This is a genomic window from Arthrobacter sp. Bz4 (assembly GCF_003075455.1).
Lineage (GTDB): Bacteria > Actinomycetota > Actinomycetes > Actinomycetales > Micrococcaceae > Arthrobacter_D.
This window is the reverse complement of the sequence record NZ_QDAE01000009.1, coordinates 57,057-114,727: the sequence shown is the minus strand read 5'-3', so window position 1 is coordinate 114,727 and position 57,671 is coordinate 57,057. Positions and strand designations below refer to the sequence as shown.

General features: G+C 65.7%; 48 protein-coding genes (2 of these 48 cut by a window edge). 29 read left to right on the top strand and 19 right to left on the bottom strand.

Translation table 11 applies throughout. The features are described from left to right. The 3 genes in view from nhaA to DDA93_RS09255 are tightly spaced (at most 20 nt apart) and all read right to left on the bottom strand, a layout consistent with a single transcriptional unit that may run on beyond the window. Positions 1 to 1,167: the 5' portion of a Na+/H+ antiporter NhaA gene (nhaA, locus tag DDA93_RS09265; protein WP_116778596.1), read on the bottom strand. The gene continues 189 nt to the left of window position 1, outside the view; 1,167 of the gene's 1,356 nt are visible here — the first part of the coding sequence; the start codon lies at positions 1,165 to 1,167; its stop codon lies beyond the left edge, outside the window. 20 nt (positions 1,168 to 1,187) lie between these two features. Continuing rightward, positions 1,188 to 1,409: a hypothetical protein gene (locus DDA93_RS09260; protein WP_019483606.1), complete on the bottom strand. Its 222-nt coding sequence runs from the start codon at positions 1,407 to 1,409 to the stop codon at positions 1,188 to 1,190. Positions 1,410 to 1,427: 18 nt separating this feature from the next. Beyond that, positions 1,428 to 1,925, bottom strand: coding sequence for a DUF2505 domain-containing protein (locus DDA93_RS09255; protein ID WP_024477523.1), 498 nt, complete (start codon positions 1,923 to 1,925; stop codon positions 1,428 to 1,430). A 168-nt stretch (positions 1,926 to 2,093) separates the two neighbouring features. On the opposite strand from DDA93_RS09255, the gene mfd reads away from it, so the two are divergent. The 4 genes from mfd (at position 2,094) to DDA93_RS09235 (ending at position 9,387) form a co-directional block, all read left to right on the top strand. Further along, entirely contained in the window at positions 2,094 to 5,762 is a 3,669-nt protein-coding gene (mfd, locus tag DDA93_RS09250) for a transcription-repair coupling factor (protein WP_207771332.1), read from the top strand. Between the two features lie 221 nt (positions 5,763 to 5,983). Then, on the top strand, positions 5,984 to 7,003 hold the full coding sequence (gene deoC, locus DDA93_RS09245; RefSeq protein ID WP_116778595.1) for a deoxyribose-phosphate aldolase: 1,020 nt from the start codon (positions 5,984 to 5,986) through the stop codon (positions 7,001 to 7,003). A 9-nt stretch (positions 7,004 to 7,012) separates the two neighbouring features. After that, positions 7,013 to 8,512 carry an aldehyde dehydrogenase family protein gene (locus DDA93_RS09240; RefSeq protein ID WP_024477521.1) on the top strand — a complete coding sequence of 500 codons (1,500 nt, stop codon included), beginning with the start codon at positions 7,013 to 7,015 and terminating at the stop codon, positions 8,510 to 8,512. Continuing rightward, a complete protein-coding gene (locus DDA93_RS09235; RefSeq protein ID WP_116778594.1) occupies positions 8,509 to 9,387 on the top strand; it encodes an aldehyde dehydrogenase family protein in 879 nt (292 codons plus the stop codon). Before DDA93_RS09240 ends, DDA93_RS09235 begins: the two co-directional genes overlap by 4 nt. Positions 9,388 to 9,492: 105 nt before the next feature. On the opposite strand, the gene DDA93_RS09230 is transcribed toward DDA93_RS09235, so the two are convergent. From DDA93_RS09230 to DDA93_RS09220, 3 genes are all read right to left on the bottom strand, one after another. Beyond that, positions 9,493 to 9,768, bottom strand: coding sequence for a hypothetical protein (locus tag DDA93_RS09230; protein WP_019483600.1), 276 nt, complete (start codon positions 9,766 to 9,768; stop codon positions 9,493 to 9,495). Between the two features lie 144 nt (positions 9,769 to 9,912). Then, complete coding sequence (locus tag DDA93_RS09225; protein ID WP_116778593.1) at positions 9,913 to 11,649, bottom strand: phospho-sugar mutase; 1,737 nt, start codon at positions 11,647 to 11,649, stop codon at positions 9,913 to 9,915. Between the two features lie 26 nt (positions 11,650 to 11,675). Then, the gene (locus tag DDA93_RS09220; RefSeq protein ID WP_026041184.1) at positions 11,676 to 12,479 is read right to left on the bottom strand and encodes a purine-nucleoside phosphorylase; all 804 of its coding nucleotides are present in this window, start codon (positions 12,477 to 12,479) and stop codon (positions 11,676 to 11,678) included. A gap of 127 nt (positions 12,480 to 12,606) precedes the next feature. Here DDA93_RS09220 and DDA93_RS09215 point away from each other — a divergent pair, with 127 nt between their 5' ends. From DDA93_RS09215 to DDA93_RS09200, 4 genes are all read left to right on the top strand, one after another. Further along, a complete protein-coding gene (locus DDA93_RS09215; RefSeq protein ID WP_024477516.1) occupies positions 12,607 to 14,007 on the top strand; it encodes an NAD(P)H-quinone dehydrogenase in 1,401 nt (466 codons plus the stop codon). 179 nt (positions 14,008 to 14,186) lie between these two features. Beyond that, positions 14,187 to 15,599 carry an MFS transporter gene (locus DDA93_RS09210; protein ID WP_024477515.1) on the top strand — a complete coding sequence of 471 codons (1,413 nt, stop codon included), beginning with the start codon at positions 14,187 to 14,189 and terminating at the stop codon, positions 15,597 to 15,599. Positions 15,600 to 15,726: 127 nt separating this feature from the next. Beyond that, positions 15,727 to 17,043, top strand: coding sequence for a serine/threonine-protein kinase (locus tag DDA93_RS09205; RefSeq protein ID WP_116778592.1), 1,317 nt, complete (start codon positions 15,727 to 15,729; stop codon positions 17,041 to 17,043). After that, a complete protein-coding gene (locus tag DDA93_RS09200; RefSeq protein WP_116778591.1) occupies positions 17,040 to 17,627 on the top strand; it encodes a hypothetical protein in 588 nt (195 codons plus the stop codon). Before DDA93_RS09205 ends, DDA93_RS09200 begins: the two co-directional genes overlap by 4 nt. Before the next feature lie 21 nt (positions 17,628 to 17,648). Here DDA93_RS09200 and DDA93_RS09195 read toward each other — a convergent pair whose 3' ends face one another. From DDA93_RS09195 to DDA93_RS09185, 3 genes are all read right to left on the bottom strand, one after another. Beyond that, positions 17,649 to 19,445 (bottom strand): biotin carboxylase N-terminal domain-containing protein, encoded by a 1,797-nt coding sequence (locus DDA93_RS09195; protein WP_116778590.1) that lies wholly within the window; start codon positions 19,443 to 19,445, stop codon positions 17,649 to 17,651. 135 nt (positions 19,446 to 19,580) lie between these two features. Then, complete coding sequence (locus tag DDA93_RS09190) at positions 19,581 to 20,207, bottom strand: nucleoside triphosphate pyrophosphatase (RefSeq protein ID WP_116778589.1); 627 nt, start codon at positions 20,205 to 20,207, stop codon at positions 19,581 to 19,583. 74 nt (positions 20,208 to 20,281) lie between these two features. Beyond that, positions 20,282 to 21,961, bottom strand: a complete 1,680-nt coding sequence (locus tag DDA93_RS09185; RefSeq protein WP_116778588.1) for a DUF885 domain-containing protein — start codon at positions 21,959 to 21,961, stop codon at positions 20,282 to 20,284. Positions 21,962 to 22,156: 195 nt separating this feature from the next. Between DDA93_RS09185 and DDA93_RS09180 the strand changes: the two genes are divergently transcribed. After that, positions 22,157 to 23,416, top strand: coding sequence for a serpin family protein (locus DDA93_RS09180; protein WP_024476954.1), 1,260 nt, complete (start codon positions 22,157 to 22,159; stop codon positions 23,414 to 23,416). Positions 23,417 to 23,432: 16 nt separating this feature from the next. Here DDA93_RS09180 and DDA93_RS09175 read toward each other — a convergent pair whose 3' ends face one another. From DDA93_RS09175 to DDA93_RS09165, 3 genes are all read right to left on the bottom strand, one after another. Then, positions 23,433 to 25,523 carry an acyltransferase family protein gene (locus tag DDA93_RS09175; protein WP_024476953.1) on the bottom strand — a complete coding sequence of 697 codons (2,091 nt, stop codon included), beginning with the start codon at positions 25,521 to 25,523 and terminating at the stop codon, positions 23,433 to 23,435. 81 nt (positions 25,524 to 25,604) lie between these two features. Further along, on the bottom strand, positions 25,605 to 25,856 hold the full coding sequence (locus DDA93_RS09170) for an acyl-CoA carboxylase subunit epsilon (RefSeq protein WP_116778587.1): 252 nt from the start codon (positions 25,854 to 25,856) through the stop codon (positions 25,605 to 25,607). Next, positions 25,853 to 27,472: an acyl-CoA carboxylase subunit beta gene (locus DDA93_RS09165; RefSeq protein WP_116778586.1), complete on the bottom strand. Its 1,620-nt coding sequence runs from the start codon at positions 27,470 to 27,472 to the stop codon at positions 25,853 to 25,855. The genes DDA93_RS09170 and DDA93_RS09165 overlap by 4 nt, the downstream gene beginning before the upstream one ends. 210 nt (positions 27,473 to 27,682) lie before the next feature. Between DDA93_RS09165 and DDA93_RS09160 the strand changes: the two genes are divergently transcribed. The 8 genes from DDA93_RS09160 (at position 27,683) to DDA93_RS09125 (ending at position 35,891) form a co-directional block, all read left to right on the top strand. Continuing rightward, positions 27,683 to 28,543, top strand: a complete 861-nt coding sequence (locus DDA93_RS09160) for an NAD(P)-dependent oxidoreductase (RefSeq protein WP_019483586.1) — start codon at positions 27,683 to 27,685, stop codon at positions 28,541 to 28,543. 305 nt (positions 28,544 to 28,848) lie between these two features. Next, positions 28,849 to 29,730 (top strand): biotin--[acetyl-CoA-carboxylase] ligase, encoded by an 882-nt coding sequence (locus DDA93_RS09155; RefSeq protein WP_116778585.1) that lies wholly within the window; start codon positions 28,849 to 28,851, stop codon positions 29,728 to 29,730. Between the two features lie 19 nt (positions 29,731 to 29,749). Beyond that, positions 29,750 to 30,310 (top strand): PH domain-containing protein, encoded by a 561-nt coding sequence (locus DDA93_RS09150; RefSeq protein ID WP_024476949.1) that lies wholly within the window; start codon positions 29,750 to 29,752, stop codon positions 30,308 to 30,310. 35 nt (positions 30,311 to 30,345) lie between these two features. Then, positions 30,346 to 31,509 (top strand): adenylate/guanylate cyclase domain-containing protein, encoded by a 1,164-nt coding sequence (locus DDA93_RS09145; RefSeq protein WP_019483583.1) that lies wholly within the window; start codon positions 30,346 to 30,348, stop codon positions 31,507 to 31,509. Positions 31,510 to 31,643: 134 nt separating this feature from the next. Continuing rightward, positions 31,644 to 32,399 carry a protein phosphatase 2C domain-containing protein gene (locus tag DDA93_RS09140; protein WP_116778584.1) on the top strand — a complete coding sequence of 252 codons (756 nt, stop codon included), beginning with the start codon at positions 31,644 to 31,646 and terminating at the stop codon, positions 32,397 to 32,399. Positions 32,400 to 32,413: 14 nt separating this feature from the next. Continuing rightward, positions 32,414 to 34,594 carry an NAD-dependent DNA ligase LigA gene (gene ligA, locus DDA93_RS09135; protein ID WP_116778583.1) on the top strand — a complete coding sequence of 727 codons (2,181 nt, stop codon included), beginning with the start codon at positions 32,414 to 32,416 and terminating at the stop codon, positions 34,592 to 34,594. Beyond that, positions 34,591 to 35,445, top strand: coding sequence for an inositol monophosphatase family protein (locus DDA93_RS09130; protein WP_116778582.1), 855 nt, complete (start codon positions 34,591 to 34,593; stop codon positions 35,443 to 35,445). The genes ligA and DDA93_RS09130 overlap by 4 nt, the downstream gene beginning before the upstream one ends. Beyond that, a complete protein-coding gene (locus DDA93_RS09125) occupies positions 35,442 to 35,891 on the top strand; it encodes a DUF2087 domain-containing protein (RefSeq protein WP_116778581.1) in 450 nt (149 codons plus the stop codon). Before DDA93_RS09130 ends, DDA93_RS09125 begins: the two co-directional genes overlap by 4 nt. Positions 35,892 to 35,911: 20 nt before the next feature. On the opposite strand, the gene DDA93_RS09120 is transcribed toward DDA93_RS09125, so the two are convergent. The 3 genes from DDA93_RS09120 to DDA93_RS09110 all read right to left on the bottom strand — a co-directional run bounded on the left by DDA93_RS09120 (position 35,912) and on the right by DDA93_RS09110 (position 37,546). Beyond that, positions 35,912 to 36,748, bottom strand: coding sequence for a formate/nitrite transporter family protein (locus DDA93_RS09120; protein ID WP_116778580.1), 837 nt, complete (start codon positions 36,746 to 36,748; stop codon positions 35,912 to 35,914). A 127-nt stretch (positions 36,749 to 36,875) separates the two neighbouring features. Beyond that, positions 36,876 to 37,268 (bottom strand): VOC family protein, encoded by a 393-nt coding sequence (locus DDA93_RS09115; RefSeq protein WP_116778579.1) that lies wholly within the window; start codon positions 37,266 to 37,268, stop codon positions 36,876 to 36,878. Beyond that, on the bottom strand, positions 37,265 to 37,546 hold the full coding sequence (locus DDA93_RS09110; RefSeq protein WP_207771331.1) for a metalloregulator ArsR/SmtB family transcription factor: 282 nt from the start codon (positions 37,544 to 37,546) through the stop codon (positions 37,265 to 37,267). Before DDA93_RS09110 ends, DDA93_RS09115 begins: the two co-directional genes overlap by 4 nt. Positions 37,547 to 37,603: 57 nt before the next feature. Here DDA93_RS09110 and DDA93_RS09105 point away from each other — a divergent pair, with 57 nt between their 5' ends. Together DDA93_RS09105 and DDA93_RS09100 are read left to right on the top strand one after the other, a co-directional pair. Continuing rightward, positions 37,604 to 38,290, top strand: coding sequence for an ABC transporter ATP-binding protein (locus DDA93_RS09105; protein ID WP_243400572.1), 687 nt, complete (start codon positions 37,604 to 37,606; stop codon positions 38,288 to 38,290). Further along, the gene (locus tag DDA93_RS09100; RefSeq protein ID WP_116778578.1) at positions 38,277 to 39,848 is read left to right on the top strand and encodes a DUF6297 family protein; all 1,572 of its coding nucleotides are present in this window, start codon (positions 38,277 to 38,279) and stop codon (positions 39,846 to 39,848) included. The genes DDA93_RS09105 and DDA93_RS09100 overlap by 14 nt, the downstream gene beginning before the upstream one ends. Here the strand turns inward: DDA93_RS09100 and DDA93_RS09095 are convergent. Beyond that, entirely contained in the window at positions 39,837 to 40,079 is a 243-nt protein-coding gene (locus DDA93_RS09095; RefSeq protein WP_133185475.1) for a hypothetical protein, read from the bottom strand. The genes DDA93_RS09100 and DDA93_RS09095 overlap by 12 nt on opposite strands. 397 nt (positions 40,080 to 40,476) lie before the next feature. Here DDA93_RS09095 and DDA93_RS09090 point away from each other — a divergent pair, with 397 nt between their 5' ends. Next, positions 40,477 to 40,992, top strand: a complete 516-nt coding sequence (locus DDA93_RS09090) for a GNAT family N-acetyltransferase (RefSeq protein WP_116778576.1) — start codon at positions 40,477 to 40,479, stop codon at positions 40,990 to 40,992. Positions 40,993 to 41,068: 76 nt separating this feature from the next. Here DDA93_RS09090 and DDA93_RS09085 read toward each other — a convergent pair whose 3' ends face one another. The 3 genes from DDA93_RS09085 to DDA93_RS09075 form a co-directional block, all read right to left on the bottom strand. After that, positions 41,069 to 42,046, bottom strand: coding sequence for a zinc-binding dehydrogenase (locus tag DDA93_RS09085; RefSeq protein WP_116778575.1), 978 nt, complete (start codon positions 42,044 to 42,046; stop codon positions 41,069 to 41,071). A 162-nt stretch (positions 42,047 to 42,208) separates the two neighbouring features. Beyond that, a complete protein-coding gene (locus DDA93_RS09080; RefSeq protein ID WP_019483575.1) occupies positions 42,209 to 42,547 on the bottom strand; it encodes a transcriptional regulator in 339 nt (112 codons plus the stop codon). Then, complete coding sequence (locus tag DDA93_RS09075; protein ID WP_116778574.1) at positions 42,537 to 43,001, bottom strand: hypothetical protein; 465 nt, start codon at positions 42,999 to 43,001, stop codon at positions 42,537 to 42,539. The genes DDA93_RS09080 and DDA93_RS09075 overlap by 11 nt, the downstream gene beginning before the upstream one ends. Positions 43,002 to 43,172: 171 nt before the next feature. Here DDA93_RS09075 and DDA93_RS09070 point away from each other — a divergent pair, with 171 nt between their 5' ends. The 9 genes from DDA93_RS09070 to DDA93_RS09030 form a co-directional block, all read left to right on the top strand. Then, positions 43,173 to 44,672 carry an HNH endonuclease signature motif containing protein gene (locus DDA93_RS09070; RefSeq protein ID WP_243400571.1) on the top strand — a complete coding sequence of 500 codons (1,500 nt, stop codon included), beginning with the start codon at positions 43,173 to 43,175 and terminating at the stop codon, positions 44,670 to 44,672. 39 nt (positions 44,673 to 44,711) lie between these two features. Beyond that, a complete protein-coding gene (gatC, locus tag DDA93_RS09065) occupies positions 44,712 to 45,008 on the top strand; it encodes an Asp-tRNA(Asn)/Glu-tRNA(Gln) amidotransferase subunit GatC (RefSeq protein ID WP_019483572.1) in 297 nt (98 codons plus the stop codon). Positions 45,009 to 45,011: 3 nt separating this feature from the next. Then, positions 45,012 to 46,583 carry an Asp-tRNA(Asn)/Glu-tRNA(Gln) amidotransferase subunit GatA gene (gatA, locus tag DDA93_RS09060; RefSeq protein WP_116778572.1) on the top strand — a complete coding sequence of 524 codons (1,572 nt, stop codon included), beginning with the start codon at positions 45,012 to 45,014 and terminating at the stop codon, positions 46,581 to 46,583. A gap of 5 nt (positions 46,584 to 46,588) precedes the next feature. Beyond that, the gene (gene gatB, locus DDA93_RS09055; RefSeq protein WP_024476937.1) at positions 46,589 to 48,097 is read left to right on the top strand and encodes an Asp-tRNA(Asn)/Glu-tRNA(Gln) amidotransferase subunit GatB; all 1,509 of its coding nucleotides are present in this window, start codon (positions 46,589 to 46,591) and stop codon (positions 48,095 to 48,097) included. A 123-nt stretch (positions 48,098 to 48,220) separates the two neighbouring features. Beyond that, positions 48,221 to 48,976, top strand: a complete 756-nt coding sequence (locus DDA93_RS09050; RefSeq protein WP_116778571.1) for a hypothetical protein — start codon at positions 48,221 to 48,223, stop codon at positions 48,974 to 48,976. A gap of 132 nt (positions 48,977 to 49,108) precedes the next feature. Next, complete coding sequence (gene tdh, locus DDA93_RS09045; RefSeq protein WP_116778570.1) at positions 49,109 to 50,152, top strand: L-threonine 3-dehydrogenase; 1,044 nt, start codon at positions 49,109 to 49,111, stop codon at positions 50,150 to 50,152. A gap of 8 nt (positions 50,153 to 50,160) precedes the next feature. Further along, positions 50,161 to 51,363 (top strand): glycine C-acetyltransferase, encoded by a 1,203-nt coding sequence (locus DDA93_RS09040; protein ID WP_019483567.1) that lies wholly within the window; start codon positions 50,161 to 50,163, stop codon positions 51,361 to 51,363. A 141-nt stretch (positions 51,364 to 51,504) separates the two neighbouring features. After that, entirely contained in the window at positions 51,505 to 52,578 is a 1,074-nt protein-coding gene (locus DDA93_RS09035; protein WP_116778569.1) for an FAD-dependent oxidoreductase, read from the top strand. Positions 52,579 to 52,727: 149 nt separating this feature from the next. Next, positions 52,728 to 57,671 carry the 5' portion of a hypothetical protein gene (locus tag DDA93_RS09030; protein WP_116778568.1) on the top strand. It continues 1,869 nt past the right edge of the window, so the window shows 4,944 of its 6,813 coding nt (coding positions 1-4,944); the start codon lies at positions 52,728 to 52,730; its stop codon lies beyond the right edge, outside the window.

The following is a 57,671-nucleotide window of genomic DNA, read 5'->3' as shown; positions in this document are numbered from 1 at the left end:
GAAGCTCAGGTCGTTGACCAGGAGCGACACCGTGAAGCCCACCCCAGCGAGCAACCCGACGCCGAGCAGGTCAATCCACCGCAGGTCGGGGTCGAGGTTCGCCCGGGTGGTTTTGGTCAGGGCGAACGTGGTCAACAGGATGCCGACCGGTTTACCCAGCACCAGCCCGGCAACGATCCCCAGCGTCACCGTGTCCCCGATCGCTGACATCAACCCCTCGGGCCCTCCGACGGCGACTCCGGCAGAGAAGAAAGCGAATACGGGCACCGCAAAGCCGGTGGACAGTGGACGGAACCGGTGTTCAAAAATCTCCGCGAGCCCAGGTTTGTTGGGGCGCGGCAGTTTGATGGTGCCGTCCTTGGTCTTACGCAGCACTGGAACCAGGAACCCCAGCAGGACGCCGGCAACGGTCGCATGGACTCCAGAGGCATGCATCAGGATCCACGTTGCCACACCGATCGGCAGGAGGATCAGCCAGGCGGCGGGGGTGTGCCGGCCGAAATACTTGGGATTCTTCTGGGCCAGGAAACCAAACAGGGCCAGCGGGACCAGCATGAACAGCAGGTAGGTGAACTCCACGTCGTCCGAGTAGAAGAACGCAATAATCCCGATCGCCATCAGGTCATCGACCACGGCGAGGGTAAGCAGAAAGACCCGCAACGCACTGGGAAGGTGGGAACTGATTACCGCCAGCACCGCCAGGGCGAACGCAATATCGGTGGCCGTGGGGATAGCCCACCCCCTGAGCGACTCGGGGGAGGACAGGTTGATCGCCACGTAGAAGAGGGCCGGTACCAGGACGCCGCCGGCAGCGGCGGTCACCGGAACCACGGCCCGGCTGAACTTTCTGAGGTCTCCCGCGACGAACTCGCGCTTAAGCTCGAGACCCACCAGAAAGAAGAAGATCGCGAGTAGACCGTCTGCGGCCCACGCGCCAACGCTCAGCCGAAGGTGCCACGGCTCATAGCCGAACTCGAAGTCCCGGATTGCGAAGTAGCTGGCTGATGCTGGGGAGTTGGCCCAGACCAGTGCCACGACTGCTGCAATGAGCAACAGGATGCCGCCAACAGTTTCCTTGCGGAGAATCTCACTGATTCGCTGGTACTCGGGATAGCTCGACCGCCCGAGGACCTGTTTGGGGGGTTGAGGTTCCTGGTTATTGCTCACTTTTCGACCTATCCAACTGCTTAGCTAACCAGGGTGCGGATGCCGATCACCAGGGTGGCAAGGCCCAGGATCATTGAGGTGCTGATCAGCATGAAATGGACCTTGAGGAAACGGGTCGGGGCTCCCCGCTCGTCTTTCGAACGGGGGTCCTTGAAGATTCGCCGGAGGAAGGGTGGCCAGACGATCAAGGTCCAGACGCCGCTAAGAATGAGAATCAGGGCTAAAGGGGTGGGGAGTGACACGGGTTTTTCCTTCTCTGCCTAGCGGCGTTCAAGCCATTTGCTGGCTTCGGAGGCCTGAAGGTTAAGGGCTTTACCGATCATCGGCTCTGCCGCCGAGGCGATCTTCGCTCCCATGAATGGAATCGAAGAGCTCACGGTGCCGGTCAGCTCCACCCGGGTGGCCGCGTCGACGGCGACGAGGCGCTGCTCGGCGTCGACGGTGAGCGGAACGCCGGCGACGGTCATGGTGATCTTGGCAACACGTGACCCATCGGGCAGGGGCGCTGCCCACTGTTCGGTCTGCGTGACGGTAAGGCTGTCGCCGACAAACTTACGCGCCATCTCCGGGAGCCGCTTTGTGGGGAGGGTCCGCACAGCGGTCAGGGTGAAGGCAGCCGCTGTGTCACCGTCGACCGTCACTGATTTCAGGGTGCCGCCGACGTGCTCGCTGACATGCTTCAGGAAGGCCTCGTCGGTGAAGACGCCGGTCACTGTGGCAGCGTCGTAGGGCAGGGTGGTTGAGGCGTTCAGTGCCAAGGGATCCTCCGAAGTTGAAAGGCGTTTTGCGTCCCACCCATCCTAAGGCCTGATCGGGCGCCACGGTCGGCCCGCAGGGTAGGCTTGGGGTATCCCCGGAATTCGACAGAATTTCGGGCTTTTGTGCTGGGTAGGACCGACCTGGGAGTCCCCAGCACCTGAAACTTTATGACCGAATATTTGCTGGAACTGACGGATCCTGTAGGAGAACCTTTGAGCCTGAACGGACTGCGCGCCGCACTGATCGAGGACACGTCCTTCGCCCGGGTGCGGATGAACGCATCACACGGCAGCAGCGAGCGAAACACCGATCTGCAGATCGGTGCGCCCGCCGGGCTGCGGGCTGCGCTCCTCGCCGAGATGGTGGACGGACTCGAGGCGTCGGTTGACTCCAGGCCAGCCGGCGACGACGCCCGGTCACCAGTGGTCCTGGCAGTGACAGCCACCGGCCGGGAAGCGGAGGACCTGGCGGCCGCGCTCAGGAGCTACCTGCCGGCGTCGGACATTGAGGAGTTCCCCAGTTGGGAAACCCTGCCGCATGAACGGTTGTCACCCCGCTCCGACACCGTTGGTCGTCGACTCTCGGTGCTGCGCCGCCTCGCCCATCCTGAGGGTCAACCCGTACGGATCATGGTCGCTCCCATCCGGGCTGTGGTGCAGCCACTGGTCGCTGGTCTCGGTGAACTGTTGCCCGTCACCCTGACCGTCGGGCAGGACGCGGCGTTCACCGACGTGGTCAGGGCGCTCTCCGACGCAGCCTATGCCCGGGTGGACATGGTCACCCACCGCGGTGAGTTCGCCGTCCGCGGCGGCATCATCGATGTGTTCCCGCCCACCGAGGACCACCCCATCCGGGTCGAGTTCTTCGGCGACGAGGTGGAGGCGATGCGCTGGTTCGCCGTCGCCGACCAGCGGTCACTGGTGCGGGAGGAAGACGGCAGCCCGGCCGCGTTGTTCGCGCCGCCCTGCCGCGAAATCCTCATCACCCCATCGGTGATGTCCCGGGCCGCCCTCCTGAAGCCCGATCTGCCGGCGGCGGCAGCCATGCTGGAAAAAATTGCCGGCGGAATTGCGGTCGAAGGGATGGAATCCCTGGCACCGGTCCTGGTGGACTCAATGGTGCCGCTGGTGGGCGAACTCCCGGCCGGGTCGATCGCCGTCGTGATCGAACCGGAAAAGGTGCGCACCCGCGCCCACGACCTCGCTGCGACCAATGAGGAGTTCCTTGAGGCGGCCTGGGCAACAGCGTCCGACGGCGGCGCCGCGCCGCTGGACCTGGGCGGCACCCTGGGGGCCGACCTCCAGACCGCCAGCTTCAGGTCGCTGACCGACACCCGGTCGGCGGCCCTGGCCAACGCCGTCGCCTGGTGGTCCATCACATCCTTCGGTTCCGACGATTCGCTGCAGGAGCTGTTGCCCGAAATTGACACGTTCACCGTGCACGCACGCGAGCCACGCGGCTACCAGGGCGATGTGGCGGAAATGATGGACTTCCTCGGCAAACGGGTCAGAGACCAGTGGCGGGTGGTGGTCGCCACCGAGGGCCCGGGTCCCGCCGCACGGCTGGCCGAACTGTTCCATGACCATGACATCCCGGCGGCCCGGGTGGACTCGCTCGATTCGCCGCCGCAGCCGGGCATCATCGAGATCACCACAGCCTCCGCCGGCCGCGGTTTCGTGCTGGACTCGCTCAAGCTCGGACTGCTGACCGAGGCGGACCTGTTGGGCAGGACCACCGCGTCCGGCACCCGTGACATGCGCAAGATGCCGTCGAAACGCCGCAACGCCGTCGACCCCCTGCAGCTGCGCGAGGGCGACTATGTGGTGCACGAACAGCACGGCGTCGCCCGATTCGTTGAACTCCTGCAGCGCGCCACCGGCGCCGGCCCCACGAAGACCATCCGCGAGTACCTGCTGCTCGAATACGCGCCGTCCAAACGTGGTGCCCCCGGGGACCGGCTGTTTGTCCCCACCGACCAGCTGGACCAGGTGACCCGGTACGTGGGCGGCGACGCCCCGGCGCTCAGCAAGATGGGTGGCTCCGACTGGGCCAGCACCAAGTCCAAGGCCCGGAAGGCGGTCAAGGAGATCGCCGGGGAGCTGATCCGGCTGTACTCGGCGCGGATGGCATCGCGCGGCTTCGCCTTTTCCACCGACACCCCGTGGCAGCGCGAGCTTGAAGAAGCCTTCCCGTACATCGAAACCCCGGACCAACTGACCACCATCAACGAGGTCAAGGCCGACATGGAACGCGAAGTGCCGATGGACCGTCTGGTCTCCGGCGACGTCGGCTACGGGAAAACCGAGATCGCCGTGCGGGCTGCGTTCAAAGCCGTCCAGGACGGCAAACAGGTGGCGGTCCTGGTGCCCACCACGCTGCTGGTGCAGCAGCACAATGAAACCTTCTCCGAACGGTTCTCAGGCTTCCCGGTGCGGGTCAAACCCCTGTCCCGGTTTCAGAGTGCCAAGGAATCCAGGGAAACGGTTGAGGGGATCGGCACGGGCGCCGTCGACGTCGTCATCGGCACCCACCGGCTGCTTTCGGACCAGGTGCGGTTCAAGGACCTGGGCCTGGTGATCGTTGACGAGGAGCAGCGCTTTGGCGTGGAGCACAAGGAAGCGCTGAAGAAAATGCGCACCAACGTGGACGTCCTCGCCATGAGTGCGACGCCGATCCCCAGGACGCTCGAAATGTCGCTGACCGGCATCCGGGAAACATCAACCCTCGCCACCCCGCCGGAAGAACGCCACCCGGTGCTCACCTATGTGGGTCCCTACACCGACAAGCAGACGTCGGCGGCGGTGCGCCGTGAGCTGATGCGCGAAGGCCAGGTGTTCTTCGTCCACAACCGGGTGTCCTCAATCGACCGGACCGCAGCGCACCTGAAAGAGCTGGTGCCGGAGGCCCGCGTCGCCGTCGCGCACGGCCAGATGAGCGAATCCCGCCTGGAACAAATCATTGTCGACTTCTGGGAGAAACGCTTCGACGTTCTGGTGTGCACCACCATCATCGAGACCGGCCTGGACATCTCCAACGCGAACACGCTGATTGTGGACCGGGCCGACAACTACGGCCTGTCCCAGTTGCACCAGCTCCGCGGCAGGGTGGGGCGCGGCCGGGAGCGGGCCTACGCCTACTTCCTTTACCCGTCGGAGAAGCCGCTCGGCGAGGTGGCTCTGGAGCGGTTGAAGGCCGTCGCGTCGCACAACGAACTCGGTGCCGGCATGCAGCTGGCCATGAAAGACCTCGAGATCCGCGGTGCTGGCAACATGCTCGGCGGCGAACAGTCCGGCCATATCCAGGGTGTTGGCTTCGATCTGTACATCAGGCTGGTCGGGGAGGCGGTTGCGGACTTCCGCGGTGAAGCCGAAGAGAAGACGGCCGAGATGAAGATCGAGCTGCCCGTCAACGCCCACCTGCCCCACGACTACGTGCCGGGGGAGCGGCTGCGCCTGGAGGCCTACCGCAAGCTGGCTTCCGCTGTGACGGACGAGGCAATCGACGGGGTGGTGGAGGAACTGGGCGACAGATACGGGGAGCCGCCCGCCCCGGTGGTCAACCTCATTGCGGTGGCCCGGTTCCGGGTGGCGGCGCGTGCCGCGGGCCTGACCGATGTGGCGCTGCAGGGAAACTTCATCAAGTTCGCCCCGGCCGTCCTGCCGGAATCGAAGGAGATGCGGCTCAAGCGCATGTATCCGGGGGCCTCGCTGAAACCGGCGCTGAACGCCGCGCTGATTCCGAAACCCAAATCCTCACCGGTGGGCGGACGGGACCTCGCCGACGCCGACATCCTCACCTGGGCCCAGAATGTGGTGCACGCGATCTTCACCGATTAGGCGTACCAGCGGGAAGGCCGGCGGCCAAGGCTGGCGACCGAGGCTGGCGGGCATCGCCGCGGACAGGGCGCGGTGGTAAAGTCGGACGCGACCATACGGGTATGACCTCCTGTCCCACAGCCCCTGGAAACCAGCCGTCAGCAGCGCTGCTGCGGGGACGATCTTCGCTGAGGGAACCGTCCCGCCATGGCACCGAATCAAAGTACGGAGAACACTCAACGATGGAAACTACTGCCACCGGGAGCACCGCGATCGCTCCCGCGTCACGTGCATTGGAAGTGATCGGCGGGGACCTGACGGAGAAGAGCCTGCGACGCTATCTGGAGGGCATTGCCGGCGTTGACGCGGTGGGCCTGGAAGCGCGCGCGGCGGCCCTCGGGACCCGGTCAATCAAGACGACGTCCAAGGCCTGGGCCCTGGACAAGATCATTTCCCTGATCGACCTGACCACTCTCGAAGGGTCAGACACCCCTGGCAAAGTCAGGTCGCTCGTCGCGAAGGCGTTGGTGCCCGACGCCGGCGATCTCTCCACCCCGCGGGTGGCCGCGGTGTGTGTGTATGGCGACATGGTGCCGTACGCGGTCGAGGCTCTGGGGAGGGCCCACGACGCCGACGCCCCGGGCCGTATCAATGTGGCTGCTGTTGCCACGGCGTTCCCGTCCGGGCGCGCGTCGCGGTCGGTGAAGCTCTCGGACACCGCGGACGCTGTCGCGGCGGGTGCGGACGAGATCGACATGGTCATTGACCGTGGCGCGTTCCTGTCGGGCCGGTATGGTCTGGTCTTCGACGAGATCGTTGCGGTGAAGGAGGCCTGCCGCCGCCCCGATGGTTCGTACGCGCATCTGAAGGTGATCCTGGAAACCGGTGAGCTGAATACGTACGACAACATCCGGCGTGCCTCGTGGCTGTCCATCCTGGCCGGCGGGGACTTCATCAAGACTTCCACCGGCAAGGTGGCCCCCGCGGCGACCCTCCCGGTGACGCTGTCCATGCTTGAAGTGGTCCGGGACTGGCACCGGCTGACCGGCGAAAAGATCGGTGTGAAGCCGGCCGGCGGGATCCGCACGTCGAAGGACGCCATCAAGTACCTGGTCACCGTCGCCGAGACCGTTGGAGAGGAATGGCTGGAGCCGGACCTGTTCCGCTTCGGCGCCTCAAGCCTGCTCAATGACTTGCTCCTGCAGCGTCAGAAGCTCACCAGCGGCAGCTACTCCGGCCCTGCCTACGTCACGATCGACTAAGGACTACCCATGACTTTTCTAGAGTACGCACCGGCCCCGGAGTCCACCTCCATCCTGGACCTCAAGAGCGAGTACGGCCTGTTCATCAACGGTGAGTTCGTCCCCGGCAACGGTGAGTCCTTCACCACGATCTCCCCGGCCACCGAGCAGAAGATCACCACCATCTCGTGCGCCAGCGAGGCCGACGTCGATACCGCCGTCGCTGCCGCCCGGCGGGCCTACGAGAAGACTTGGTCGAAGCTCTCCGGCACGGACCGGGGCAAGTACCTGTTCCGTATTGCCCGGCTGGTGCAGGAACGTTCCCGTGAACTGGCCGTCGCCGAAACCCTCGACAACGGCAAGCCGATCAAGGAAAGCCGCGACGTCGACGTTCCCCTGGTGGCCGCGTGGTTCTTCTACTATGCGGGCTGGGCCGACAAACTCGACCATGCAGGGCTGGGCCCGAACCCGCGTTCGCTGGGTGTGGCAGCCCAGGTGATCCCGTGGAACTTCCCGCTGCTGATGCTGGCGTGGAAGATTGCCCCGGCCCTGGCCGCCGGCAACACCGTGGTCCTCAAACCCGCCGAGACCACGTCCCTGACTGCCATGCTGTTCGCCGAAATCCTGCAGCAGGCCGACCTGCCGGCAGGTGTGGTCAACATTGTCACCGGCGCGGGGGCCACCGGCTCGGCCCTGGTGAACCATCCGGACGTCAACAAGGTGGCGTTCACGGGGTCCACCGCCGTCGGCCGGTCCATTGCCCGTTCGACTGCCGGGACCGGCAAGAAGCTCACCCTCGAACTCGGCGGCAAGGGCGCGAACATCGTGTTCGATGACGCCCCGATCGACCAGGCCATCGAAGGCATCGTCAACGGGATCTTCTTCAACCAGGGGCAGGTCTGCTGCGCCGGATCACGCCTGCTGGTGCAGGAATCGGTGCATGACGAAGTCGTCGAACGTCTCAAGGAGCGCTTGTCCACCCTGCGGGTAGGGGATCCGCTGGATAAGAACACTGACATTGGTGCCATTAACTCGGCGTCCCAGCTGGGCCGGATGCGTGAGCTCTCCGACATCGGCGAGCAGGAGGGCGCCACCCGGTGGAGCCCGGCGAGTAACCTGCCGCAGCAGGGCTTCTGGTTCCCGCCCACGATTTTCACGAACGTGTCCACCAGCCACCGCATCGCCCGGGACGAGATCTTCGGACCAGTGCTCTCGGTCCTGACGTTCCGCACCCCGACGGAGGCGATTGCGAAGGCCAACAACACCCCGTACGGTCTCTCCGCAGGGATCTGGTCGGACAAGGGCAGCCGGGTCCTCGCCGTCGCCGACAAGTTGCGTGCCGGGGTGGTCTGGGCCAACACGTTCAACAAGTTCGACCCCGCGTCGCCGTTCGGCGGCTACAAGGAATCCGGGTACGGCAGGGAAGGCGGCCGCCACGGACTCGGCGCCTACCTGGCCCCCGCGGCTGGGCCCAAGTCATCGGTCGTCTCAGCCATCATGAACAAGACCCCCCTGGGAGGCTCCAAATGAGCACTGCACGGCTAGGCGTACCCAAGACATACAAGCTTTACATTGGCGGCAAGTTCGTCCGCAGCGAATCGGGTCGGGTGTATGAGGTAGCAACCAGGAAGGGTGGCCCCATGTTGAACACGGTCAATGCCGCCAAGGGATCTCGCAAGGACGCGCGCGACGCCGTCACCGCCGCCCGCGCTGCCGTGAGCGGCTGGGCCGGAACCTCCGGGTACAACCGCGGCCAGGTGCTGTACCGGATCGCGGAGGTCCTGGACGGGCGCCGGGCGCAGTTCGCCGAGGAAATCGCCGCATCCGAAGGGGTCTCCGATACGGCGGCGGCCGCCCAGGTCGACGAAGCCATCGACCTGTGGGTCTGGTACGCCGGCTGGGCCGATAAATACGTGCAGGTGGCAGGTAATGCGAACCCGGTGTCGGGCCCGTACTTCAACCTGTCCACTCCCGAGCCCACCGGCGTCGTCGCGGTCATCGCACCGCAGGGCGTTGGCTCGCTGCTCGGGTTTGTCCGCGCCGTCGCGCCGGTGCTGGTCAGCGGGAACACCGTGGTGGTGCTGGGCAACGAGCGTGCACCGCTGGCGGCCCTGAGCCTCGGGGAAGTCCTTGCCACCTCCGACGTGCCCGCCGGCGTCGTGAACATCCTCAGCGGATCACCGGCCGAGATCGCCCCTTGGCTGGCCTCCCACGCCGACGTCAACGCCCTGGACCTGCTCGGTGCCGAGAACCTGGACTGGGTGGACCTGCAGATCGACGCGGCCGAAACCCTGAAACGGGTCCTCCCACCCGAGACCGGGCCCGACGCCGGAGCCCCCTCGATCGACCGGATCACGTTCTTCACCGAAACGAAGACCGTCTGGCACACCAAGGGTCTGCTCTAGCGGTCCCACCGCAAAAAAATTGGCGGACCTGCAGGGGAGTGGTTGCTCAACCACTCGTCTGCAGGTCCGCCACTTTTTATGGGTGGAAGCCGTGTATTTGGCCGGCTAGGCCTTGCGGTCGCCCTTGGCGAGGGTGGGGCCGGTATCGGAGCGTCCCAGGATGGACTGGGGAATCCAGAAGGCCAGGAAGAACAGCGTCAGGCAGACGGCGAAGGCCCAGACATTGTTTTGGTCGAAGAAGGCCAGGGAGCCGACGGCGCCGAGGAACAACACCATCATTACGGCGAATGTCACGAGGTTGTTGACCAGGTGGCCTTCGCCCGAGTGGGTGGGCTGCTTGCGCGGAGCGGTCCGCTCGGAGGACGTAGTGGTGTGTGACATGGAGTCTCCTCGAAATTGTGCAAAACGATACTGACTCAACCATAACTGGATTCAGCGCTCAGGGCGGCAGCGGCACCCAGACGGGTACCCGATAGCCCCGGTTCACCACGGTGGAGTCCAGTCACGCAGCGGTGTTCCCAGCGGTTAGAGCCCCAGGGACTCCTCCACATCGCGCAGGACCGCGTCCAGCCGGGCGCGGGCGGTCAGCTTCGCATCGTCGAGCTCGGCGGCCAACTCCACCGGTTCGATGACCTCCAGGTAGCACTTCAGCTTCGGCTCGGTGCCGCTGGGCCGGATGATCACCCGGGTGTCGTCCCGGGTCAGGTACAGCAGCCCATCGGTCGGCGGAAGCCCGGCGTAGCCGGTGAGGAGGTCCTGCACGACGTCCACTGCCGAGTCCGCGAAGGCCTGCGGGGGGTTTTCCCGCAACCGGTTCATCATGGCGTCCAACAGGCCAAGGCTGCCGACCCGGACCGAGAGCTGGTCGCTGGCGTGCAGCCCGTGCAGCAGTGCCAGGTCATCGAGCAGGTCAAACAGGGTCCGACCCTCGGCCTTGGTGGCCGCGGCAAGCTCGGCCAGGAGCAGCGCCGCGGAAATCCCGTCCTTGTCCCGGACCAGGTCGGGTGCCACGCAGTAGCCCAGCGCTTCCTCGTAGCCGTAAGCGAGCGACGGGACCCGGGAAATCCACTTGAATCCGGTCAGGGTTTCGGTGTGGGGGATCCCGGCGGTTGCGGTGATGCGGGAGAGTAGCCGCGAGGACACAATCGAGTTGGCGAAGACGGTCCCCGCAGCATGCTCACCGGTGTCCTGCGCCCGGCGCACGGCGAGGTGTTGCCCCAGCAGGGCCCCCGTCTCATCGCCGCGGAGCATCCGCCACTCACCGGTCGCCGGATCTTTGGCTGCTACTGCAACCCGATCGGCGTCCGGGTCGTTGGCCAGCACCAGGTCGGCGTCGTGAGCTAGAGCAGCAGCGATGGCAAGGTCGAGCGCGCCGGGCTCCTCGGGGTTGGGGAAGTCAACGGTGGGGAAGTCCGGGTCCGGGTCTGCCTGCTCGGCGACCACGTGGACGGTCCCGAATCCGGCGGCGGCCAGCACTTGCTGTGCGGTGGTGCCGCCTACCCCGTGCATCGGGGTCAGCACGATCGAGAGGTCCCGGTCCGGGAACCGCTCCCGATCCGCCAGTGCAACCACCGATGTGACATAGTCCTTGGCGATGCTCTCCGGCAGGACATTCCAGCCCTCGGCCGCCAGCAGGATGCTGCCGAGCTGGCCTACCGCTGCGATGCGGGCGGCGATCTCGGTGTCCTGCGGGGCCACGATCTGTGCCCCGCGGCCGGCGTCGTCGACGGCGCGGCCTCCCAGGTAGACCTTGTACCCGTTGTCCTGGGGTGGGTTGTGGCTTGCCGTGACCATCACCCCCACCTCACACTCCAGGGCGCGGACCGCGTAGGCGAGGACCGGCGTCGGCAGTTCGCTGGGCATCAGGAAGGTCTGGATGCCCGCGGCGGTGAAGATGGCAGCGGTTTCCTCGGCGAAGATCCGCGAGTTGTGGCGGGCATCGAAGCCGACGACGGCGCGCGGCACATACGCCCCCTCGGCGCTGCCAGTCACGTGGGCGGCCAGACCGGCGGCGGCGCGGCGAACCACGACCCGGTTCATCCGGTTCGGTCCGGCGCCCAGGGCGGCACGGAGTCCCGCAGTGCCGAAGAGCAGCGGTCCGCTGAAACGGTCCTGCAGGTCCTGGGTTGCGGCGGTACGGGTGTCGTCGTCGGCCACCTGCGCGAGCAGCGCCTCCAGCTCCGCGGTGGTGTGCGGATCGGGGTCCTCGGCCGCCCAGGTGCGTGCGGCTGCGAGAAGTGATTCGTGGTCGGCGTGCGTCATAGCTTTTTCATACCTTCGGTCAACTTCTAGAGCCGGCTGATGATGTCAGCCAGCAGGCGTGAGATGCGGGGTCCGGCCGCCGTGCCGGATTCGATCACTTCGGCGTGGCTCAGCGGTGCGGTGCTGATGCCGGCGGCCAGGTTGGTGACCAGGGAAATCCCGAACACCTCCATGCCAGCGTGGCGGGCGGCGATGGCCTCGAGTGCCGTCGACATGCCCACCAGGTCAGCACCGATCGTCCTGGCGTAACGCACCTCGGCGGGCGTCTCATAGTGCGGTCCGGTGAACTGCGCGTAGACGCCCTCGTCGAGGGACGGATCGACCTCGCGGGCGATTGTCCGGACCCGCGAGGAGTAGAGGTCGGTCAGGTCAACGAAGGTGGCGCCCTCGAGTGGTGACGTGGCGGTGAGGTTAAGGTGATCGCTGATCAGGACGGGGGTGCCCGGGGTCCACTTCTCCTGCAACCCGCCACACCCGTTGGTCAGCACCATGATCTTCGCCCCGGTAGCGGCGGCGGTGCGCACCCCGTGCACGACGGCCCGAACACCCTTGCCCTCGTAATAGTGGGTGCGGGAACCAACCACCAGGGCGCGTTTGCCCGACGTCGTCAGGACTGACCGCACGGTCCCGACGTGGCCCTCGACGGCGGGGGCCGAGAAGCCGGGGATGTCCGAGGCCTCGAGGGTGTGGGTGGTTTCGCCGATCAGGTTGGCTGATTCACCCCACCCCGAGCCCAGCACCAGGGCAATATCGTGGCGGTCGACGCCCGTCTGCGCGGCGATGTAATCGGCCGCGGCGCGGGCCAGGTCGAAAGGGTCGGTCGGCGTCATTGACGTGGGGTTCTCGATCACTGATCAAACTTACCCTCAGTTCCCCGCCCGCGGCCACCGCCGAGAGCGGGTGGCCGGGACGGGAATCGTTTGAGCGAGCGGCGGGGATAGGACAGAATGGACAGTTGTGACCAGCCAACTTGATTTCAGTGCCCTTCGAATAGCTATCCTGGGCGGCGGTCCCGGCGGGTATGAGGCGGCAATGGTCGCCGCGTCCCTCGGCGCCAGCGTCACTATCGTCGAACGACACGGGCTCGGTGGAGCGGCAGTGCTGACCGACGTCGTGCCCTCCAAGACACTCATCGCGACAGCCGACATCATGGCACGAGTGGCCTCGGCGCATGAACTGGGGGTGCGCTTCGAAAACACCGAGGCGGCCTACGCGGATCTCGGCCAGGTCAACGCGCGGCTCCTGAAACTTGCTGCCGAGCAGTCAGCCGATATCGCCCGCGCACTGGAGCGGGTGGGTGTGAAGATCCTCATCGGCGAAGGAAAGCTGCTGGACAACCACCGGCTTGAGGTCACCTCCGACGGTGAGGCCACAGTGGTCGAAGCCGACGCCATCCTCCTTTCCGTCGGTGCGCATCCCCGTGAACTGCCCACCGCCCAGCCCGACGGCGAGCGAATCTTCAACTGGACCCAGGTCTACACCCTCACCGAGGTACCTGAGCATCTCATTGTGGTTGGCTCGGGGGTCACGGGAGCCGAGTTCGCCTCAGCCTACGACGGCCTCGGATCGAAGGTCACCCTGATCTCCAGCCGGGACCGGGTACTCCCCGGAGAGGACGCCGACGCCGCCGAGGTGCTTGAGAACGTATTCACCAACCGCGGCATGACGGTGCTGTCGGAATGCCGGGCGCAGGGCGTGCAGCGGGTGGGCGACGGCGTCGTCGTTACGCTCTCCGACGGCCGGACCGTTGAGGGTAGCCACTGTCTGATCGCCGTCGGGTCAATCCCCAACACCGCGGGCATTGGGCTTGAGGACGCAGGGGTCCAGCTCACCGAGTCGGGCCACATCAAGGTCGACGGCGTCTCCCGCACCTCAGCCCCGAACGTGTACGCGGCGGGGGACTGCACAGGCGTGCTGGCGCTCGCCTCGGTGGCGGCGATGCAGGGCCGGATCGCCATGGCCCACCTGATGGGGGACAGTGTGACCCCGCTGAAACTGAAGCAGGTTGCTTCCAACATTTTCACGGCCCCCGAGATCGCGACGGTTGGCGTCTCCGAGGCGGACGTCGAGTCCGGCCGTTACCAGGGCGACGTCGTCAAGCTTTCGCTGCACACCAATGCCCGCGCGAAGATGATGAACGTCACTGACGGGTTTGTGAAAATCATCTCCCGCAAGGGGTCCGGAACGGTGATTGGCGGCGTCGTCGTCGGCCCCCGCGCCTCCGAGCTGATTTTTCCGCTGGCGCTCGCGGTGACCAAGAAGCTCCACGTTGACGATGTGGCCAACACCTTCACCGTCTACCCGTCGCTGACCGGCTCCATCTCTGAGGCTGCCCGGCGGCTGCACGTCCGACTCTAGGACTTTTCGGAAGTACGCGCCGGATCCGCCTGGGTGGGGTGCGGTGACCCAACCTTGGGTCACGCTGTCCACATGCTGGACAATTTTATCCACCTGCTGGACCTTGCTGGTCTGATAGATGCATTCACCCACCCTGTTCGAGGCGCCCACGCGCGCCCTAGTGAGAGAAAGCCGCAGACATGTCAACAACCCCGTCCGCCGTGGACGTCGGTGTAGCAAAGCCGAAAAACCCCAAGGGCCGCGTCATCTTCGCCAGCCTGATCGGCACCACCATCGAGTTCTATGACTTCTACATTTACGCCACGGCATCAGTGCTGGTCTTCCCTGCGCTTTTCTTCCCGGACGCCACCCCGGCGAACGCGATTCTGAGCTCCTTCGCCGTCTTCGGCGTCGCCTTCGTGGCCCGGCCACTCGGGTCGATCATCTTCGGTCACTACGGCGACCGGATCGGGCGGAAGGGGACGCTGGTCGCTTCCCTACTCACCATGGGTATTGCCACGTTCCTCATCGGTGTCCTGCCGACCGCCCAGGTGGACGGCTGGATCATTCTCGCGCCGGCGCTGCTGGTACTGCTGCGTTTCTTCCAGGGCCTCGCCCTCGGTGGTGAATGGAGCGGCGCTGCGCTGCTCGCCACCGAAAACGCGCCGAAGAACAAGCGCGCCGTCTACGGCACATTCCCGCAACTGGGTGCACCGATCGGCTTCATCCTCGCGAACCTCCTGTTCGTCTACCTCAACGCCACCCTCACCAACGAGGAGTTCCTCGACTGGGGCTGGCGGGTACCGTTCCTGCTCAGCGCGGTCCTGGTCATCGTTGGACTGTATGTCCGCCTCAAGCTCATCGAAAGCCACTCCTTCCAGCAGGTCAAGGACAAGGGCAAGGTCGTGAAACTGCCTCTCGCCAGCGTCTTCAAGCACCAGTGGCGGGCCCTGCTGCTCGGCACGTTCATCATGTTCGCCACCTACGTGCTGTTCTACCTGATGACCGCCTTCACGCTGACCTTCGGCACCACCCCGGCCTCGGTCGAGGACGCACGGGCGGCCGCCGAAGCTGCGGGTCGCGGGTTCGACGACGCCGCCGCTGAGGCCTTCGTGCCGGGACTGGGCATTGCGCGGGGAGACTTCCTGATGATGCTCATAATCGGTGTGGTGTTCTTCGGCATCTTCACCCTGGTGTCCGGCCCGCTTGCCGAGAAGTTCGGCCGCCGGAAGATGTTGATGGCCACCACCATCGGGATCGCGTTGTTTGGTTTCACCTGGGTTCCCTTGTTCGGTGCCGGCACGACCGGTGCGATGGCGCTGCTCATCATCGGTTTCATCCTGATGGGCCTCACCTTCGGACCCATGGCGGCCATCCTGCCGGAACTGTTCCCGGCGAACGTCAGGTACACCGGTTCCGCCGTTGCGTACAACATGTCGAGTGTCATCGGTGCTGCTCCGGCGTCGTTCGTTGCTATCGCCCTCTGGCAGCTCGCCGACGGCAGCACACTGCTGGTCGGTCTGTATCTGAGCGCGGCAGCAGTAGCGACGTTCATTGCGTTGTGGCTCAGCCGGGAAACCCGCGACCACGATTACGACAACAACGTCGCCTGACCCTTTCCCAACCCTTCACGACGGCGCGGTACCCACGGGTGCCGCGCCGTCGTCGTCGGCGGCTCCTGACGGGTGGGTGCAGGCTCCCACGTAGAATCGGACGGGAAATCAATCCAGCGGAGGAAGTATGAGTACCCAATCACTGGCTGACGGACGCTACCTCCTCGGTAGAGTGGTCGGCACCGGCGGGATGGCCGAGGTGTACCGGGCCCGTGACACGCGGCTCGGCAGGGACGTGGCGGTGAAGCTGTTCCGGTCCGCTGCAGCCGACGGCGTGTCCCGCGAATCGGACGAGGCCCGGCTCCTGGCGGGGCTCCACCACCCGGGACTGGTCCGGGTGCTCGATATGGATTCGTCCAGTACCTCGTCGGGGCCCACCTACCTGGTGATGGAACTGATCGAGGGCCCCGATCTGGGCGCGTTGCTCGCGGACGGTCCGCTACCCTCCGATGCGGTGCGGCTGGCAGGGTGGGACGTGGCGAGGACCTTGGCATACATCCACCAGCAGGGCATCCTGCATCGCGACATCAAGCCTTCCAACATCCTGACGCGGACCACGGATCCCGATAGCGGGGTCTTCGGCTACCTGCTCACCGACTTTGGCATCGCGCGCTTCTACGATGCCGCGCGGCAGACGGCCACCGGACAGACCATCGGCACGGCCGCCTACCTTAGCCCCGAACAAGCCCGCGGCGGAGCCATCGGCACTCCCACCGACATCTACTCCCTCGGGCTGGTCCTGCTGGAATCACTGACCGGTGCGCGCGCCTTTCCGGGGACCAGTCTCGAAACAGCGGTGGCTCGACTGCACCGACCGCCGGAGATCCCCGCCGCCCTCGGACCGAACTGGCAGTCGCTGCTGTCCCGGATGACCGCCGCTCACCCCGACGACCGGCCCACTGCCGGCGCCGTCGCCGCCGAATTCGCCCAGTGGCAGACCCCCGAACCGCACACCGAGGTGTTTACCACTGGGGGGCCCCACACCGAGGTGCTCACCACTGGGGGGCCCGCCGCGACCCGGTTCCAGCCCACCGTGCCCGACGAGCCAGGACACCAGCCCGAGCGGACCACGATCATGGCTGCCGCTCCGGCCGCGACCGAGGTGCAGCAGCAGGCTAGTGCGTCCCCGGGTGCCGACCAGGCAGCGTCCCGGCCCGCGACCCGGCCTGCGAACCCGCCTGCGACCCGGTCCCAGACCCGGCCCCGGCCAGCGACCCCGAATGCTGCCCCGACGGCGGCGCGACCCGCTGGTGCCAGCCGTCGACCGGGCCGACGGCGCCCATGGCTGATCGGCGTGTTTGCTGCTATCGCTGTGCTTGCCCTCGGCGTGGCAGCGGTGGTGGGTCTGAATCTGGCTGGGCAGGAGACCGTCGAAGAGCTACCGGCGGTGCCGGGCACCACTGGTGAATTGCTCCAGGAACTCTACGAAAGGGTGCAACCATGAGCCGGCGAGGATATCAATGGGCAGCAGGCGCGTCCCTCGGCGTCGCCCTGCTCCTGGCGGGGTGCGGCGCTCCCGAACTGGAGTCGGAGACGGCCGCCGCCTTCCAGGCCTCAGTGCGTGACATTGCGACGGCCGCTGCCGCCGGCGACCAGGCCGGCGCCACCCAGTTGGCCCTCGATCTCAGTCAGGCGGTCACCGTGGCGCAGGGGCAGGGCACCGTCAGCTCCGACCGCGCGGCGCAGATCACGTCAACTATCGATGAGTTGCTCCTTGCGATCACGGCCGAGGTTGGGCCAGCGGATCCCGCAGCGCCCGCAGCACCCACAGCGCCTGCAGCGCCCGTTCCGGAGCCCACCACAAACACGCCGTCGCCTTTACCCGAAACCCCGGCTGAAACGCCCGTCCCGCCGGTGAGTCCTCCATCGGGTGGCGACGATGAGGAGGAGAACGGGGACGACGCCGGTAGTGAGGATGACAAGGCGCAGCGGGAGGCTGAGCGGGAGCTTGAAAAACAGCAGCGTGAGCAGGAGAAGCTGGAGAAAGAGGCTGAACGAGAACAGGGACAGCCCGAAGACGACGGGTAGCCCAGCACGAGCGTGCGGCGGCTAGTCGGAGATCGCGGCGATGACCGCTCCGGCGGCCACCGTGTCGCCTGGCGAAGCACTCAATCCGGAGAGGGTGCCGGACCTGTGGGCGGTCAAAGGTTGCTCCATCTTCATGGCCTCAAGCACCACGATCAGGTCACCCTCCGCGACGAGGTCGCCGTCGGACACAGCCACCTTCACGATGGTGCCCTGCATGGGGGAGGTGAGGTCATCGCCGTCGGCCGCCGACGCCGAACCACCGCGGGCACGCAGCGCCTTCTTGGGCTTCCCGGCAGGGGACTGCCGGCCGGTACCGCCCAGCCCTGCGGGCAGGACGACCTCGAGGCGTTTGCCAGCCACCTCGACGGTGATCCGCTGGCGGGGGGCGTCGTCGTCGGACGCTGGATCGGCTGATTCCCCGGCGGACCACGGAGCAATGGTGTTGTCGAATTCGGTTTCGATCCAGCGGGTGTGAACCGTGAACGGCCCCTCGGAGGGTGCGAAGGCTGGGTCGGCAACGACGGCGGCGTGGAACGGGAGCACCGTCGGCATGCCGGTGACCTGCATCTCCGAGAGGGCGCGCCGTGCACGCTGCAGGGCCTGGGTGCGGGTGGCCCCGGTGACAATGAGCTTCGCCAGCATGGAGTCAAAGTTGCCGCCGATCACCTCACCGGCCTCGATGCCTGAATCCACCCGGATGCCGGGCCCGGTGGGGAGGGTGAGGGTCTGGACTGTGCCGGGGGCGGGCATGAAGTTCCGGCCCGCGTCCTCGCCGTTGATGCGGAACTCGAAGGAGTGGCCACGGACCTCGGGGTCGCCGTAGCCGAGGGCTTCGCCGCGGGCGAGCCGGAACTGCTCCCGGACCAGGTCGATGCCGGTGACTTCCTCGGAGACGGGGTGCTCCACCTGGAGCCGGGTATTGACCTCAAGGAAGGAGATGGTGCCGTCCTGGCCCACCAGGAACTCGCACGTCCCGGCGCCCTGGTAGCCGGCTTCCCGAAGGATGGCCTTGGACGCCTCGTAGAGCCGGCGGTTCTGGTCCGCGCTCAGGAACGGTGCGGGCGCTTCTTCGACCAGCTTCTGGTTGCGGCGCTGCAGCGAGCAATCGCGGGTGGAGACGACGACGACGTTCCCGTGGGCGTCGGCGAGGCACTGGGTTTCGACATGGCGGGGTGCGTCGAGGAACCGTTCGACGAAGCACTCGCCGCGGCCGAAGGCTGCGGTGGCTTCGCGGACTGCTGAATCGTAGGCTTCGGGAATGTCAGCAGCGTCGCGGACCACCTTGATGCCGCGGCCACCGCCGCCGAATGCCGCCTTGATCGCCAGGGGGAGCCCAAACTCGCTGGCGAAATCCTGGACTTCACGAACGGATTCAACCGGGTCCTTGGTGCCCGGCACCAAGGGTGCGCCGACCTTCTCGGCGATGTGGCGGGCTTTGACCTTGTCGCCGAGCTGGGAGATGGCGTCGGGGGAGGGCCCAATCCAGGTGATGCCAGCGTCGATCACCTGCCGGGCGAAGTCGGCGTTCTCGGAAAGGAAGCCATAGCCGGGGTGGATGGCGTCAGCGCCGCTGCGTTGGGCTGCTTCGAGGATCCGGTCCATCACCAGGTAGGACTCGGCCGCGGTGCTGCCACCCAGGCCATACGCTTCATCGGCAAGGCGGACGTGCAGTGCATCCCGGTCAGGGTCGGCGTAAACGGCAACCGAAATCAGGCCCTCATCGCGGGCCGCGCGGATGATGCGCACGGCAATCTCGCCGCGGTTGGCGATCAGGACCTTGGAAACGGGGTTTACTGCAGCGGAAAAGGACTCGCTCATGGTGTGGTCTGGCTCCTTCGTATCTGTTCGGAGCCTAGCGCCATATTGTTGTCTTTGCCCATAATCCATGCGGATAGCGCGTGTGGCGGGTGGTTTCTTTGTAGGGATGCTACAAAGGGTCCCGGGGTTACCCGGTTAAACCCAGAAGTCCATCACCGTCAGGTTTGCCGACGCCAGCAGCCCCCGCAGGGTTGAGACGCTGAGCCCGATGACCGCGTGCGGATCGCCGTCGACCCGGGTGATGAACGCTCCACCCAGTCCGTCGATGGTGAAGGAACCGGCCACCTGCAGGGGCTCGCCAGTAGCCACGTAGGCGTCGATCTCGTCGTCGGTCAGCTGCGCGAAATGCACCGACGCAGAGGCGACGGCGCCCACGGTGGCACCCGATCCGCCGTCGGACGCGTCACGCGTGTCAACGAGCCAGTGCCCGGTGTGCAGGACACCAAAGGATCCGCTCATGCGCCGGATCCGGGCGCGGGCAATCTCTGGTTCCCACGGTTTGCCGTGTGCTTCGCCGTCGAACTCGAAGATCGAGTCGCAACCAATCACCAGCGCACCCTCGGAACCGTCGGCTGACGCGACCGCCTCGGCCTTGGCCCGCGCCAGGAGGAGGGAGGTGTCGAACGCATCGAGCGGACCGTACTGCGCGGCGACGGCGTCCTCGTCCACAGCGGAGACCAGCACCGAGTGGCTGATCCCGGCGTCGGTCAGGACTTTGGTGCGGGCGGGGGACGCTGAAGCGAGAATCAGGTGGGAGGTCATAGTTCAGCCTAGACACTTCCGCGCGGCGCCCCCAACCGCGCTCCGGTGGGCAACCCGGATCGACCCGGGGTCGCCTAGCCGACCAAAGCCCGGCGGAGCGTGTCCAGCCCGACCGACCCCAGGTTCAGGGAACGGGTGTGGAAGCTGCGCAGGTCAAACGCTGAGCCTTCGCGTTCCTTGACCTCGTCGCGGATCTGCTCCCACAGCCGCTGCCCGATCTTGTAGGACGGAGCCTGCCCGGGCCAGCCCAGGTACCGGTTGAACTCGAAGTCCAGGGAGCCCTCGCTGATGGCGATGTTGCGTTTGAGGAATTCGTACCCCTTGTCGGGGGTCCAGGTGCCGGTGCCCCAGCGCTCGGGAACCTCCAGTTCCAGGTGGACCCCGATGTCGAACACCACGCGCGCCGCCCGCATCCGCTGCGCGTCGAGCATGCCCAGCCGTTCGCCGGGATGGTTGAGGTATCCCAGCTCCTGCATCAGCCGCTCGGCGTACAGTGCCCAGCCCTCACCGTGCCCGGAGACCCACACGGCATTGCGTCGCCAGTTGTTGAGGAGCCCGCGCTGCATGGTCGCCGTGGCAATCTGCAGGTGGTGGCCCGGAACGCCCTCGTGGTAAACGGTGGTGGTTTCCTTCCAGGTGGTGAAGGAGTCCTCACCCTCGGGGACTGACCACCACATGCGGCCCGGTCGGGAGAAGTCGTCGCTAGGTCCCGTGTAGTAGATGACTCCCTCATGGGTGGGCGCGATCCTGCATTCAATGGTGCGCATGATGGCGGGAATGTCGAAGTGGACCCCCGCCAGCTCGGCGACCGCCTTATCCGAGAGCTGCTGCATCCATGACTGCAGGGCATCGGCACCCTGCAACTGCAGCTCGGGGGACTCGTCGAGGAGCTTCATCGCCTCTTCGATGGACGCCCCCGGCTTGATTTCGTGGGCGACCGCTTCCTGCTCGGCGATCACCCGGTCCAGCTCTTCGACTCCCCACTGGTACGTCTCCTCGAGGTCGACGACGGCGCCCAGGAACCGGCGCGACATCAGGGCATAGTGCTCCCGCCCAACCGCGTCCTTGGCTGGGGCGACCGGCAGGAGTTCCTCCTGCAGGAAAGCGCCCAGCCGCTGGTACGCGGCTCGAGCCGCAGCCGACCCCGCCACCAGGTCCTGACGTAGCTGCGCCGGCAACTCGCCGTCGTCAATGGACGCGTTCGAGACGAAGTCGTCAAAGAAGCCGCCATCCTGGGCGTACTTGGTGGTCTGGTCGATCACAATCCTGATCTGGCGCTCGGCTGCGACGAGGCCGCGATCCTTGCCGGCCCGCAGGGAGACGATGTACCCGGCGAGGGCATCGGGGATGTTGTGCAGACGGCCGGCAATGTGGGCCCACTGGTCGGCGGTGTCGGTGGGCATCAGGTCGAAGATCATCCTGATTTCCTGGGCCGGCGAGGCGAGGTTGTTTAGGTCGGCAAGGTTCATTCCGGTGCCGTGGATTTCCAGTTCCAGCCCGAGGCGCTCCCGCATGGCGTCCAGGGTGACCCGGTCGACGTCGTCGACCGGTTCCAGATCGGTCAGCCGGCCGAGCGTCTCCGTGGTGGCCTCGGCCCAGGCCTCCAGGCCGGCAGGGGAGTAATCGCGGTACTCGGTTTCGTGGCCGGGGAAGCCAAGCTCGGTAGCGAAGCCCGGGTCAAGCTGCAGCAGGGTCTCGGTGTAGGCGTCAGCGACGGCGTCGATGGCTGTCTTTGTCCGGGTGGGAAGCTGCACGGACGGGTGACTGGCTGTGGCGGGAGTCTCATTATTCACAGCACGAGCCTAACCGGTTTGCCGGCGCAGGTGGTTGCTTTGAGCAATATTAGAGGACTGTAACCGGATTGTGTTCTGGGCCGCGGGGTCGGGATTCGGTTGGGGAACTACCGTGGAGAGAGAGCCACCCGTACGTGACCCGAGAAGGCGGACACCATGGCCGGACCCTGCAGGATCGTTGCTACCGCGTGCATAGCGACCGCCGCGCTGACCCTGGGCGCCTGCGGTTCGTCCAGCCCCGAATTGATCGTTGCCGACAACGTCATGCGCGCCGTCGTGCGGGTGGATGCGTACCCGGAGGCTGCCGCCAGCCTGCGCGATTCGTCGTTCCGGCTCGGAGCCGCCATGCTCGCCGCGAACCCCAACGACAACAGTGTCACCAGCCCCGTCAGCGCCCTCTACGCGCTGTCAATGCTGCGTGCGGGCGCGGCGACGACGACGGCCGCCGAGATGGACGAGGTGCTCGGCCTCCCGGCCGCACACCGGGACGAGGCAATGAATGCGCTGCTCGGGTTATGGGAGCAGTACGACGGCGATCCAGGGTCGGTCGACGAGGAGGACCCGCCCACAGCGCCGCTCCTGCATCTTGCTAACGGGATGTTCATCGATCGGGGCCAGCCGGTTGGTGCGGAGTTCCTGGAGACGCTGGCGGTGCAGTACGGATCGGGTGTCTATCAGGTGGATTATTCGGACAGGTCCACGGCCGAGGCCATTAATTCCTGGATCAATGAGAACACCGGGGGCCGGATCGAGGAGGCGCCGGTCGACTATGATCCCGACACCAGGCTCAGCCTGCTCAACACCGTGTATCTGGCGGCGGCGTGGCAGACGCCCTTCGACCCGGCGGAGACGATGCCAGGGCCCTTCACTCTCACCGACGGCGGGGTTGTCGAGACCGACATGATGCGTCAGGTGGCCCTCGCCAACTACGCCTCCGGCGACGGGTGGACTGCATTGGACCTGCCGTACAACGACGGGTTATACCTGCGGCTGGTTCTGCCCGACGAGGGGGAATCTCCAGTGCTGACCGCGAAACAGCTGGCTGAAGTCCGGGTGGGGATGGAGAGCGGCGCACAGGCCGAGGTTGCGCTGGTCCTCCCGAAATGGGATCACACCTACCACCAGGATCTGCTGGCGCTGCTCCGTGGGATGGGGCTCACCGAAACCCTGGGCACCGCCCCCGACTTCGGGCCGATCAGCCCGGGACTCTTCGTCTCGGGCGCGGCGCAGGAAGCCAACATCACCGTCGCTGAGAAAGGCACCATCGCTGCGGCGGTCACCCAGATTGACATGGCCGAATCGGGGCTGTCGATGCCCGACGTCGAACTCGTCCTGGACCGGCCGTTCCAGTACCAGATCATCCACGGGGAGACGGGCATGCCGCTGTTCCTGGGAACGGTGATGGATCCGCGCTAACCTGCCCGCGCCCGCGTTACGGGGCGAAGCCCGACGAACCGGAGGCGCCGAGTGAAAGGAATAGCCTCCGCTCGAACTCGGGCAGCATCGTCTTGATATACGTTTCGCTGAGATGATTGTCGTCCATGTATACGAGGACGTTGCCGATCACCGGCGGACAGGTTCCGTCAGGGCAGATCAGGTCCGTCAGATCGATCGAATGCAGCGACGGGTACCGTGCCGCCAGCTCGGCCACGGGGTCCACCGGCGCCAACTTGGTGTCCACCTGGAACGTGCAGGAGGGGTCATCCTGGCCAGAACTTTCGACACATTCCGGCATGTTGACCGGGAACCGCGGGTTGTCGCGGATCGCGATCAGTTGGGCGCCGCTGGCCATGATCTGCTGTGCCGCCTCCTCGTAGCCGGGCACCAGGCGGTCATCCTCGCGGGTGTGGTGGGACGAGGAGGAGACGGTGAACACCAGATCCGGATCCTGCGCAGCCAGGTAGGCCAGGACGTCGGCGTTCCACTGGTCGCAGTTCTCGACCGGCTCCTTCCCGACCGGCGCGCCGAACGGACACTGCCCCTTGCGGAGCACAACGAGGTCCCAGTTGTTGCGTTTCGCCACCGGTTCGATCGCCGCCACCCACTGTTGCGGATGGGAGGCGCCCACCACCACGGCCAACTTCGCCGGGTTCTCCACCGTCGTCTGATTGCATCCACTCTGCAGCGAACCGAAGGACGAGGCATCGAACTCGCCGGCGCAGGCCTCGTCCAGGGTGACCCATTCGCTGTTGAGTGCGGTCATCATCGGCATCAGCGGGGCGTCGGCGTCACCGAAGGGAACGAACCCTTCGCGCAGCGATGCGGCGCCGGGATTGTTGGCGTTGTCGGCGGCGGCAGTCGCCGCAGTGTGGATCTGCAACTGCCAGACTCCGAGCGGCAGCCCGACGAAGAGGGCGCAGGCGGCGATGACGACGGCGGACCGCCGGCGCTTGCGTGCGGCCCACTTCAGTTGCCGGATCGGCTTGTCGATGAATCGGGTGGTGACCACGGCCCACAACACCGACACGGCGATGATCACCAGACCGGAGAACAGCCCCGCTGACTCGAGGTCCTGATGAATCAGGAAGATCACCAGCAGCGGCCAGTGGATCAGGTAAAGAGCGTAGGACGCGTCGCCCAGCTTCACCAGGGGTTTCCATCCGAGGAACCGGTCCACTCCGAACCGGTGATCCGTTGCGCCGGCCACGATCACCGCAGCTGCCGCGAGCGTGGGCCAGAGAGCGATATAACCGGGGAACTGTTGCTCCACCTGGAGGACGAATCCGACGGCTAGCATCGCCGCTATACCAGCCCAGCCGAGGACCACCCGGCTCAGCATCGGTAGCCGGACGTAGGGCAGCGCTAGCGCTATCAGGGACCCAAGAGCGAATTCCCACAACCGGGTGCGGGTGTCGAAGTAGGCAAACGCCTGGTTCGTTGCGGTCTGCCACACGGAAAAGGCGAGCGACCCGGCGAACACCAGTCCAAAGAGCCCCACCAGGATGCGCCGCGGGCTGACCCGGAACCGGGTGGAGATAATTGCTGCAACGGCGAAGAGGAGAGGCCACAGGATGAAGACCTGGCCCTGGATGGACAGCGACCAGAAGTGCTGGAAGGGGCTCGCGGTGCTGTGATCTGTTGCGTAGTAGTCGACGGAGTTTACGGCGAGCAGCCAGTTTTGGAAGTAGAGCAGCGACGCCCAGGCCTGGTCGAGGAGGTCCGCCCACCGGCCCCGCGGCACGAAGGCCATCACCGCCCCGAGCGTGACAACGATGGTCAGTGCGGCCATTGGCACGAGTCGGCGGAACAGGTTCACCCAGTAACGCAGCAGATCGAGCGGGGTGCCAGTCTCCAGCTTGCGGGTGAACGAGAGAGTGAGGAGGAATGCGGAGATGAGCAGGAAGACGTCGACACCGCCGGAGACTCGCCCCAGCCAGACGTGATAGACCACCACCATGAGCACAGCGAGTGCCCGCAGTCCCTGCACCTCAGGCCGGTAGCCGGGTCGCCGAAGCGAGGCTGGCGTGCCGGAGCGCGCTTCGATGCGCCGCACCGGCACCGTGGAATGATGCCTGCCGGTCATGGTCGTTTCCTCTCAGCCGACAGACTTACCGATCCAGTCTAATCTCTGTCGGCCGGGGGAGCGGCCAGGGTGTCGGTGAGGCTAGCGGACGCTCCGCCGCCACGACCCGGGCCCGGGCCGTGGCGCGAGCCGTAGGTGGTCCCGGCGTGCCCAGGTGCGGTGCGGGGTCGCAGCATTGGGCTCCGTCGAGTTCTCGGAGAGGGCGACCACGACGGCGGTCAGCGCCGCCAGTTCCTCGGCGGACGGCGTGCCGCGGATCACCTGCAGCGTTGGCTCGGCGGGGGTGCCGTCGTCGTCGGCATCCCGTCGGGTCTGGTCGGGGGCGAGCGTCATAGCGGAATGTTCCCGTGCTTCTTGGCGGGGTTGGAAGCCCGTTTGTCGCGCAGCGCCCTCAGCCCGCGAACAATGTGCTGCCGGGTGTCCGACGGTGCGATCACCGCGTCGATGTACCCGAGCTGCGCTGCCTGGTAAGGGTTCAGGAGCTCTTCCTCGTACTGGGTGATCACTTCGGCGCGGGCGGCCTCCACATCGCCGCCGGCGTCGGCCACTGACTTCAGGTGCCCGCGGTACAGGATATTGACGGCGCCCTGGGCCCCCATGACGCCGATCTGCGCCGTCGGCCAGGCCAGGTTGAGGTCGGCGCCGAGCTTCTTGGAGCCCATCACGATATACGCGCCGCCGTAGGCCTTCCGGGTGATGACGGTGAGCTTGGGAACGGTTGCTTCCGCGTAGGCGTACAGCAGTTTTGCGCCGCGGCGGATGATCCCGTTGAACTCCTGGTCCTTGCCCGGGAGGAAGCCGGGGACGTCCACGAGGGTCAGGATCGGGATGTTGAACGCGTCGCAGTTCCGGACAAAACGGGCGGCCTTCTCCGAAGCAGCAATGTCCAGGGTGCCGGCGAACTGCAGCGGCTGGTTGGCGACGATACCGATCGTATGGCCCTCCACCCGGGCGTACCCGATCATCACGTTGGGTGCGTAAAGGGACTGCATCTCGAGGAAGTGGCCGTCGTCGACAATCGCCGAGATGACCGTCCGCATGTCATACGGCTGATTTGCCGAATCCGGGATCAGGGTATCGAGTGCACCATCCTCGGCGGTGAGGTCCAGCTGTTCGACGAATTCGGTCACCGGTGCCTCAGCCAGATTATTGGAGGGCAGGAAGTCGAGCAGTTCACGGACGAAGTCGATGGCGTCGCGCTCATCGGAGGCGAGGTACGCGGAGGTTCCGGTGGTGGAGTTGTGCTGCCGGGCGCCGCCGAGGGTCTCCATGTCGACGTCCTCCCCGGTGACGGTCTTGATCACGTCCGGGCCGGTAATGAACATGTGGGAGGTCTTATCCACCATCACCACGTAGTCGGTGAGGGCGGGGGAGTAGGCTGCACCGCCGGCGCAGGGGCCCATGATGAGAGAAATCTGGGGGATGACCCCGGAGGCGTGCACGTTATTCCTGAAGATGTCGGCGAACATCGCCAGTGACGAGACACCCTCCTGGATGCGGGCACCGCCGCCGTCGTTGATTCCGACCACCGGGCAGCCGTTCCGGAGCGCAAATTCCTGCACCTTGACGATCTTTTCGCCGTTGACCTGGCTCAGCGAGCCGCCATAGACGGAGAAGTCCTGACTGTAGACGGCGATCTGGCGGCCATCGACTGTTGCGTAGCCGGACACGACGCCGTCGCCCAAGGGTTTTTTCGTCTCCATCCCGAACGCTGTCGACCGGTGCACCGCCAGCGCATCAAACTCGACGAATGATCCGGGATCGACCAGCAGGTCGATGCGCTCCCGTGCCGTGTTTTTGCCGCGGGCATGCTGTTTCGCCACCGACTCCGGACCGGACGGCTGCTGGGCGAGGCCCTCGCGGCGGCGGAAATCTGCAAGCTTCCCTGCGGTGGTGGTGAGGTCGATTATCTGATCCTGCGCGACCACAGGTACTGAGCCAGTCTGCATTGAGTCTCCGGGTTGGCGATGAACGGGCCACCGCCGGGTTAAGTAGGTTCCCCACAAAGCGCCCGGCGTTTCCCCCAGTCTAGTGAGGGAAACGGTCACTACCGCTGTAGGACTCCTACAATTTCCTCCCCATAGAATTAGCGCAGCCGCGCATGTTACCCGCCGGTAACAATTAGGTTCCTGGCACCCCTGCACCACTATTCTTACGTTATGACCGCCAGCAACGATGCCCCACGTCAATCCACCCCGGCAACCCTCGCGGGGCGCACCATCCTGATGTCCGGCGGCAGCCGCGGCATCGGACTCGCGATCGCCCTGCGCGCCGCCCGCGACGGCGCCAACATCGCCTTGATGGCCAAAACCGGTGAACCGCACCCCAAGCTCGACGGCACGGTGTTCACAGCAGCCCAGCAGATCCGCGACGCCGGCGGCAAGGCCCTGCCGATTGTCGGCGACGTGAGGAACGACGACGACGTCGCGGCGGCGGTGGCCGCTGCCACCACCGAGTTCGGCGGGATCGACGTCGTCGTCAACAATGCCTCGGCCATCGATCTTTCCCGGACCCGCGACGTCAGTATGAAGCGCTATGACCTGATGGCCGACATCAACGTCCGGGGTACCTTCCTGTTGAGCAAGTTGGCCCTGGATGCCCTGCTCGCCTCAAGCAACCCCCACATCCTGACCCTGTCGCCGCCGCTGAACCTGGAGCCGCGCTGGGCCGGGATCCATCTGGCCTACACGATGGCCAAATACGGGATGAGCCTGACCACGCTCGGGCTGGCCGAAGAGTTCAGGGCCGAAGGAATAGCGGTCAACTCGCTCTGGCCGCAGACCCTGATCGACACCGCAGCAATCCGGAACCTGCCCGGCGGTGAGCAGATCGTCAATGGCGCACGAAGCGCGGAGATTGTCGCCGATGCGGCGCACGCCATCCTGGTGCGCCCATCCCGTTCCTGCACCGGCAACTTCTTCACCGACGAAGGCGTGCTGCGCGAGGAAGGCGTCACCGACTTCACCGGCTACAGCCTGGGAGCAGCCGAGGATCAGTTGGTCCCCGACATCTTCCTTTAGCAGGAGGTGACCCTGGTCCAGCCCTGACAGTGCAGTGCGTTGCGATGCACTGTCGGTCTTCGCAGCGACCCGGCCGCTTCGTTTTCCTTCATTTCCTTCCCTGGGTGTCTACTCGCGTTTCAAAAGGTGCATGCGTTGCCTGCAATGCATGCATTTGTGCATCGCCAGGTGCATGCACTGCCTGCAATGCATGCACCTTTTAGAACGGGCACCCACCCCCGTGCACAACTTTTGTGGGGCACCCGCCACAGCTGCCCGAAGGCCATCATCAGCCCGGTCAAAGCCACGCTGGGTAAGATCAGAGCATGACTTCCCGCTATTCCAACCTCGAACGCCCCGGATTGGATGAAGCGGCGCTCCGGAACGCCCTCTGTTCGCCCCAGGGACCCTACGGGCGGCTCAAGGTTGTGGCCGAGACCGGATCCACCAACACCGAGCTCGCTGACCACGCCAAAAACCATGCCGCCGACTGGCCGGACCTCAGCGTCCTGACCGCCGAACAGCAAAGCGCCGGGCGTGGACGGCTGGATCGTCCATGGATTGCCCCCGAACGTTCCTCGCTGATCGTGAGCATTTTGCTCCGCCCGCACAACCCTGCAGGCAGACCGCTGCCCACACAGAGTTACTCGTGGCTCTCCCTCCTCGCCGCCCTCGCCCTGGCGGAGGGCGTCGAGGAGCGCACCGAGATCAGACCCCAGCTCAAGTGGCCCAACGATGTGCTGGTCGACGGGCGCAAGCTCGCCGGAGTGCTGGCCCAACTGGTCCCCGGCACCAACGGGGGGCCCGCAGCGGTCATTGTCGGAGTGGGCGCCAACGTGTCCCTGACCGACCAGGAACTACCGGTCCCCACCGCAACCAGCCTGCTGCTGGAATACGCCAAGACCACCGACCGGAACGTGCTGCTGCGTGCTTTCCTGCGCCGGTTCGCTGACCTCTACGCCGCGTTCCGGGCCGTCGACGGCGACGCCCGCCGGGAGTGGCCGGACGGTACCTCCCTCGCCCAGCGGGTCAGCGACCGGATGGTCACGCTCGGCCAGGATGTGCGGGTGGAACTCCCGGGGGGCGTTGAACTCCTCGGCCGGGCGCTGGGCCTCGACGAGCACGGTGCACTGCTGGTTCGCGACTACGACGACGAGCGGCACACCGTCACGGCCGGCGACGTCGTGCACGTCCGGCCGGTCTCCTGACGTGGGCGGCTGAGCGGTTGTGCGTCTGAAGCTTGCGCCGGGCGAGCACGTCATCGTGCGCACCCGGCCCCACCCGAGGCCGCTGCTGGTGCCGTTCATCGGCACGCTGGTGGTGCTGGCGGGGGCGGGATTCGCGCTCGGTCTGCTGAGCCGCGACTCGCTGCCCACCGAGGTGCTCGAATGGGTGCCCCTCGGGGTGATCCTGGTGCTGGCGGTCGCGGTTCTGATTCTGCTGCGGATCTTTGTCCGCCCGCTGCTGCGGTGGTGGGGCACGCGCTACATTCTGACCAGCCGGCGGCTCATCAGCCGTCGCGGACTCTCCACCCGGCGCGAGCAGGAGATTGCGCTCGCCAGCATCTACCAGCTGGACACCAGCCAGACACTGCTCCAGCGCTCCACGGGTGGCGGAAACCTGACCGTGGACCTGGGCCGCGACCGGACGGTCGTCTACCCGGACGTGCCACAAGTGCACACCTTCAAACAGTTCATGGTCGAAGCGATCGGGGACCTCCCACTGACCGTCATGTTTGATGGTGTAGACATGGAAGCTGACCCGGTGCATGACCTCGAGGGTTACTGACACCAGATGATCGATTACGGACGGGAGAAGAGCGAATGACTGCTGACGATCAGCCCGACCTGGGCCAGGACGAGCCAGCCACCGATGCTGCTCCTGCCCCGGCAGGGGAGGACGCGTCGTCCCCTTTGACTCCGGAGGTGGTCCCGGTCCCGCAGCAGGACCTGTCCCGCGAGGCGATCCGGAACCTGGAAATAGAACTGCTGGGCGCCGAGCGAACCCTCCGACGCCGCGACGTTGCGGCCGGTGCTGGCGTGTCGCTGCTCTCGGCGCGCAAGCTGTGGCGGGCCATGGGCTTCCCGAACATCTCCGACGAGGACGTGGCCTTCACCGAGAAGGACCAGGATGCGCTGATTACCATCATCGAACTCGTCCGCAGTGACAAGGTCTCCGAGAACGCGGCAATCTCCATCACCCGCGCCATTGGCCAGATGACCGACCGGATGGTGGTTTGGCAGATCGAAGCCCTCGTCGAAGAGATGGCGGCGCAGCGGGAAATTTCTGATGCGGCTGCCCGGAAGGCCCTGGTCGCCGAGCTTCCCGAACTTATCGCACCCCTGGAAAAGACACTGGTTTACGCCTGGCGACGCCAACTGAACGCGGCAGTGCAACGGTTGGCGTTGCGCGCCGAATCCGGGCTGCAGGCCAGCGCCGAAGGCAGGTTGGGTGACGAGGACGATGCCCCGCTGCCCCTGGCCCGCGCCGTCGGCTTCGCCGACCTCGTTTCCTACACCAGCCTGTCCCGCCAGATGAACGAGCGAACCCTCGCCCACCTGGTGCAGCGCTTCGAGAATGTGTGTGCCGAAATCATCTCGGTGGGAGGCGGCAGGCTGGTCAAGACCATCGGCGACGAAGTGCTTTACATCGCCGAGTCCCCGGAAGCCGGTGCCGAAATTTCCCTCGCCCTGGCCAAAGCCTTCACCGAAGACCACCTGCTGCCCTCCGCGCGCGTCTCCCTGGTGTGGGGGCGGATCCTGTCCCGACTGGGCGACATTTACGGGCCGACAGTGAATCTGGCGTCCCGCCTGACCTCCCTGGCCGAACCGGGGACGGTCCTGATCGATGCATCCACCGCCGCCACCCTGCGTGACAACGAACACTTCGTCCTGATCCCGCAGAAGGCGCGCACCATCAGAGGGTTTGGCGAGGTGCACCCCGTAACGCTCGCCCGCGGCACCGGGACCGGGCTGATCCTCGATTAGCGGGCCGCTGGAAGATACTGCTGCAGCGAGGACGTGGCAGTACCACCGGCGCGGGCTCAGAGCGCGGTTCGGCTAGGGTAGCCAAGTAACTTCGTGACACACCTCATTGACCGCAGCTAGATGGTAGGACGGAAATGACAACCGACAAGACACCGGGTCTGGACCTGACGGTGAGCTGTGGGTTCGCGTCGGACGTCGGCCTGCGCCGGGAACACAACGAGGATTCGCTGGTCGCAGCTGACCCTATCTTCGCGGTGGCTGATGGCATGGGCGGGCATGAGGCTGGCGAGGTCGCCAGCAGTATCTGCATCCGCACGCTGATGGATAGCCGGCTGGTGGGAGAGCCGTTCCCCGAGATGGACCCCGAGGAACTACAGGAGCTTCTGGTCACCGCCGACGAAAAGATCAGGTCGGAAACCGGCGGCCGCGCCGGCACCACCCTCAGCGGAACTATCCTCGTCCAGGAGGACGGCGCCCCGTACTGGCTGGTTTTCAACGTTGGAGATTCCCGCACCTACCGCCTCAGCCAGGGCGGACTGGAACAGATCACCATCGACCACTCGGAGGTCCAGGAACTCGTCGACTACGGTCGCATCACCCCCGTGGAAGCACTCACCCATCCGCGACGCCACGTGGTGACCCGCGCGTTGGGCACCGGAAGCGACATCGACGCCGACTTCTGGCTGATCCCGGCGGCCATCGGCGACCGGATCCTGGTGTGCTCCGACGGGCTGATCAACGAGGTGGGGGACGAGCAGATCTTTGACCTCCTCACGTCGCTCCCTCACCCGCAGGATGCTAGCGAAGCCCTCGTCCAGGCAGCGCTCCGGGCCGGTGGCAGAGACAACATTTCAGTCATCGTCGTGGATGTCGCAGGTGCGGGGGACTGAGGCAAGATAGGACTGTGGCCAGAACAACTGACAAATCAGGCATAGAGCTTACCGCGGACCAGACGCCGGTCGATTCCCTGCGTGAGGAACACGACTCCCTGGCGGAGGAGGTGCGCCGGCACCGGTTCGCCTACTACAACGAGAACGCGCCGACAATTTCCGACGCGGAGTTCGATGAGCTGTTCCGGCGGCTGGAAAAAATCGAGGCACTGCATCCGGAGCTGATCGCCAACGATTCGCCCACCCAGGAAGTCGGCGGCGATGCCTCCTCGGCCTTCGCCGCCGTCGACCACCTGCAACGCATGTACAGCCTGGAGGACGTCTTCTCCCTGGCCGAGCTGGACGTCTGGGTGAGCCGGGCTGCCGCGAGCGTCGAATCGGTCAGCCCGGGCAGCGCCATCAAATGGTTGACCGAGCTGAAGATCGACGGCCTCGCCGTCAACCTGCTGTACCGGAACGGTGAACTGGTGCGAGCGGCGACCCGTGGCGACGGTGCCACCGGTGAGGACATCACCCACAACGTCCTCACCATCAAATCGATCCCCCGGACCCTCGACGGGACGGGCCACCCCGCCGAGATGGAGGTGCGCGGCGAGGTGTTTTTCCCGTCGGCTGCGTTCGCCCAACTCAACGAGAGGATGGTCGCCGCAGGCAAGGCGCCATTCGCCAACCCCCGCAACGCGGCCGCGGGATCCCTGCGCCAGAAGGACCCGGCGCTGACGGCCGAGCGGCCCCTGGACATGTACGTGCACGGTATCGGCGTCCGCGAAGGCCTGGCAGCCCAGTCCCAGTCGGAGACCTACCGCCTGCTGAAGGAGTGGGGACTGCCCACCTCGCCCTATTTCAAGGTGCTCGACGACGCCCCGGCGGTGGTGGAGTTCATTGAGCACTACGGCACGCACCGGCACGACCTGTTCCACGAGATCGACGGCATCGTCGTCAAGGTGGACGACTTCGGCCTGCAGCGGGCACTCGGCCACACCTCGCGTGTGCCCCGCTGGTCGGTGGCCTTCAAATACCCACCGGAAGAGGTCAACACCCGGCTGCTGGATATCCGGGTGAACGTGGGCCGCACCGGCCGGGTCACCCCGTTCGGGATGATGGAGCCGGTCAAGGTGGCCGGCTCCACCGTCGAAATGGCCACCCTGCACAACCAGGACGTGGTGAAGGCCAAGGGGGTCCTGATCGGCGACATGGTGGTCCTCCGCAAGGCCGGCGACGTAATCCCCGAAATTGTGGGCCCCGTCGTCGCGCTCCGTGATGGTACCGAACGCGAATTCGTGATGCCCACCGAGTGCCCGTCCTGCGGGACCCCCCTGGCGCCGGCGAAGGAGGGCGACGTCGACATCCGTTGCCCCAACGCCCGGTCCTGCCCCTCGCAGCTGAGGGAACGCGTGTTCCACCTGGCCGGACGCGGAGGCTTCGACATTGAGGCCCTGGGCTGGGAAGCGGCAATCGCCCTGACCCAGCCCGCCGAACCGGAGGAGCCGCCGCTGACGTCCGAGGCTCAACTGTTTGACCTCACCCCCGAGGCGCTCGCCGATGTGCGGATCCTGCGTGACAAGCGGGTCAAGGGGGAGGTGGTCGGCAAGGAACTGGTGCCCTACTTCTACACCAAGGGCACCGCCAAGAAACCGTCCGAACCCAGCGCCAACACGCGCCGGCTGTTCACCGAACTGGAGAAAGCGAAGCAGCAGCCACTATGGCGGGTCCTGGTCGCCCTGTCCGTCCGGCATGTCGGGCCAACCGCCTCGCGTGCCCTGGCCACCGCGTTCGGGTCGATGGAACGGATCCGCGCAGCCTCGGAGGAGGAGTTGGCGAACGTCGACGGCGTCGGCCCCACCATTGCCGCAGCGCTCACCGAATGGTTTGCCGAAGACTGGCATCGGGAGATCATCGATTCGTGGGCTGCCGCTGGGGTGCGGATGGAGGACGACGTCGACACCTCCATGCCGCGCACCCTGGAGGGCGTGACCGTCGTCGTCACCGGCTCGCTGGAACGCTACAGCCGCGACGAGGCGAAGGAAGCGATCATCCAGCGTGGCGGCAAGGCATCCGGTTCGGTCTCGAAAAACACCCACTATGTGGTGGCCGGGGAAAACGCTGGTACCAAACTCGACAAGGCCGAAGCGCTCGGGTTGACCGTGCTGGACGAGGACGGCTTCACCCGGCTACTCCAGGAGGGCCCAGCGTGAACGTATCCCCGACGGAACTGCTGCACCTGGCGAAGCAGGCTGCCTCGGCGGGGGCCGACGTTTTGGTGCGGCGCAGTATCGAGACGCTCGGCGCGCAGAACAAGAGCTCGGACAGCGACTGGGTGACCGCCTTCGATGTGGCAGCCGAACGCGCCGTCCGGGATGTGATTTCCCGGTCACGACCCCACGATGTGATCACCGGCGAAGAGCTGGGAACCACGGTCCCCGATCGCACCACGGGAGCCGGACAGGTGCGATGGTCCATCGACCCGCTGGATGGGACCACCAATTTCATCCGCAACATTGTCTACTACTGCACCTCGGTCGCGGCAGCCGACGCTGACGGCCGCTGGCTGGCCGGGGTGGTGCACGCCCCAGCGCTGGACCGGGTCTACTGGGCTGCCCGCGGCCAGGGGGCCTGGCTGCGGGATCACGGCCGGATCGTCCGCCTGGAAGGGCCAGAGGTGGGCCGTAAGGGCACGCTGCTCGGCACAGGATTCACGTACGACGCCGAAGCCCGGGTCCAGCAAGTGGGGGAGCTGGCCGCACTCATGGAGGGGTTCGGCGATATCCGACGGATCGGGTCGGCGGCCCTTGACCTGTGCATGGTCGCCGACGGCACCCTCGACGGATACGTGGAACGCGGTCTGAACGAACACGACTGGGCCGCCGGTGCCCTGATCGCCGAGGAGGCGGGTGCCACGGTGCTGCGCCCCGAGCTCACCACGGCGCTCGCTGGCGGCCCGGACGAGGCCGAGCGGTTCACGGCGTTCACCGTTGCCGGTTCGCCCGATCTGGTCGGCAGGGTGACGGCGCTCACCGCCGCCCCGGATGGAATTGCCCCGGGATGAGGAGCTGGCAGCAGGTCTTCTCAACCCTTTCAGCACCCCGGCTCCGCGAGCTCTACGCCGCAGCCGTGCTGGGCCATGACACCGATGCTACTGCGAAGGAACTGGAGAAGCTGGTTGCAGCTGGCCTGGTCACCACCGGAGGTGCCGTCAATACCGACCTCTTCCAGGAGATTCTCGCAGCGACAGCCCGGACTAGGCCTCAAGGGGTGGATCGCTTCTTCAGTAGCGGCCATCTGGACGGACTGCTGCGCAATCCCACGGAGCGCCGGGCCGTTCTTCAACACCTGACCGAGCGGCTGGTGCCAGCCGATCAGGAATTGTCGGAGCGGGAGGTGAACCTCGTCCTGGCTACGGTGACCCGTGATATCCCGACCTTGCGCCGGGCATTGGTCGATTACGGCCACCTGGTCCGCCGGCCGGACGGCACCGGCTACCGCCGCGCCTGACTGCCGGCGCTCCGACGTCGTCAACTCTCGTGGGGTGCGTCAGGGTTTTCCGGAGCCTCGTCGCGACGCTTCTCGATCAGTTCCTTGGTGCGCACGAGCCGCAGCAGCGTAACAAGCAGGAGTCCACCGAGCATATTGAAGGCCAGGGTGTACCCAAACCAGCCAAGCCATTCCAGGTAAGTGATGGCCGCGCCGGAATGGATCGCGGCGAAAATGAGCAGCGAATCCAGGATGCTGTGGAACAGCTGCAGACCCGCAAGGAGGAATCCGCCGATCACCGTCGCGACGATCTTGGCGACGTCATTCGAGGTCCCTTGCTGCATTCGGCTCATCAGCGTAATGGTGCTGCCGCCGAGCACCGCCAGGGCCACAACCTGCATGGAGAACGGCGCGTCGATGAAGTGGTGGGCGCTCTCGGCGACTGTCTCGGTCCACTCAGGGAAGGCCTGCATGACAATCCAGACGAAAGCCCAGCCGCTGACCAGATTGGCCACCAGGGTGCCGCCCCAGAGTTTGACCAGCTGAAGCAGACTGCCTTCTTTCGCGACGACGGCTGCGACCGGCATCAGGAAGTTTTCGGTGAACAGTTCGCTATGTGCCAGGAAAAGGGCAACGAGGCCCACGCTGAACGCAAGGCCCGCGAGGAGATGATTGTCCGTCTCGTGCAGCACAGCAAGGTAAGCCATGATGCCGAGGCCTATCTCGAAACCGCCAAAAACACCCGTAACAAGGATGTTCCGGAAGGTCCGTTGCAGCCGCTCGGCACCCTCCTCAACAGTGCTATCGAAAGATTCCTTCAGTTCGTCCTCGACCGGGGCATCGGTGTCCCCTAGTTCCCGCCTGCGTGCTTCGCTCATGACGCCTCTCCTCTGTACTGTTCGGGAGGAGGCGCCCTCCCGGATCGGCGCTACTGGATACGCGAAATGGTAGCAACAGCGGAGGCAACCCAGTCACCAGCGGTGGTCATCGGCTGGTTGCCGCCCTTCAAGCCTGCTTCATTTCGATCAGTTGAATCAGATTGCCGCAGGTGTCATCGAAGACGGCCATCAGGGCGGTTCCGATGTCGGTGGGCGGCTGGGTAAACACCACGCCGCGGCCCGTCAATCTGGCGTACTCGGAGGTGAGATCCTCGACCGCGAATTGGGCCAGGGGAATGCCATCCTCCATCAGCGCGTCACGGTACGGTTTCACCGCGGGGTGGCTGGCCGGCTCCAGGAGAAGCTCTGGGCTGTCCGGGGATTCGGGTGACCGAACGGTGAGCCAGAAGTCATCACCCAACGGGATGTCGTGGCCCTTCGTGAAGCCGAGGACGTCGGTGTAGAACGCCAGCGCCGCCCGCTGGTCGTCGACGAACAGGCTGGTCAGTGCAATTTTCATTGGATCCTCTTTTGAATAGGCCACCGATCGGCAATTTCGGCAAGTGGTGCGGGATTAAAGTGGTGGAACTTGGAGCGTCCCCGACGCTCGGTCGCAACGAGCCCGGCCGATTCAAGGACACCCAGGTGTTGGGAGATGGCTTGGCGGGTCAGGCTGAGGTTGTGGCGCATGGCGAGTATCGAGCAGATCTCGAACAGGGTCTGACCGTCGTGCGACGACAGCTCATCGAGAATGGTGCGTCTGGTTTCGTCGTCGAGAGCCCGGAACACGTCAACCATAACCATCAGTATAGGCAAGTACAGGCTTGCCTATCAAGACCCCATTACGATGGGTGAATGGCTGATCTGGGGGCAGTACTTCAGGCAACGGGACTACTCGTTGGGTATTTCAGGGCGCCAGTCTGTGGCGAAGTGTCAGTGACCGTCCACCCGGGAGAAGTTCTCGGAGTGGTCGGCGTGAACGGGGCAGGCAAATCGACTGTCGTGAGGACCCTCGCGGGCCGGCAACCGGCGCTTGCCGGCGACGTGCTGGTGCAGGGTCTTCCGGCTCTTCCCGATGCCGTGATGTTTCGCCGTCAGGTGTCAGCAATTTTTGATGATGACCTCTTTTTTCCGGCACTTACTGTCCGCGAGCATCTGCTGCTGGTGGCGCGGGGACACTCCCTGGATGCCCCGGATCAACGGGTCACCGCCGAGCTGGAGTTCTTCGGGCTGCGGGACCGGGCGGACGTGGTCCCGGAAGCCTTGTCCTCCGGGCAGCGGAGGCGGCTGCTTCTGGCCGCCGGCCTGATCCGCCCGTCCTCCCTCCTGATCCTCGACGAACCCGAACAGCGACTCGACCCGGTGATGCGTGATGCGCTCGCGCAGCGGATCGGCGACCACGCGGAGGCCGGGGCCGCTGTGGTGCTGGTGACCCACGATCCGAGGCTGCTGGTGCAGACCGCATCGACTTGTCTGGTGATCGACGACGTCGTCGAGCAGCTCGACCCCGACCAGGGAGCTGCGATCATTGCCGGCTCCTGAAGCACTTCGGCTGCGACCCACTGCTGGTGAGGACAGGGACGGGACCCTCGCCACCGCCCGAGCCGTCGTCGCCTTCACCCGCAAGTCGTCCCGGCGGTATAACCGCGCCCGGACGTCGGTCGGCGGCCTGTTCATCGACATTTACTCGAGCACCCTGGCCTTGGCCTGCGTGCTCGCGATCGCCGGCTCGTTTGTGTTCGCTCTGCGCGACGAGATTGCCCGACGGGATCCTGCGCAGGGTGGCCTCGTCGACCAGCAGTGGCAGATGATTCCGGCCGATGTTCTGTGGATCCTGTTGACCTACCTCGCGTTTACCGGGCTGCTGACCCTGGCGAGGAGGCTGGGACCGGCGGCGGTGAGCTCCAGCGAGGGGTCCTGGTGGCTGCCGCTGCCGGTGGACCGGCGGCCGATGGTTCTGCCGGGGCTCATCCGACTCATCGCTGGCGTGGGGTTGGCTAGTGCTGTCATGTACCTCCCGTTCAGCCTGCTCACCGCACTGGACCGGACACCCACGGGGCATCTCCTTGCCGCGGGAACCTTCGGGATGGTCGCAGTGATCGTGGTCGGTGGGGCAACGCTGCTGCAGCTGCGGGCGGGTTCCGGCCGGCGCGATCTTCTCTGGCCCGCTCTGGTGCTGCTGCCACTCGCGGTGTTGCCGTCGCTGGGCCCTGACGTCTGGCCGCTGCTGGTGGCGCTGGCGTTCGCGGTCGGGGTGCTCGCCTACTCGCTGCCGAGGGTTGGCATAGTGGCAGGGTCCGAACTGATGCGCGGGGGAGGCGTGTCCGGCCATGCGGGTGCGTCAGTGTTCCTGCTGGACGTCAACGAGCTCAGTCGGGCGCTGGCGGCCCACCCGCGCCACACCGCCTCGACGCGGGGCGCGAAGCTGTACGTCCGCCACACGGTGGGGCCGCGGGCGGCGATTGTGCGTGCCGACATCGTCGCGTTCCTCCGGCTGCAGCAAGGGGTGGCGGTGCCGCTGGTGTGGCTGGGCGCATGTCTCGCTCTGGTGCTCGCTGATGCAGCGTTGCCCGCCGTCGTGCAACTGTTGGTCATCGTGGTGGCCGGGTGCGTCACTGGAACCAGCATGGGGGTCGTCGCGCGGCGGACGGCGCTGGTCCCGGAGCTGGACCTGCTGCTTCCCGTCTCCACCTCGGTAGTGATGCTCAGCCGGATCCTGATGCCAGCGGTCGCAATGAGTGCCTGGATGGCGGTCCTGACAGGTGCCCTCAGCGTCGTCGGCGTCGGTGGACCCGGCCTAATTCTGCTGGGTGCGGTGGCGGGCCTCGGAATGGGGGCCGGATCTGTCCGGGCCGCCACCCGTCCCGCGACTGACTGGACGGCCCCAGCTGCCGAAACGCCCTTCGGTCCCGTTCCACGGACCCAGATTGCAGCGCTCTACCGGGGTATCGATGTGACCTTCCTGGCGATGGTGCCGGTGCTGTTGGCCCTGTATACCGGGAACGTCTATCCGTGGCTGATTGGGGTTCAGGCAGCGGTCAGTGCTGGGGTTGTCTTGGTCCAGATGGCTGCGAAGCCCACCTCCCAGTCAGGAGGCTGAGCCCGTCCGATCATTCAGGGCTTTGAAACCCAACACTGACCGGTTGCGGCCGCTAGCCTTGCTGTCCCATGGCCCACGCGTCGCGATCGCAACGAAAAGCACCCCGGCAGCAATCGCGAACCACAACGCGCCCCGGGAGGGGTCCATGACCATTCCGATCGCACCAGTGAAGACGAGCATCGAGCCTACGGCGAAAAGGACACGGGTGGTTCTCCAGCCAAACGTAAACATCAATCAAACGTACGTCGATTGGTGGCCTGTGGCTAGGCAGGGGCGTGACTGCCCGTGGCGGCAGGGAAATGGAGAATGGCAAGAGCAGCCCTGCGATTCAGGCAAAGCCACTACGTTCCTCTGCAGGAGAGCCCATGTTTTCTTTGAAAGTGACCCAGCGCTGGATCCCGGTGGTGTTGCACATCGTGGAGGGCCCGGCTCGAACCCAGACCCGAGGGCACGCGGCAGCTCACGCTGGACGACCACGAGGACCAGGCGAACAGTGCGCGCCATCGGGAATCTGCGGGGTTAGTCCGTTTCGGCGAATGGGACGTTGTGGAGAAGGACTAGGACGTGTTGCAGAATTGGAAGGCGGCATTCCGGCGTCGTATCCGTCCGCCTTCCCGATGAGGATTAAATGACCCCCACAACACGCACTGACCTCACGATCCGTCCCGTCACCGAGACGGATTACGACGACGTCCGCCGCATCACGTGTGCTGCCTACCTTGAGGCGGGGTACTTCGAGGCTCCCGATCATCCGTACATGCGGGTGCTGGCCGACGTCGAACACCGCGCCGAGCACGCCGAAATCTGGGTGGCGGAGCGCGCGGGCGTCGTCGTTGCCTCGGTGGCCATCACGTTCGAGGGGCAGCGGTATACCGACATTGCGGTCGCTGGCGAGCTGGAGTTCAGGATGCTGGCGGTGGACCCGACGGTTCAGCGCGGCGGGGTGGGCCGGTTGATGGTTGAGGCGATCATTGAGCATGCCCGTTCGCTGGACGGAATCACGGCGGTCAGCCTGACCAGCGGCTCCGATATGACCCGCGCCCATGCTCTGTATCATTCGATGGGTTTCGAGCGTCAACCCGAACGTGACTGGTGGGTGCGCGACGAGGAGATCCTGCTCTGGGTGTTCAGATTGTCCCTCTAGAGCCACCGCGACCGTGCAAGTCTCCCGGCCGTGCAGGTCTCCCGGAAGGTGGGAAGACCTGCACCGGTGGGACAAGCTACGGCCGGATCATGACCTTGCCCTTGCGGCCCGCCACGAAGTTTGCCCGGGAGGCTTCCTGCACCTGATCCAGAGTGTAGGCAGCTTCGATGGGGAAGGAGAGGGTGCCGTCGTTGACCCGGAGCAGCAGTTCGCTGAACAGCTCGCCGCGACGACCGGCAGGTAGTTCGCGCATCACGGTGCTGCCCCAGAAGCCCTTGACCGTCAGGTTCTTGAAGATGATCGAGCCGGAACTCAAGGTCAAGGTGCTTCCACCCATCGCGCCGAACACCACGAGCGTGCCATTCTCGCCGAGCTGCGACAGCACCTCGTTGCTGGCGTCGCCGCCCACCGAATCCACGCCGGCGACAATCTTGGCGCCCCCCGTGAGTTCAGCGACCCGGTCCTCCCAGCCTGCGGTCTCGGTGGAAACGATCCGTTCGATACCCTGAGCTGCGAGTTCGTCGACGCCCGCGTCACGGCGGACGAGGCCGACGACGTTGATGCCGCGGGTAGGAGCGAGCTGGGCGATCAGGCGTCCGACGGCGCCGTTTGCGGCGTTTTGGATGATCCAGTCACCCTCGGTGAGGTTCAGCCAGTCGAGTAGTGCGATGGCGGAGAACGGCATTGAGACAAGTTGGGACGCAACTTCATCGGTTGCACCTTCATCGACGGGTACCAGACCCTGTGCCTGGGCGATGAAGAACTCGGCCCAGACGCCGAACGTCCCGCCGGTGGCGACGCGCTGTCCCACGGAGAGGTGCTCGACGTCGTCACCCAAAGCGTCAATGACTCCTACTGCCTCAGAGCCCGCCTGGGCGGGAAGCTCGGGTTTGAAGCCGTAGGTACCGCGGACGGTCCAGAGATCGTGGTTGTGAATGGGGGACAGGAGGGTACGTACCCGCACCTGCCCTGGACCGGGTTCTGGGGTGGTGACTTCATCGACCTGGAGGACATCCCAGGGTTCCCCGAAGGTGTGCTGACGAATCGCGCGCATAACTAACTCTCTTTCCATGTGGTTACTCGAAAAGTAACCCCCCGGCCGGTTGCAATATTCCCGGGCTGCAGCGACATCAGAGCGTCAAGTTTGTCTGTCACGCGACGGTGTTCACGCGCCGCCCAGCGGTTCAGGGCGGATGGCGGCAGAGTGTCCGACGGGTCAGTCGCCGTCGTCGATGACTCCTGTGGCAATCGCGCGGAGGGCGGCGAGGTGGGAATCAAAAGCACTCCTGCCCTGGGGGGTCAAAGAGAGCCAGCTGATTCGCCGGGCATCCGGGCGCCCGACCGATGATGACTTGGTCATCGACACAAAACCACCGTCGACCAAAACCTTCAGATGTTTGGACAGTGCAGCATCCCCAACAGCGAGTGAGTCACGAATCGCTGAGAAGTCGGCGCTTTTAACATTGCGTAGAAGTCCGCAAATTCGGAACCGTAGTGGGGCATGAATCAGTTCGTTGAAGACGCCGCCGTTTGTTTCGGACAGATCAGCGGGCATGGCGGATCCGGCTCAGGGCGCTTCGCATGAAGTAGTGGGCTCCGATAGTGCCAGCGCCGAAAGCGGCTACGGTGGGCGCAGCAACCCACCAGTGCAGTTCGAGAGAGACAAGCCCCAAGGAGACGCTGAGCAGCAGCAGGCAGGAAATCAGGGTGGCGGCGTAGATCAGCCAGGCCTCCCAACCGATGCTGGCGAGTTTGACGCCGGTCGCCCGATGATACAGATAGACAACCATGATTCCGACGATGATCAGCAGAGTTGAGTTGCCCGAGCGGTTGTCTCCGGCTGCGGGCGAAGCGACACAGACGGCGGCAATTGCGCCGAACGTAGGGGCAACCCATCGTGGTGTGTTCATGCGCGAGATGAGAGCTGAGCGGTCACTATCGACGTCGGCCAGCAGGGCGGCGGCCGAGTCCGACCGGCCCGGCGACGACGGAGGCAAGTTGTTTTCCATGATGGAAAGTGTAATCACTTTCCACTGAGGTAAGCAACTGCTGGCTTGGCGCGCGGGGTGTCACTCAGGAGGTGTCTGCGCACACTTTAGTGTCGAATATTTGTTCGAGAGATTTATCCACATAAGCCCGAAAGCTCCTGAACTATCGGCGGCGTTTGGGACAATTGAGGTATGGACGGACGCGCAGCTCCATCGTTGAGCAGGAGGGGATTTACCTCTCAGGCAACGGCTCTGCGCGGGGCTGCGGGTCGTGGTGAGAAGGCCACTACGGGTTCCCCTGTTGCGGGTGTGGGTGTGGGTGTGGGTGCTGGTGTGGGTTCCACGCGAGCATTGGCTGTAGCTTTAGGGGCGCTTCGGCCAGCTGCCAACGCTGCGGGGCTGATCGATCAGCTACGTGGCCTGGAGGATTTGAAATCGGCGATCGCTGGGGTGCAGGCCCAGATCTCCGTCGCCGTTGACGTGCTGGAACGCCAAACCCAAGCCCAGGCCGGGACACCCGCTGCGGAGCAAGGGAAGGGCGTCAGCGCGCAGATCGCACTGGCCCGGCGTGAATCCCCAGCCCGCGGCAGCCGTCTCCTTGGGCTCGCGAGGGCGCTGGTGACGGAGATGCCGCATACGTTGGCGGCCCTGCATAACGGGCAGCTGAATGAATGGCGCGCAACGTTGATCGTGAAGGAAACTGCGTGCCTGTCCGCCGCTGACCGGTCCGCCGTCGACGAGGAACTCTGCCCCGACACCGGGACATTTGAGGGGCACGGCGACAAGGCCATCATCGCCGCCGCCCGGACCGCAAGCTACCGCAGGGACCCGCGCGCCGTGGTCAACCGGGCTGCCCACGCGGCAAACGAGCGGTTCGTGAGCATTCGGCCGGCACCGGACACGATGGCTTACCTCAGTGCGTTGTTGCCGGTGAAAAACGCTGTGGCCGCCTACGCCGCGTTGACCAGGCACGCTGATACGGCACGGGCCACCGGGGACACCCGGTCCCGGGGCCAGCTCATGGCCGATGCCCTCGTCGAACGGGTCACCGGCGCACCCGGGGGCGTCTCCCGGGTCGAGCTGCAGGTCATCATGACCGACCGGTCCCTTTTTCAGGGCGATAGCGAACCAGCCCGGATCCCCGGCTACGGCATCGTCCCGTCAGCGTGGGCCCGAGACCTCATCCGCCCCGGTGCGATACCTTCGCCTTCACCGAGCGGCAACAGATCTGCGACACCGCACGGCTCTGAGGAACACTCTGACCAAGGGCCCCCGACCTTCGAAGTGTGGCTTCGTCGCCTCTACACAGCCCCAACAACCGCAGACCTGGTGGCCATGGACTCCAAAGCCCGGCTCTTCACCCCGGCGCAACGCAGGTTCATCAGCGCCCGCGACGCCACCTGCCGCACCCCTTACTGCGACGCGCCGATCCGGCATTACGACCACATCATCCCCTGGCACAAGGATGGACCTACTTCGGTGGCGAACGGGGCAGGGCTTTGTGAAGTCTGCAACCACACCAAGGAACAACCCGGCTGGACAGCAGGTCCACATCCAGGATCCCGCCACACCCTCCGCGTCGCTACACCCACCGGCCACACCTACCAGGCCACCGCCCCACCCTTGCCCGGAGCCGGAACCGCAGTGTCCCCCGTGCCAGGCCGAATCGGTCGGGGCGTGCACCGCACGTAGACTGGAACCAAACACCAATTCATTGACCATGGGAGATTTATGGCTGAGATCAACCGTGAGGACGTTGCGCATCTGGCGCGGCTTGCCCACATCGACATGAGCGCCGAAGAGCTGGACCGGATGACCGGTGAGCTGGCAGTAATTGTTGACTCGATCAAGCGGGTCAGCGAGGTGGCAGGCGACGACATCCCCACCACCAGCCACCCCATTCCGCTCAGCAACGTGTACCGCGAAGACGTGATCGGTGAGACCCTCACCAACGAGGAAGCCCTCTCCGGTGCACCCGACAACGCTGACGGACGCTTCAAGGTCCCAGCCATCCTGGACGGGGAGTAACCCATGACTGAACTGATTCGGCTCAGCGCCGCGGCGCTCGCCCAGAAACTCGTTGCCAGGGAAATCTCGGCCGTTGAAGCCACCCAGGCTCACCTCGACCGGATTGCCCACGTGGACGGCGGCGACGACGGTGTCCACGCCTTCCTGCACGTCAATACCGACGAGGCGCTCGCCGTCGCCGCCGAAGTGGATCAGGCTCGTGCGAAGTCCGAGGACCTCCACCCGCTGGCCGGCGTTCCGATCGCGGTCAAGGACCTCATCGTCACCAAGGGCCAGCCCACCACCGCCGGCTCGAAGATCCTTGAAGGCTGGCACAGCCCCTACGACGCCACAGTGATCCGCCGACTCCGGGCCGCGGGTATGCCCATCCTCGGCAAGACCAACCTGGACGAGTTCGCCATGGGCTCCTCCACCGAGCACTCGGCGTATGGCCCCACCCGTAACCCGTGGGATCTGGATCGCATCCCCGGCGGATCGGGCGGTGGCTCAGCTGCCGCCGTCGCCGCTTTCGAGGCGCCGCTCGCGCTTGGCACCGATACCGGCGGTTCCATCCGCCAGCCCGGCGCTGTCACCGGCACGGTCGGCGTGAAGCCGACCTACGGCGGAGTTTCCCGGTACGGTGCCATCGCGATGGCGTCGTCGCTGGACCAAATTGGTCCCGTTTCGCGGACCGTGCTGGACTCGGCGCTGCTCCACGAGGTCATTGGCGGCCACGACCCCAACGACTCCACCTCCCTCACCGACCCTCTCGGCGCGCTCGTCGAGGCTGCCCGAATGGGCAACGTTGACGGCATGCGCATCGGCGTCATCAAGGAACTGCAGGGCGAGGGGTACCAGGCCGGTGTGCTGACCCGGTTCCAGGAATCGTTGGAACTGCTCCGTGGTGCGGGCGCCGAGATTGTCGAGGTGTCCTGCCCCAATTTCGAGTACGCGCTGGGCGCCTATTACCTGATCATGCCCTCCGAGGCGTCCTCAAACCTTGCCAAGTACGACGGCGTCCGGTTCGGTCTTCGGGTGGTGCCCGACGGCGCACCCACCATCGAACGTGTCATGGGCGCCACGCGTGCCGCAGGCTTCGGTGACGAGGTCAAACGGCGCATCATCCTGGGCACCTATGCGCTAAGCGCCGGCTACTACGACGCCTATTACGGCTCGGCGCAGAAGGTCCGCACGCTGATTCAGCGGGATTTCGATGCGGCCTTCAAGCAGGCCGACGTCCTGATCTCCCCGACTTCGCCGACCACTGCCTTCAAGCTGGGGGAGAAGCTCGACGATCCGCTGGCCATGTACCTGAACGACGTCGCCACTATCCCAGCGAACATGGCAGGCATACCCGGGCTGTCCCTGCCCGGCGGCCTCGCCGACGAGGATGGGCTGCCCGTCGGTATCCAGCTGTTGGCTCCCGCCCGCCAGGACGCCCGGCTGTACCGGGTGGGCGCGGTGCTGGAATCACTGCTCGAAGCCAGCTGGGGCGGTCCGCTGCTGGATCGCGCTCCGGAGCTGAGGCCTGACGCTTTGCGGTCCGGCGGCACAGCCGACCGCGTGGAGACTAGCACTGCAGGAGGAACCAACTGATGGCTATGGCAACTGAAGACATTCTGACCTTCGAGGAAGCCCTCGAGAAGTATGATCCGGTGCTGGGCTTCGAGGTCCATGTGGAGTTGAACACCCAGACCAAAATGTTCTCCTCGGCACCCAACGCGTTTGGTGACACCCCCAACACCAACGTCACCCCGGTGGACCTTGGTCTGCCGGGTGTGCTGCCGGTAGTGAACCGGGTGGCGGTGGAGTCTTCCATCAAGATCGGGCTGGCGCTGGGCTGCAAGATCGCCGAGAAGTGCTACTTCGCCCGGAAGAACTATTTCTACCCGGACACACCGAAGAACTTCCAGACCTCCCAGTTCGAGGACCCGATCGCCTATGACGGGTCCATTGACATTGAGCTGGCTGACGGCACCGTGTTCACCGTCGAGATTGAGCGCGCCCATATGGAAGAGGACGCCGGAAAGCTGACCCACATGGGTGGCTCCACCGGTCGGATCCAGGGCGCCGAGTTCTCCCTTGTGGACTACAACCGCGCCGGGGTGCCCCTCGTGGAAATTGTCACCAAGCCGATTGTCGGTGCCGGTGCCCGCGCTCCCGAGCTGGCGAAGGCGTACGTCGCTGCGATCCGCGAGATCGTCAAAAACCTTGGCGTATCTGACGCCAAAATGGAACGCGGCAACGTCCGCTGTGACGCGAACGTCTCCCTCAAGCCCAAGGGGCAGGAGAAGTTCGGCACCCGCACCGAGACGAAGAACGTGAACTCGCTGCGCGCCGTCGAGCACGCCGTCCGGTATGAGATCCAGCGCCACGCAGCGGTGCTCGATTCCGGGATCGCCATCATCCAGGAAACCCGCCACTGGCACGAGGACACCCGCTCGACGACGTCGGGCCGTCCCAAGTCCGACGCCGACGACTACCGCTATTTCCCCGAACCCGATCTGGTGCCTATCGTCACCACCGAGGAGTGGATCGAGCGGCTCCGCTCCGAATTGCCCGAGCCACCGGCCGAACGCCGCAAACGGCTGCAGCAGGATTGGGGCTACTCCGACGCCGAGTTCCGTGACGTCGTCAACGCCGGTGTGATGTCCTCCATCGAGGACACCATCGCTGCCGGAGTCAAACCCGCCGTCGCCCGTAAATGGTGGATGGGCGAGATTTCCCGCCGGGCGAAGGTGGCCGACGTCGAGCCGTCCGAGCTGGGTGTCACCCCCGAGCTGATCGTCGAACTGAACTCGCTGATCGAGTCCGGCAAGATCAACGACAAGCTGTCCCGGGAGGTGCTCGACGGCGTCCTCGCTGGCGAAGGCACACCCACCGAGGTGGTCGAGGCCCGCGGGCTGGCGGTCGTGTCCGACGACGGTCCGCTGCTCGAGGCGATCGATGCAGCACTGGCAGCCCAGCCCGATGTCGCCGACAAGATCCGCGGCGGCAAGGTGCAGGCTGTCGGCGCGATCGTGGGCGGCGTCATGAAAGCCACCCGCGGCCAGGCCGACGCCGGTCGGGTGCGGGAACTGATCCTGCAGCGCCTCGGCGTCGAGGGCTAACCCGCCGCTCCCAATTGAGGTGGGCAATCTGGACAAAAAGGGGGCAACATTACCTCTGCGAACGTCCAGGTTGCTCACCGTTTCTCCCTGAAAGGATCCTCGTGGCGAACAGGCTGGCGGACGGTGAGCGCTGAGAAGCCGGTCTGGACCCACCTGTCCCGTGTCCAGACCGAGGGCGATAACCACATCATGGAAGACGCCTGCGGCTACCGGCGCAACGCCGCGTGGATGATTGACGGCGCCACGTCCCTGCTGGCAGAGATCGACCTGCCCGGGGCATCCAACCCGTCCTGGTACGCGCAGGTCCTCAACCTCGCGCTGGCTGAACACGCCGGCCCCGCGGATCCCCGCGAGGTTCTGGCCGCGGCACTGAAAACCGTTGATGCGCTCGGGCAGCGGCTGGTCGGCGCTCGGTCCCACTTTTTCCCCAGCGCTGCGGTCTCCCTGGTGACCGCTGCCGACGACGGCGTCCAGGTGCTCAGCCTCGCCGACTGCCACGTCGTGGCCCGCCGGTACGACGGAAGTTGGCTGCACGCTGGAGTTCCGATCAGCGAACCCACCGGAACCCGCGCCGACCACCTGCAGGCCCGGCGGGACCGTAATACCGAGCACGGCGTCTGGGTGGCCCGGCGGGAACCCGAAGCAGCCGAGCGAGCCAGACTGGTGACAGTGGGGAAAGCGCACACCGTGGCGCTCGCTTCGGATGGTGCCTGGCGGGCAGTCGATCTGGGCCTGGTGGCGGGCCCTGAGGCTTTCCTCGATGCGGTCAGCACCCCCGGTGGTGCACAGGAGCTCATGTTGACCCTGCGCATCACCCAGCAGGAGATCGGCGAGACAGCGGACGACGCATCGGTGATGTGCGTGGCGCTGCAGGACTAGCCAGCCGCAACCCGGCTTTCCCGGAACCCGGCTGATACGCTGACGATGGTGCCACAGCACCGTCCAGGATGAACTGCACGCGCCGGGGCGTACCACGCTAACCTACCGTGTGCGGGTGGAAGGAACCCCTCAGTGAAGGCGCTTTACAAGTCCGGTCCGCACCCCGGTTTCGAACTGGTCGACCGGCCCGAACCGACGCCGGGCCTCGGCGAAGTCAAGATCCGCGTGATGACCACCGGGATCTGTGGCACCGATCTTCACATCGAGTCCTGGGACCAATGGGCCGCCAGCACCATCAACGCACCCCTGATTCCGGGGCACGAGTTCTACGGTGAAGTGGTTGAACTCGGCAACGGCGTGCGAGACGTCAAGGTGGGCGACCGGGTCTCCGGTGAAGGCCATATCGTCTGCGGAACGTGCCGCAACTGCCGCGCCGGTCGCCGTCAAATGTGTATCAGGACCGCCAGCGTCGGCGTACAGCGCGACGGCGCCTTCGCCGAGTTTGTGGTGATACCTGAACCGAACGTCTGGGTGCACCCCGCAGGCATCACCCCCGAGTTGGGCGCCATCTTCGACCCCTTCGGCAACGCAGTCCACACTGCCCTGAGTTTCCCCCTCGTCGGCGAGGACGTGCTGATAACGGGGGCCGGACCAATCGGACTGATGGCTGCCGCCGTCGCCCGCCACGCCGGCGCTCGCTACATTGCCGTCACCGACGTCTTCCAGCCCCGGCTCGATCTGGCACTCACCGTCGGCGCTGACCTGGCCGTGAACGTCAGCACCACCCGGATCGTTGACGCGCAGCGCCAGCTCGGGATGAGGGAAGGGTTCGACGTCGGCATGGAGATGTCCGGCCACCCCACGGCCCTGCCGGAGATGATCGACAACATGAACCATGGCGGCCGGATCGCCATGCTCGGGCTGCCGTCAGCCGATATCACCATCGACTGGGCCAAGATGGTCACGCACATGCTCACCCTGAAGGGCATCTACGGCCGCGAGATGTTCGAAACCTGGTACGCCATGAGCGCCATGCTGCAGTCCAACCCTATTCTGCAGCAGGCGATCTCGAGCGTGGTTACCGATACCCTGCCCGCGTCGCAGTGGCAGCAGGGCTTTAATACAGCACGCAACGGGGCCAGCGGCAAAGTGGTCCTGGACTGGACCGGATTCTAAGGAGCATCATGTACACGAGCATTCAGGATCAGCTGACCGAGGAGCTGGACGGTATCCGCAGCGCGGGTCTGTTCAAGAATGAGCGGCGGATTTCCTCCCCGCAGTCCAACCATATTGAAGCGGCAACGCTCGACGGCGCCCCCCAGCGGGTACTGAACTTCTGCGCCAATAACTACCTGGGATTGGCCGATCACCCGGACATCATCGCCGCCGCGAAACAGGCGCTCGATGACCGCGGCTTCGGTATGGCCTCCGTCCGGTTCATCTGCGGCACCCAGGATCTCCACCTGGAACTCGAGGCCCGGGTGTCACAATTCCTTGGCACCGAAGACACCATCCTGTTCTCCTCGTGCTTCGACGCCAACGGTGGGGTCTTCGAGTCCCTGTTGACCGCCGAAGACGCGGTGATTTCTGATGCGCTGAACCATGCGTCGATCATCGACGGCATCCGACTGTCCAAGGCCCAGCGGTACCGCTACGCCAACCGTGACATGACCGATCTGGAAGCGAAGCTCAAGGAGGCCGCAGGAGCCCGCCGGACCCTGATCGTCACCGACGGGGTGTTCTCGATGGACGGTTACCTCGCTCCGTTGGAGGCCATCTGCGACCTCGCCGAGCAGTACGGTGCGATGGTCATGGTGGATGATTCACATGCGGTCGGCTTTATGGGCAAAACCGGGGCCGGCACGCCCGAGCACGCCGGAGTCTCCAACCGGGTGGACATCTACACCGGTACCTTCGGGAAGGCACTGGGCGGGGCATCCGGCGGCTACGTCGCAGCGCACGCCGAGATCGTCGCGCTCCTTCGCCAGCGTGCCCGGCCGTACCTGTTCTCGAACTCCCTGGCACCGTCAATCGTCGCCGCCACCCTCACCGCCCTCGACCTGGTCCAGAACAGCGCCGACCTGCGGGCGCAACTCGAGGAAAACTCGGCACTGTTCCGGCGCCGGATGACCGAGGAAGGCTTCGAACTGCTCGACGGCGAGCACGCGATCATCCCGGTGATGTTCGGCGACGCCGCGCTGGCGGCCAAGGCCGCCGACGCCATGCTGGTTCGCGGCGTGTTTGTTACGGCGTTCAGTTTTCCTGTGGTGCCTCGCGGTGCCGCCCGGATCCGGGTGCAACTGTCCGCCGCCCACAGCGCCGAGGACATCGAGGCGTGTGTGCAGGCGTTCATCGGGGCGCGCGACGACGTCGCGGCCGCCACCTAGCCGGCGAACTGCCCAGCCCCGGCACCAGCCAGCCCGGCCGGCGTCGTGAACCCGGTTCGGTGACACGCCCCCGGCGTCCGTATTGCTCACCGAACTGCTGTCTTCCCGGAATCGACCCGGGCCGCCGGGTAGGCTGCAGGCATGGCACTCAACGCTGATGTTCTGATTGTCGGTGGCGGCATCGCCGGGCTGTCCCTGGCCTCGCTGCTCGCCGGGCACTGCACGGTGGTCCTCGTGGAGGCCGAACAGGAGCTCGCCTACCACGCCTCCTCCAGATCAGCCCGGCAACTCATCCCCAGCTACGGACCTCCCGCGGTGCAGCAGCTCACCAATCGCACCCTCGACCTGCTGCGCACCACCGAAAAAGACCACAACCTCCAACTCCTCGCGCCGCGCAGCTTCATGCTGATCGGATCCGAGCAGGACGTCGCTGAACGCTCCAGTGGCGCCATGACCGCGATCAGCCACCAGGAAGCGCTGTCCCTGTGCCGGCAGCTCCGGCCGGAAACGTTCGCCGCCGCGGGCATTGACACCACCTCGGTGGGGCTCGATTCCGCTGCCCTGATCGACCACCACCGGCAGGTAGCGTTCGGCGCCGGTGTCACGGTCCTTACCGGGGCCAAGATCCACTCGGCCCAACAGTTGAAAAACGGGTGGAATGTCGGGGCCGGCGCGCACGCCATTCATTCAGCGGTCCTCGTGAACGCTGCGGGGGCGTGGGCCGATGAGGTTGCGGTAATCTCCGGAGTGGAAATCCAGGGGCTCCGGCCCTACCGCCGGACCGCCGCCGTCGTGCGCATGACCGGCGAGCTGGCACCGGGAACACCGATGGTCGCGGCCGCCGACGACAGCTTCTATTTCCGGCGCGAAGGGGCAGGTGCACTGATTTCGCCCTGCGAATCGGTGCCAAGCGTTCCCGAGGACGCCCAACCGGTCGCCGCCGACCTGACGGCGTTACTGCACCGGTTGAATGAGGCGACCACCCTGGGAATCACCTCAATCGACCGCGCCTGGACCGGGCTGCGAACCTCGACCAAAGCCGGGTTGCCGGTGGTCGGGTTTGATCCCGAAGCCGCCGGGTTTTTCTGGCTGGCTGGCCAGGGCGGCTACGGTTTCCAGACGTCGTCGGGGATTGCTGAACTGGCGGCCGCACTGATCCTGGGCGAGGAGAGCAACGTCCCGCTGCTGGCCGACACGCTGCGCCCGACCCGCTAAACCCGACCCCAAAGGGCCGGCCCAAAAATACAATCGAATAAATTAACACATACGTTTTGAATAACCAAGAGTTTTGGTTGTCGAGTTTCTACTGCGGGTCCATAATCGTTCCATTCTGACGTGCTGGATATCCGCTGAGGAGCTGGGCAATGCCTTCACTACTGGATACACTCACACCCCTGCTCGGTGATGGCACGGAGCTCGGGGATTTCGGGGAAGCCCTCGACGAGTTCACCGTCGACGATCAGCAAACCCCCTCGAACCCCGGCGGTGTGACCGTCACCGGCTCGGTGTCCTTCGCTGCCGGGCTGAAACTGGGCGTCGACGTCGTCAGCAAACGTCTGGTCTGGACCCCCGCCGCGACTGCAGGTGGAGCGGACGCCTTCGGTGAAAACTCGTGGATTGACGTCCGCAACACCACCCTCACCTTCGAACTGCAGGTCCCGGGACTGGGCGGGGAGGACTTCACCCTCGACCTGAGCCTGAGCAATATTGTGTTGAAAGCCCCGTTCCTGCGCGGAGCCAAGCATCCCAGCCCGGGGGAGCTGGTCCCGGATCCGCAGAATCCTGACTTCACGTTCACCCTGCCGGACGTCGACTTCCAGATCTTCGGCGACGACGGCGGCACCGACGCCAGGTTCCTGGGCCTCGGCGACACCGGCACCGACGATCCCGCCATTGCCTCCTTCGTCACCATGCAGCCTCCGTTCGCGTTCATCGGGTCCACCGACGTGGTCGGCTTCGGATTCCGCTCCGGCATGCTCGATCTCTCCGGTGACGCCACCCCACCCGACGTCCTCGACCTGCTCAACCTTGGCGCCGAATGGCAGGGCCTTTATCTCCCAGAAATCCGGCTCTTCGTGGCTCCGAACGGCGCCCGCGACCTCTGCGTGGACGCCGGTGCCAAAAACCTCCTCATCGGCTTCGGCGCGACCTCCGGGGTGTCCGGGGACTTCGACCTGACCGTCGCCTACCAGGGCGCAGGAGCCCTCAAACTCGGGGCGCGCTTCTACGATGCGGCCGGGCGCTGCTACTCGCCGGTCGGCACCGGCGGAACCCGCACCGTCACCCTGCCCCCTCTCACCCGGATGGTCGCCGACGTTGAAGGCGGGTTGGCCCCCTACACCTTCACCATCACCGTCGACGGCGTCGCACAGCCGGCCGGCAGGGTCACCGACATCGATCTCTCCACCGACGCGAGCCGAAACATCGTCATCACCGTCAGGGACACCAGCGGCACTCCACAGACCGCCACCCTCACCCTGACGACGTCGGCCCTCGCCACGGTCCCGGGCGGTGGTACCAACGCCCAGCTTCGCACCGTCAGCACCACCACAGGTACCGTCCCGGCCGCCTCGCCGCGCCTGCGCGTCGACTCTGAAACCGTCGCGGGCACGACGACGACGGTTGTCCTCACTCTCGACGTCGACACGGCAACAGCGGCCACCACCGAATGGCGGGTCGACGGCGGTGCGCCAACGACAGGCGCTACGCTGTCCGTCAACGTCGGCCCGGGCCAACGCTTCTCGGTACAGGCCAGGCTTCCCGGGACCACCACCGTGGGGGCTGCCACCGCCTATTACCGCTTTGACACACCGGACCCGGGAGCCGAATCCGCGGCGCCAAGCCGGTCAGCCCCGGCACCCAATGCGGGTGCCGCCACCCCCTGGACGCAGGGCACCGACTCCGACGACACGCTCCGCCCGCTCCTCGCGGCGCTCCCCGCCGGGCACCCCATCTCCATCAGCGGGTACGCCAGTTTCGAGGGCACCGACACACCCACGGTCCGCCAATACAACGAACGGCTTGCCCGGCGCCGCGCCGATGCCCTCCAACTTCGCATCGAACGGCTCTGCCAGGAGCCCGCACTCACCGGCAGGAACCCGGTGATCACCGCTGCCGCCGACATGTCGGGGTGGACGGGGCAGGGGCCAGCCCTCGACGTCCGGCGGACCTTCTGGAAAGCGGAAGCGACCTGGCCGCCAGTGAGCACCGGGGACACGCTGGTCACGGCGGAACTGTGGCGGGAGGAAGCCACCGGCCCCGGCACCGATCTGACCACCCCCGACGCCGACCCCGGCACCCGCACCAACCCGCCTTCCTGGTTCCGGAAACTGGGCACAGTCGTCAGAATCGTCAGGAACACTTTCGTCTCCTGCGAAGTGTTCGGAGAGTTCGATATCCAGACCGCCGCCGAGAACCGGCTAGCCGGGCAGATGACCCCGGGGAGCGAGCTCAGCGCGGCCCGGGCCATCGGCCGCAACCCCGCCGACGGCATCATCAGAATCCGGTTCCTGATCGAAATCGACGAGGCTGTTGGCTCCGTGAGGATGACCGCCCAGTATGGGGCCCACCCCCAGGACACCGACGGACTCTACCTGTGGGGGATCCGGCCGGGAGAGGCGCTGCAGGCACCGGAGTTCGGGCTGGACTTCTTCGGCGCCACAGTGGTCCTGATGCCGCTGCTCTCCGAGACGGCAGGGGCGGTCGCCAACGAGGGGGCCATCGTCCAGATGGGGGTCACCGCCGCGATGCTCGCCATCCCGGCGGGCATTGCTTCCTCGGAGATTGTTAAGACCGAAAGGGTGGTGTGGCACGGCGGCGAGATCCTGCTCAACGCTGTCCCCGGCGCCAATGAACTGGTGGTGCTCTTCGACGTCGAGGCGGCCATCTCGATGGACATCGCTGGTCTCGTCGAGATCACCCGTGAGGCCCCGCTCTCGGTACGCTACAAGGCGGTGGGCATCAGGCTCGGGGACGGCGCTGCCGGTCAGCCGTTCCAGTTCCGGCCGGTGTTTGACGCAGCGAAGGGCTATTCCATCGAGGTGGCAGGTCCCGGCGGGCTGAAGATTGCCGAACCGCTCGGCGAGCTCCTGCAGGTACTCGGCGCACGGGTGGCACGCAACAATCCCCTCATCTTCGAGATTGACCTGGGTTTCGCCGTCGACCTTGGCGTCGTCAGCATCGACCGGGCCCGGCTGCGGGTTGCCTTCGAACCGTTCAGTTTCGCGATCACCGCTTTCGGCGCCTCCATCGACATTCCGGGTGCCATCGCTGGCAAAGGCTACCTGGAAATGAACGACAGCGAGATAAAGGGGCAGCTGGACCTGACCATCGTTCCCGTGTCGGTGCGGATCGCCGCAGGGGTGGGGGTGGCGAACATCAGCGAGGAGGACGGCGGACCGGCCACCGGCGTGATCGTCGCACTTGAGGTCGAGTTCCCGGTCGCCATCCCGCTGGGGCAGAGCGGCCTGGGGATCTACGGTTTCATGGGATTGTTCGCCATGAACTACGCACGCGACCTGACCGACATCGACACCTCCAACATGGCACCCGCACTGGCCTGGCTCCGGGCCACCGGCGGAAACCCCTTGAACCTGGAGTTCTGGAAGCCCGAGGTCAACACCTGGGCCTTTGGTGTTGGCGCAATCCTCGGCACCATGGGCAGCAGCGTCATCTTCAACCTCAAGGGCCTGATCATGCTGGAGCTGCCCGGCCCGCGGCTACTGCTGATCATGAAGGCGAAGCTGCTGGCCGTGATGCCGAACCTGGGCGGCAACGCCGAAGGCACCTTCCTGGCCGTCATCGACCTCGACATGGGGCGCGGGACTCTCACCATCGGCATTTCCATTGACTTCGACATCTCACCGCTGCTGGAACTCCATATCCCGGTCGAAGCTTTCTTCAACTTCACCGATGTGGCGGACTGGCACCTGTACCTCGGCCGGCAGCGCAGCCCCATCCACGCCAACATCCTTGAGGTGTTCGACGGCACGGGCTACCTGATGCTCTCCGGCAACGGGCTTGCCCTGGACAACCTGCCCGAAGTCTACGGATTCTCCATCGGTACCGGCCTCCACGTCTCGTTTGAATGGGGGGACCGCAGTAGCGGCCTCTACGCCGAACTCGCTGCCGGCTTTGATGCGGTGGTGGGGTTCGACCCGTTCTGCCTCGCCGGGATCCTGTATGTCCGGGGCAGCCTTCACCTCTTCATCATTGAGGTGAGCGCCTGGGCCAAGCTGGACGTCTTCGTGGGGGAGAAGATGATCGGCGGCAACCCGGCCAAGGTGTCACGCATCAGCGGCGAGATCTGCGGACGGGTGAAGTTCCTGTTCTTCTCCGTGCAGGGCTGCGTCACTTTTGAACTTGGCGAGACGGCGATCCAGACCCCGCCCCCGCCGCCGCTGGTCGAAATCCTCAAGTTGGTGGGCAGGTCACCGGCGCTAGTCCAGGGCTCAGGCGTCGACAAACCGATCGACAGCGGCCTGGCCGACGCCGCCGAATCCCTGGCCGCGGTGGACCCCGAGAATGGTGTTCCCCTGGACGCCATTCCGGTACTCATGATGAACCTGCCCCCGGTCGCCGATCCGGCAGTTCGGTTCAAGGGCGAGGTGCTGGCCGGCAGCACCGGAGTCGCTCCCGGGGGATGGGTCAAGAAAGGATCCGCGTCCTATAAATTCACCCTGACCTCAGTGGAGCTCGACCCGGTGGGCCCCGACGGCGGTGTGCTGCCGGGGGGATTCACCGACGGATCGACACCGGCTACCTGGTGGGAGCAAAAAAGTGGCGACACGGCCCTGTCGGCCCAACTGGCGCTCCTGAGCTGGCTCCCGGAGGGAACCCCCAAGGCAGTCGAAACCGGGTACTCGCTCGAGGAGACGGTCACCGACAGCTGGGGAACCATCTGTGATCCCATTGCCCCGCCGACGTCGGTCCTGTTCACTTTCCTCGGCGAACCCCTGGGGCCATCCGAGGCCGGCTGGCACCTTACCGGGCTGCCCTGGCCGGACCCGCCGGGAAGCCACCGGTCGATACCGCCGGACAACCACCTGACCGTGACCGAGCGCTGGCGCTCGGGCGACTTCTCGGTCGACAGTCTCCTCGCCGTCGTCCCCGCCCAGGTTGAGGGGCTCGCCGTGACCTGCCCGGAGGTCAGGGAAGCCAACCGGGCGGACACCCGTCGTCCCGAACTGGACGGATCAGTCGAGGCCAACAACCCGGTCCTCGCGGCCCTCGGAGGCAAGGAGCCAGAGGAAACGGTGTTGCCTCGCGTCGACTGGGGCGATGTGGTCACCAACCCGGACCCCGACCTC

Excerpts from the sequence above, each read along its gene's own strand:
- DDA93_RS09120 (WP_116778580.1), bottom strand. The coding sequence starts at position 36,748 with ATGAGCGAAGCACGCAGGCGGGAACTAGGGGACACCGATGCCCCGGTC.
- DDA93_RS09110 (WP_207771331.1), bottom strand. The coding sequence starts at position 37,546 with ATGGTTGACGTGTTCCGGGCTCTCGACGACGAAACCAGACGCACCATT.
- DDA93_RS09140 (WP_116778584.1), top strand. The coding sequence starts at position 31,644 with ATGACAACCGACAAGACACCGGGTCTGGACCTGACGGTGAGCTGTGGG.
- DDA93_RS09085 (WP_116778575.1), bottom strand. The coding sequence starts at position 42,046 with ATGCGCGCGATTCGTCAGCACACCTTCGGGGAACCCTGGGATGTCCTC.
- DDA93_RS09210 (WP_024477515.1), top strand. The coding sequence starts at position 14,187 with ATGTCAACAACCCCGTCCGCCGTGGACGTCGGTGTAGCAAAGCCGAAA.
- gatB (WP_024476937.1), top strand. The coding sequence starts at position 46,589 with ATGGCAACTGAAGACATTCTGACCTTCGAGGAAGCCCTCGAGAAGTAT.
- gatA (WP_116778572.1), top strand. The coding sequence starts at position 45,012 with ATGACTGAACTGATTCGGCTCAGCGCCGCGGCGCTCGCCCAGAAACTC.
- DDA93_RS09040 (WP_019483567.1), top strand. The coding sequence starts at position 50,161 with ATGTACACGAGCATTCAGGATCAGCTGACCGAGGAGCTGGACGGTATC.
- DDA93_RS09180 (WP_024476954.1), top strand. The coding sequence starts at position 22,157 with ATGGCCGGACCCTGCAGGATCGTTGCTACCGCGTGCATAGCGACCGCC.
- DDA93_RS09170 (WP_116778587.1), bottom strand. The coding sequence starts at position 25,856 with ATGACGCTCGCCCCCGACCAGACCCGACGGGATGCCGACGACGACGGC.
- DDA93_RS09220 (WP_026041184.1), bottom strand. The coding sequence starts at position 12,479 with ATGACGCCGACCGACCCTTTCGACCTGGCCCGCGCCGCGGCCGATTAC.
- DDA93_RS09190 (WP_116778589.1), bottom strand. The coding sequence starts at position 20,207 with ATGACCTCCCACCTGATTCTCGCTTCAGCGTCCCCCGCCCGCACCAAA.
- DDA93_RS09230 (WP_019483600.1), bottom strand. The coding sequence starts at position 9,768 with ATGTCACACACCACTACGTCCTCCGAGCGGACCGCTCCGCGCAAGCAG.
- DDA93_RS09235 (WP_116778594.1), top strand. The coding sequence starts at position 8,509 with ATGAGCACTGCACGGCTAGGCGTACCCAAGACATACAAGCTTTACATT.
- deoC (WP_116778595.1), top strand. The coding sequence starts at position 5,984 with ATGGAAACTACTGCCACCGGGAGCACCGCGATCGCTCCCGCGTCACGT.
- DDA93_RS09165 (WP_116778586.1), bottom strand. The coding sequence starts at position 27,472 with ATGCAGACTGGCTCAGTACCTGTGGTCGCGCAGGATCAGATAATCGAC.
- DDA93_RS09105 (WP_243400572.1), top strand. The coding sequence starts at position 37,604 with ATGGCTGATCTGGGGGCAGTACTTCAGGCAACGGGACTACTCGTTGGG.
- DDA93_RS09205 (WP_116778592.1), top strand. The coding sequence starts at position 15,727 with ATGAGTACCCAATCACTGGCTGACGGACGCTACCTCCTCGGTAGAGTG.
- DDA93_RS09175 (WP_024476953.1), bottom strand. The coding sequence starts at position 25,523 with ATGACCGGCAGGCATCATTCCACGGTGCCGGTGCGGCGCATCGAAGCG.
- DDA93_RS09095 (WP_133185475.1), bottom strand. The coding sequence starts at position 40,079 with ATGTTTACGTTTGGCTGGAGAACCACCCGTGTCCTTTTCGCCGTAGGC.
- mfd (WP_207771332.1), top strand. The coding sequence starts at position 2,094 with ATGACCGAATATTTGCTGGAACTGACGGATCCTGTAGGAGAACCTTTG.
- DDA93_RS09035 (WP_116778569.1), top strand. The coding sequence starts at position 51,505 with ATGGCACTCAACGCTGATGTTCTGATTGTCGGTGGCGGCATCGCCGGG.
- DDA93_RS09145 (WP_019483583.1), top strand. The coding sequence starts at position 30,346 with ATGACTGCTGACGATCAGCCCGACCTGGGCCAGGACGAGCCAGCCACC.
- DDA93_RS09225 (WP_116778593.1), bottom strand. The coding sequence starts at position 11,649 with ATGACGCACGCCGACCACGAATCACTTCTCGCAGCCGCACGCACCTGG.
- gatC (WP_019483572.1), top strand. The coding sequence starts at position 44,712 with ATGGCTGAGATCAACCGTGAGGACGTTGCGCATCTGGCGCGGCTTGCC.
- DDA93_RS09075 (WP_116778574.1), bottom strand. The coding sequence starts at position 43,001 with ATGGAAAACAACTTGCCTCCGTCGTCGCCGGGCCGGTCGGACTCGGCC.
- DDA93_RS09155 (WP_116778585.1), top strand. The coding sequence starts at position 28,849 with ATGACTTCCCGCTATTCCAACCTCGAACGCCCCGGATTGGATGAAGCG.
- DDA93_RS09240 (WP_024477521.1), top strand. The coding sequence starts at position 7,013 with ATGACTTTTCTAGAGTACGCACCGGCCCCGGAGTCCACCTCCATCCTG.
- DDA93_RS09195 (WP_116778590.1), bottom strand. The coding sequence starts at position 19,445 with ATGAGCGAGTCCTTTTCCGCTGCAGTAAACCCCGTTTCCAAGGTCCTG.
- DDA93_RS09115 (WP_116778579.1), bottom strand. The coding sequence starts at position 37,268 with ATGAAAATTGCACTGACCAGCCTGTTCGTCGACGACCAGCGGGCGGCG.
- DDA93_RS09080 (WP_019483575.1), bottom strand. The coding sequence starts at position 42,547 with ATGCCCGCTGATCTGTCCGAAACAAACGGCGGCGTCTTCAACGAACTG.
- DDA93_RS09070 (WP_243400571.1), top strand. The coding sequence starts at position 43,173 with ATGGACGGACGCGCAGCTCCATCGTTGAGCAGGAGGGGATTTACCTCT.
- DDA93_RS09125 (WP_116778581.1), top strand. The coding sequence starts at position 35,442 with ATGAGGAGCTGGCAGCAGGTCTTCTCAACCCTTTCAGCACCCCGGCTC.
- DDA93_RS09200 (WP_116778591.1), top strand. The coding sequence starts at position 17,040 with ATGAGCCGGCGAGGATATCAATGGGCAGCAGGCGCGTCCCTCGGCGTC.
- DDA93_RS09160 (WP_019483586.1), top strand. The coding sequence starts at position 27,683 with ATGACCGCCAGCAACGATGCCCCACGTCAATCCACCCCGGCAACCCTC.
- DDA93_RS09090 (WP_116778576.1), top strand. The coding sequence starts at position 40,477 with ATGACCCCCACAACACGCACTGACCTCACGATCCGTCCCGTCACCGAG.